Here is a 41,633-nt window from a genome sequence, read left to right on the forward strand (position 1 = left end):
CTTGTGTTGAGTTCTATTGATGAAATCCCAGCTGGTGTTGAGATCGAAAGCCTATTGTTCGCTTTCGATAACGAAACTTGGCAAATAGATGAATTTGAGCTGGAAGCAATCAGTCCTTCAATTTGGAAGGTTCGGGTAAATGCCGCTGTCGATGCGTTGGATGTAGATTTAATGGATGTTGCTGTTCAACTGAGTAATGAGCAATGGCTCGTTGAACGCGGTGTTAAAGTCGACAAAGTGTATTAAGCGTGTGTATTAAGTAGACATAAAAAAAGAGCCGTTAGGCTCTTTTTTTATGTGGGCAATTAATTATTGCTCTTCAAACTCACCACAGAAGCGGTAGCCTTCGCCATGGATCGTGGCGATAATTTCTGGCGTGCCTGCAACCGACTCGAAATGTTTACGAATGCGACGAATAGTCACGTCAACAGTACGGTCGTGAGGTTTAAGTTCGCGGCCTGTCATTTTCTTTAGTAGGTCAGCGCGAGTTTGGATTTTCCCTGGGTTTTCACAGAAGTGGAGCAGCGCACGGAACTCAGAACGTGGCAACTTGTAGCTCTCACCTTGTGGATTAACCAAAGAACGGCTATTGATGTCCAGAACCCAACCATTAAACACATACTTTTCGACGTTACGTGCTTCTTCGTCATCGCCTTTGCTAGACATTGAACGGTTTAAAAGGTTACGTGCACGGATAGTCAGTTCACGCGGATTGAAAGGTTTAGTGATGTAGTCATCTGCACCAATTTCTAGACCCAGAATTTTATCGACTTCGTTGTCACGGCCAGTGAGGAACATTAATGCAACGTTTGCTTGCTCGCGCAGTTCACGTGCTAATAGAAGGCCATTTTTCCCTGGCAAGTTGATATCCATGATAACAAGGTTTACTGAGTTTTCTGATAATAGCTGATGCATTTGATCACCATCGCTGGCTTCAAATACGGTGTAGCCTTCAGCTTCGAAAATGCTCTTTAACGTATTACGTGTAACTTGTTCATCTTCTACAATCAGGATTTTTGGGGTATGCATTACTGGCACCTAGTATTCTAAAGGAATTTGTCTAACGAGTTAAATTTTAGGCAAAAAATCAACACGCGGGCAATCTATTTTTAACAATATAGCAAACTTTTCGCTTGCTGTTTTGTTTCAGATCACGCCATTCCCATCCGTGGTACTGTTTAAGATAATTACGAAACCGTCATTATCTTTCATTTTTGACTAACTTGATGGCAGATTTTACCTATGTAACAGCAGTTTAACAATCAAGAGTTGTTAATTTTTTTCACTTTGTTGATTTAAATCAATAGAGACTTTGTAACAACTGCGCATGATTAATTAGGTTGGTGAATGCATTCAAATTTTAAAAAATTATTCAAGTAATTGATGATTTTCTTGGATATTCAACGAGTTTGTAGAATAGTGTATCAACATTAGTGCATAGTCATGTGCACTCACGTGCATGGAGCACGAATAATTGAATGGAGGATTTATGCAAGATATTTTACCGGATCTGTGTGATAAGTACGAAGGACACGTCTTACTCTGGGATATCCCATTACAAAACTTTGGTGGAAAATCAGCGTTTTTTGGTGAAATTGTTACGGTTCGATGCTTTCAAGACAATTCCAAAGTTCGTGAAGTCGTCGCAGAACCAGGCAAGGGTAAAGTGTTAGTGGTCGATGGTAACGGGTCCACTCAACGCGCTTTATTAGGCGATCAAGTTGCTCAAACAGCCATAGACAATGGTTGGGAAGGCATCATTATTAATGGTGCGGTTCGTGATGTGGGCGAGTTGTCTGAAATGCCATTGGGTATCAAAGCAATAGGAGCCTGTCCATTTAAAACCGAAAAACGTGACATTGGTGAGATCAATGTCAGTTTGATGATTAATCGATTTTCGGTGCACCCAGGAGATTACATCTACGCGGATTGGAATGGGGTTCTGGTGAGCAGTGAACCGTTAGAAGTTGTAGCCTAGTCCTACCGTAATACCCTGTTGCCACTCGTCATAATCGAGAGTGGCATGCAGGTTTAAACCATTACGCATTTCGAAGTTACCTGAAACTTCAGCATTAAAAGAAGGCTCTTCGATCACGGCGGTATCGCCTGTGTACAGTGTACTGTTGACCGAAATCTTATTGTTGAACTGGTAACTGACACCACTTAAAAATCCGCGATCACCCTCTGAATCGGTATTCTTTATACGAGTACCTACGTAGAGATCAAACGAGTCAAACAAGTTGTAGGCATAACCACTGTCTATCTGCCACACGTCAAAGCCATCGTTAGTTTGGCTTTTAGAGTTCATGAATACTTTGTGCTTGGATTCAGACTCTTCCATGCTCGGTAGAGTGGGGGATGCAAATACGGGGAAAGCAACAGCACAAGCGATAATCGACAGAATGTGTTTCAAGATGCGCTCCCTGCTGCTAGTGAATAGAGGATAAGTATGGCCTCAAGTGCACAATATTTCTACATCACAATCAAACCTTTTTACAATGGATCACAGTTTTACTGCATCTGCTGGCATTAGGCGCAACATTATTTGCAGCACTTAGAGTACCCATCAAGTTTTAGTTGGTTGTACCAGCCTCGTTCTAATAGTCTAAATGAAAGAAAATTCAATTATTGTTTGACTCAAGTATCCAAAATAGGTATTCATAGAGGAAAGCAAAATATAATTGAAACACAACGCAATGATTTTAAACAGCCGCCTAATTACCACCATGATTATTACCGACACAGAGGATGTTGGGGCAGGCTGCTAAGCGAAATTTATAAAAAGGCCTGTATCCAACAAGATACAGGCCTTTTTTTTGAAATTTGAACAGGGAGAAAGGAATGAGAGTATTAAAGTTTGGGGGCTCGTCGTTAGCCGATGTAGACCGATTCTTAAGGGCTGCGAACATAATTGCGAACAACGCGCAGCAAGAAGACATTGCGGTTGTATTGTCTGCTCCAGGGAAAACCACCAATAAATTAGTCGCTGTTGTAGAAACTGCATTAAATGGGCTCAATCCAACACCTCAAATAGACGAACTACGCCAAAGCTTCTCGCAGCTACTGGAACAAGTTCAAGCTGAACTCCCTACACTATCTTCTGCTGCTTATCTTGAGCAGGTGGAAGAGTCACTGAGTCACCTTACTCAATTTGTTGAAGGTATTCGCTTATTGGGTATGTGCCCAAACAACGTTTACGCTCGCATAATTAGTAAAGGTGAGCGAATTTCAATTCAGTTAATGAAAGCGGTGCTGGAAGCAAAAGGCCAACCTGCAAGCTTAATCGACCCAGTAAAATATCTGATAGCATCAGGTGATCATCTTGAAGCGTCTGTGGATGTTGAGAAGTCGACCATCAACTTTGCCACTCAACCACTAGAAAGTGGTGTTGTACACATCATGCCTGGATTTACAGCCGGTAATGAACAAGGTGAACTGGTTACTCTAGGCCGCAACGGCTCGGATTACTCAGCGGCAGTATTGGCCGCTTGTCTTCGTGCAGAGTGTTGTGAGATTTGGACCGATGTCGATGGGGTGTATAACTGCGACCCAAGACTGGTCGAAGATGCTCGTCTACTCAAATGTTTGAGCTATCAAGAAGCGATGGAGCTTTCTTACTTCGGCGCTTCTGTACTACACCCTAAAACCATTGCACCAATCGCTCAATTCCACATTCCTTGCTTAATCAAGAATAGCTTTAATCCTCAAGGTGCAGGTACTCTGATTGGACAAGACACCGGCGAAGATAACTTACCGATTAAAGGGATCACCACATTAAGTGATCTAACAATGGTTAATGTCTCTGGCCCAGGTATGAAAGGCATGGTGGGCATGGCGAGTCGCGTCTTCGGTGCAATGTCAGCAGCAGGCGTTTCGATTGTGTTGATCACACAATCTTCGTCAGAGTACTCCATTAGCTTCTGTATAGAAGAAGCCGACAAAGTAAAAGCAAAACGCGCCTTAGAAGACTCTTTTGAGCTCGAGCTAAAAGACTCGCTTTTAGAGCCGGTAGAATTTATTAGCAATGTGGCCATTGTGACATTGGTTGGCGACGGCATGCGCACCTCAAAGGGTGTGGCATCGCAATTCTTCGCTTCTTTAGCTGAAGTGAACGTAAACGTAGTCGCTATTGCTCAAGGTTCATCAGAGCGAGCTATCTCTGCGGTGATCCCTGAAGACAAAATTTCAGAGGCGATCAAAGCCTGTCATGAAAACTTGTTCAACTCTAAGCACTTTTTAGACGTGTTTGTTGTTGGCGTTGGTGGTGTTGGTGGTGAACTGGTTGATCAGATCGAGCGTCAGCAAGCGAAACTAAAAGACAAAGGCATAGTGATCAGAGTATGTGGTTTAGCAAACTCTAAAGGGTTATTAGCTGACCCAGCAGGACTGCCACTCGAGCAGTGGCGCGATCGCATGTCCAACGTGAGCGAAAAGTTCTCAGTCGCTCAATTGAGCTCAATCGTGCAACGTAATCACATTATTAACCCTGTACTGGTGGACTGTACTTCAAGCGAAGATATTGCGGCTCAGTATGCCGATTTCCTCTCTGCGGGTTTCCACGTGGTGACGCCGAATAAAAAGGCAAATACTGCTAGCATGGCGTACTACCATCAACTGCGTGATGTGGCCCGTTCTTCTCGACGCAAACTGCTTTATGAGACAACAGTAGGCGCAGGCTTACCGGTTATTGAGAACCTACAGAACTTAATCTCTGCGGGTGATGAACTTGAACGCTTTAATGGGATTCTCTCTGGCTCGCTCTCTTTTATCTTTGGCAAGCTAGACGAAGGGATGACCTTAAGTGAAGCAACCAATGTAGCGAAAAGTAACGGCTTCACTGAGCCCGACCCACGAGACGATCTTTCTGGAATGGATGTTGCTCGTAAACTGCTTATCTTGGCTCGTGAGGCAGGCATGTCTATTGAGCTAGAAGATGTCATTGTTGATCAGGCACTGCCACCAGGTTTTGATGACTCTGGTAGCATCGACGAGTTTATGGCTCGTTTGCCAGAAGCCGATGCCTATTTCTCAGAGCTCCTTAATCAGGCTCGAGAAGAAGGTAAGGTGTTGCGCTATGTCGGTGAAATTGCAGATGGAAAGTGTCGCGTGAAAATCGCTGCTGTCGACGGTAACGATCCAATGTATAAAGTAAAAGACGGTGAGAATGCGTTGGCGTTTTACAGCCGCTACTACCAACCTATTCCACTGGTCCTGCGCGGTTATGGTGCAGGCACTGAAGTTACCGCTGCAGGTGTATTTTCTGATGTAATGCGTACCCTTGGATGGAAGCTAGGAGTGTAATATGGCTGTAAAACAAAGCGTTGTCGTTTACGCACCAGCGTCTATCGGAAATGTGAGTGTCGGCTTTGATGTGTTAGGTGCTGCAGTGTCTCCTATCGATGGTACCTTGTTAGGTGACCGAGTTATGGTAGAAAGTTCTGAGCAGGAATTTGAGCTCGCGGCAGTGGGGCATTTTGTCGATAAGTTGCCAGAAGATCCTAAAGAAAACATTGTCTACGATTGCTGGCAAGTATTTGGCCGTGAATTAAGTCGTAAGCGTGTGCCGTTATTGCCTCTCAAGATGACACTTGAAAAGAACATGCCTATTGGCTCAGGATTAGGATCTAGTGCATGTTCCATTGTTGCCGCACTCGACGCGCTTAATCAGTATCATGATAAGCCGCTTGATGAAACGGAACTGCTCGCGTTAATGGGCGAGATGGAAGGCCAGATCTCTGGTGGAGTGCATTACGATAACGTTGCGCCTTGTTATCTTGGTGGACTGCAATTAATGATTGAAGAGCTGGGAATTATTTCGCAGTCTGTTCCGAGTTTTGACCAATGGTATTGGGTTATGGCGTACCCGGGTATTACGGTATCTACGGCTGCAGCAAGAGAGATTCTTCCTGCACAATATCGTCGCCAGGATATTATTGCTCACGGTCGTCACTTAGCTGGGTTTATTCACGCAAGCCATGCTGGAGAACCAAAGCTTGCGGCTAAAATGATTAAAGATGTCATTGCCGAACCATACAGAGAGAAATTACTGCCAAACTTCGCTGGAGCAAGACAGTTTGCTGCGACAGCCGGCGCTTTGGCAACCGGAATTTCAGGCAGTGGCCCCACGCTATTTAGCGTGTGCGATAATGAAGATATCGCTCAACGAGTGGCAAGCTGGCTTGCCGAAAATTATGTTCAAAATGACCAAGGATTCGTGCATATTTGTCGATTGGACAAGCAAGGGTCTGTCGTAACAGGAAAGGAATTATGAAGCTGTACAACATCAAAGAGAACGACGAGCAAGTCTCATTTGGACAAGCGGTTCGCCAAGGACTAGGCCGTAATCAAGGTCTGTTTTTTCCAAGCCAATTGCCATTTTTTGACGACATTGACAGCCTGCTGGCGGAAGATTTTACTTCTCGTAGCAGCAAAATATTGTCGGCACTGATTGGAGATGAGTTATCTGAGCAACAAGTTTCAGAGCTAGTGAATGCGGCTTTTCAATTTCCAGCACCAATCAAAGCAGTCAAAGACGGCGTGTATGCGCTAGAACTTTTCCACGGTCCAACGTTAGCATTTAAAGACTTTGGTGGGCGCTTTATGGCGCAATCACTGGCTGCGGTATCTGATGGTGGAAAAATCACAATACTGACGGCTACCTCTGGTGACACTGGCGCGGCAGTCGCGCATGCGTTTTATGGCATGGACGATATCAACGTGGTGATCTTGTATCCAAAAGGAAAGATCAGTCCATTGCAAGAAAGCCTATTTTGTACTTTGGGTAAAAACATTCATACCGTCGCCATTAATGGAGACTTTGATGATTGCCAAGCGCTGGTTAAAAACGCCTTTGATGACGAAAAACTGCGTCAGGATATTGGCCTAAACTCAGCGAACTCAATCAATATTAGCCGTTTGATGGCACAAATTTGCTACTACTTTGAAGCCGCTGCGCAAATGAGTAAAACAGAGCGAGAAAACTTGGTGATTTCTGTACCAAGTGGCAACTTTGGTAACCTGACCGCGGGTCTCCTTGCAAAGGCGTTAGGCCTACCGGTTAAGCGCTTTATCGCTGCCACTAACGCAAACGACACTGTGCCTCGTTATCTAGAAACAGGTCAGTGGGATCCTAAGCCAACAGTTGCGACAACCTCCAATGCAATGGATGTAAGCCAGCCAAACAACTGGCCACGCATCGAAGAGTTGTGCCGAGTTAAGGAGTGGGGATTAGAGACGTTAGGAAAGGGTGCGGTCACCGATACGCAAAGTGCAGAGTCGGTGAAGGAGCTTCACGAACTTGGCTATCTTTGTGAGCCTCATGGCGCCATCGCTTACCGAGTGTTGGACCAGCAGTTAGCAGAAGGTGAAACGGGACTGTTCTTATGTACCGCGCATCCTGCGAAATTTAAGGAAGTGGTGGACGATATTCTAGAAACAGACATCGATTTGCCAGGACCACTTGCAAAACACGCTGCAATGGAGCTGCTCTCTGAAGAGCGCGACAATGATTTTGACGCGTTAAAAGAAGTGCTTTACGCCGCGCAGAAATAACATCACCCTCGATGAATTATCTAGCCCTATGGCATTTATGCTCTAGGGCTTTTTTTATTTCAGTATTTGCTTCACCGCCATTTTAGCGACTTTAGGCGCGCCTTTTTTAACCGCCTTGCCCCCCAGTTTACCTGCGCGACTTAACTGAGTTTTTAGCGCAGTGCCTCGCTTGATGGCTTCCATTCGTTGGCGGTTATGTTGAACATGTATGGCGTGCTGTAGCTCCTGTTGTAAAAGCTGCTTTAGCTCTAGGACACCCATATTGACTCTATCGGGTGCAATGCATAATGGCGCGCTGACATCAGCGTTTAGTAGCTCATGATTGTGCTTAACGGCAGCTGCAATTACCTTAGCTTTAGCACTGGTAGGGTTGCTAAGATCGTATGGAGGGCTCCATTCTGCTTGCGGTGATAGCCTATCCACTTGATTCACTATGGCAATAATTCGTGGCTTCTTGCGCGAGATATTTTCTGGCAGAGAGTAGAAGTGATTGATCATCTCAAGTAATTGCGAATCTAAAGCTCTTGCAGGTTGATTCGCCTTTAGCACCCACAGCACGATGTCGGCGTGTGTCACCTGCTTTAGACTCTGTTTTGCCGTCTTTGCATCACCATCGAGTCCTTTTTGATCAACAATTTTGACGGTAACATCGTCCAATACCGCTTGATACACCGCATGCATATCGGTTGAGGGCAACGGGTCGACTTCTGCGACAAGCTCTTTTTGCATCGCATTGATCAATGAGGACTTACCGCTACTTGTTTGGCCAACCAGCACAACGCGGATCGGCTCTGGCTCCGCTGGCTGATATCGTTCATCTTCTTTGGCGATGGTGGAGTCTGTTATGTCATCATCGTCTAGACTAAAGCGACCACTGTAGAGATCGATAGCGACCGCTGCCACCTCATCTAAAAGTAGTTTCTTGGCTTTCAATTGCATTTCGTCGGCCAGTCCGCGTGTCATCGAGGACGTTGCTTGTTGCTTACCGAGATCAGAAAGGACTTTTGCGGGATTAAAATAGAGGTTCTTCGCATGGTTAGCCCAAATTGCGGCAGTCACCAAGTTCTTGCCTAGCTCGCCGTATTTATCATAGGCGTCATAACCTGCTCGAATGTATGAGATTTTCATGAGTTCAATGGCAGGGATATGTTCATTGACAGTTAACCGGTATCGGCGACTGATCTCTTCAAACAGTTTTAACCCTTCAGGGATAGAAAAGTCTAGGGTCGACTTTTCGAACTCGGTGGCAACTGCTTCCAATACATTGATACTCGCAGTATCCATTTCTGACCAAGCGAGTTCGCGATTAAGTTGCTTCTCAACCGTGCTTTGCGCGTGCTGCCATATACGTTGCTCGTTCTCAGACCAATCGGGATTAAACGCAATATCGTCTTCGTCAGCGGGGGACTCATTGTGTTCTTTTTTTGCAATCCAAAATAGTGGAAGGGCAACGACCAAGGTGCTAATGGTGGTGATCAGTGATAGTTGCAGTAAGTATCCATGCTGAAAAGCCAATACAATCCCGTACCCCATCGTTATAAGCACAGGAAACAACAAAGAGATGAGCATAATGCCGATGCGCCCACCAGAAATTGCGGCCAGAAATCGATAGAGATTAGTGATCTTTTTCATAGCCAGATGCCTTTTTGCCTTGTTTTAGTGCGTCCCGATAGAGCGCTTGTAACTCTTCAGGTTTGGGCTCTTCACCACTGCTCTTCTTGTAAAAATAGTAGCAGGCGGCTCGACCTATCGCGTATGTGGTGCCAAAACTAATTGCAGCAGCAGCGGCGGCTGCAACGGTTTGTCCCCATCCAGGTATTAACTTGGGGACTTGTCTTGCCCCCAGCTTAACGGCGTATTGAACGGCAAAACTGCCCCCCATACAGCCAATGAGCTCAGAAAAGGCACGTTTATTCCACTCTACACCATATTGGTTGGCTAAGCTGTGCAGCAGTTTTGCCTGTATAGCCGGTACGGTAACCAGCCCAACGGCGGGAAAGATATCGGTGGTCGCAGCGCTTCCGGCATACCACAGTACCTCATTTTCCAATGCTTTAAAGTTTTGCTGTTCAAGGGACGCGTGTTCAGAATGGTTGGCCATGAGGCCAATGACTGGAATTTGCGCAGCAAGCTGCTCAATCAATTGAGGATAATGATAACACTCGGTGCTGTTAGGGCTGACACTGTACTGCTGCTCTGGGTGTGCATCTAAAGGGGCAAAGTCCACCTCAATGCTGTGTATGTTAGTGCCCCAAAGCTGTGTGATTTGCTGAGTGTTAAACGCAACTTGGCGCTCTCTATCGGCTTTGGATGAGGATAAGACAGCCGTATGAACCAAGAGTAATTGAGTCGACCCTAGCCGCTTTTTCACCTGTTTCAATGCGGCAAGTAACGCACTTTGTTCAGGATCGTCCGCTTTTACAAGTACCACAATGCCGTGACTGGTGCTCAAAGCTTGTTCTATATCTTGACTGGCGTCATACCCGGACTCAGCCAAACCTCTTGTGTCCATAAATCGAAGTAATGGACTCTGCTTTGGAAACGTGTAACTGGAAGCTGTAAGCGTACAGGGTTCAAATCCATTGCCGATTTCGATATGACTTTCACCGGTTATGGCATGAACGAGTGAGGATTTTCCTGATCCTGTTTTACCTAAAAGCCAAAGAGTAGGAAGGTGCTGGCGCTGGACATCACGCGCTTGCGTTAGATCTGGGTTTTGATTCGGGCTTATCGCATTTTTTATTTTTTCGAACATGCCTACTACTTACACCTCTTAAGGTCGTACAGAAGGCAAAATCAGCCAAACTGATCTCGCAAACACTTACTGTATAAAATTCTGCGGTGCAGTGATAGTACTAGGAGAGCGGTATTCGATAGCGGAGGACTTAAAAAAAAACGCCCGGCAGTTGCCGAGCGTTTTGAAATGGGTAGTGACGATTACAGACTTTCTGTGAAAGTACGTGCAATAACGTCTTTTTGCTGCTCTGTCGTTAGAGAGTTAAAGCGTACTGCATAGCCTGATACACGAATAGTAAGCTGTGGGTACTTCTCTGGGTTGTTTACAGCGTCTTCTAGCGTTTCACGTTTTAGAACGTTAACGTTTAGGTGTTGACCACCTTCAATCTTAGGCGCTTTCTCGATAGCCACTTCACGGCTTTCGTACTCACCTAGATCGGCAGCTGGAACAACCTGATCAGCTTCAAAACCAGCGACAGCTGCAACACAGCGTGCTTCGTTTTTGTCTGAATCGATTAGCCAAATTGAGTTTAGTAGATCATCGTTGGCTGCTTTTGTAATTTGAATACCTTGAATCATGGTTCACTCCTTTCCTGTATAGGAAGTTTAACTAGCTGTTAAGAATTGTTTAATTCAAACCAACAGGTAGCGGTTAAAAAACAGTGCGTGTTGATTTGAGTCAATAAAATCTGTTAATCCGTATTTTTCTTAAGGTTAAAAGATTGCGCTAAATCAATCAATGATTATTTTTCAAAAAAGTGTAGGTTATTCAAAAAAATTTGATAAGTTACTGGTTTTTATGAATGGTTAAAAAAAGTGCAACATTTCTCTTACTTTACCCATTGCGTACAATATGCTTTGATGTCGCAAAATTATCAGAGTTATCTTCATAAAGATTAGGAAAAGAACATGACACAGTCTCAATCTGTCAAATACATAGGCGCGCACGTGTCCGCCGCTGGAGGCGTAGAGAATGCCCCAGTAAGAGCACAGGAGATTGGTGCTAATGCGTTTGCGTTGTTTACCAAAAACCAGCGTCAATGGAAGGCTAAACCTTTAGAGGTCGAGAGTATTTCGCTGTTTAAGCAAAGATGTAAAGAACTGGGGTTTAGCTCTGAGCAAATTCTTCCCCATGACTCTTACTTGATCAACCTTGGCGCTCCAGATCCAGAGAAGTTAGAAAAATCACGCGCTGCATTCATCGATGAGATGGAGCGATGTGAGCTACTTGGGTTGACGCTGCTAAATTTTCACCCTGGCAGCCATTTGAAACAGTGTAGTGAAGAAGAGTGTTTGGCAACCATTGCTGAGTCGATCAACTTAGCGCATAAAGCGGTTCCTAACGTGATTGCTGTGATTGAGAATACCGCAGGCCAAGGAACCAACCTAGGATGGCGATTTGAGCATTTAGCGTCGATCATTGAGCAAGTAGAGGATAAATCTAGAGTGGGTATCTGTATTGATACATGTCACACATTCGCGGCGGGCTATGATTTACGAACTCAAGATGCTTTTAACCAAACGTTTGAAGAGTTCGATAGGATTGTTGGTATGCACTACCTCAGGGCAATGCACATTAATGACTCTAAAGTCGAGTTAGGAAAGCGAGTGGATCGCCATCATTCTCTTGGTGAAGGGCATATAGGGTGGGACTGTTTCAAATATATTGCTCAAGATCGCAGATTTGATGGTATCCCACTGATTTTAGAGACAATTGAACCAGAAATCTGGCACAATGAAATCCAACAATTAAGAGCTTACCACGCAAATCTTTTGGCTTAATTTGAACAAAGTATAAAAGATGTTTTTTAGCGATGGGCTGGCACGGAAATTGGATGGTTTAGAAAGGCAAGAGGCGTAATCAAGAGTTGTATGCGCCTCAATTTCGGTACTTATTTGCAGAAGGGGAAGTCCTATGCCTGTTGTTCACGCTCATCCCGTACCCAATCGTAACTCACACTCTCGTGGTCATTTCCGAACACCCCAAAAGAAAAAGCCTTCGACGTCATAACAAGTGACTCTCTAGACCAAGATAGCGTTCGCCCAACAATGTTGCTAGCAGAGCATTTTTGTTCAACTCTCTGCGTCTGACTACTTAGTGGGCGAGGGTTTTTATCTTCTCCAAAAAAAACTACACTTGTGCCACTGAAAAACAGAGGGAAGGTGTATGACTACCACTTGGTCTAGCATTTTAGATACACAGCGCAAGCTTGCCTATTATTCTGAGGTAGAGAGTTTTGTCGCGGCTCAAAGAGCGCAAGGTAAGAACATTTTTCCACCTCAAGAAGAGGTGTTCTCTGCGTTTGATGCCGTGGCGTTTGAGCAAGTAAAAGTGGTGATACTAGGGCAAGATCCCTATCACGGTGCTGGTCAAGCGCACGGTCTGAGTTTTTCGGTTAAGCCAGGTGTTAAGATTCCTCCATCACTGCGAAATATCTACAAAGAACTGCATCAAGATATTTCGGGGTTCACTATTCCAGAACACGGCTATTTGCAAAAGTGGGCCGATCAGGGTGTGCTGTTGCTTAACACCGTATTGACGGTTGAAGAGGGCAAAGCGCATTCTCATGCCAAATGCGGTTGGGAGCAGTTCACAGATGCTGTTCTGCGTGAGATCAATCAGCATCGGCAGGGTGTCATTTTTCTGTTGTGGGGAGCTCACGCGCAAAAAAAAGCCGCAATACTCGATGCCGACAGGCACCATTTGCTCGTTGCACCGCATCCTTCGCCACTGTCAGCTAGACGCGGTTTTTTTGGCTGTCAGCATTTCTCTAAAACCAATAAGTTATTGATTAAAAACGGTCATATACCAATTAATTGGCAAGTTTAGTCATCGATACCGATAATCGGTATTGAATACTTAACCTGTGTCAAAGCACCATGTGGCGAAAAGATATACACTTATACTTCAGATGGGATTCTGGAGGATAGGATCATGATGATTGAAGCCATTCGTCGAGAGCACGGATATATGGTACGTTTGCTGGCGATATTAAAGAAAAAACTAACCGCGCTTAAAGCGGAAGAAACAATAAACTATTCGCTGGTGTATGAAATCGCCGACTATCTGTGTAACCACACAGAAAAAACTCACCACCCTAAAGAAGACCTAATCTATCGCTACTACCTAGACCACTATGGAATGGATAAAACCATAACCAATCTAGAAGACGACCATGTTCAGCTGTCTGAGAAGTCCCACGCGTTTCTCACTACAGTAGAGATGATTTTGCAAGATGCAATTGTACCCACAGATATTTTTTCCCAGCAGCTGGGAGATTTCATTCGAGACCAAAAAACGCACTTGGACATCGAAGAAAGAGAAATACTACCAAGGATCACCGATACCTTTACCGTTTCTGACTGGCAAGCATTAGAAGCGCAATGGGGGACTCAAGAAGACGATCCAGTATTTGGTGAAACCATCGCCGACAAATACAAACAACTGGCTGAGCGAGTCAAAGGGACAGAGCGCGAATACGTTTAGCGCCAACAAGGTTAAAAATGGTCAGGCTTGCCTGGCCATTTTTTTTGCATATTTTTGCCCAATACCCTTGAAAAGTAATTTCGCGACCTTATCTAAGGGGCATACGAAATGAACTTTTGCTTCGAACTTGAAAAGTTTGTGGCATCCCCCCATTACTGGGGTTAGCAAGAAAACTGAATTTGGAGATGAACTGATGGGTAAAATCATTGGTATTGACTTAGGTACTACTAACTCATGTGTTGCTGTTCTTGACGGCGACGCGCCACGCGTAATTGAAAATGCTGAAGGTGAGCGTACCACAGCATCTGTTATTGCTTACACCGATGGTGAGACGCTTGTTGGTCAACCAGCAAAACGTCAAGCAGTAACAAACCCAACTAACACGTTGTTCGCTATCAAGCGTCTGATCGGTCGTCGTTTTGAAGACGAAGAAGTTCAGCGCGATATCGAAATCATGCCGTTTAACATTGTTAAAGCGGACAATGGTGATGCGTGGGTTGAAGCGCAAGGCCAAAAAATGGCGGCTCCTCAAGTTTCTGCTGAAGTTCTTAAGAAAATGAAGAAAACCGCAGAAGACTTCCTTGGTGAAGAAGTGACTGGCGCTGTTGTAACAGTTCCTGCTTACTTTAACGATGCACAGCGTCAAGCAACCAAAGATGCTGGTCGCATCGCAGGTCTTGATGTTAAGCGTATCATCAACGAACCAACAGCTGCAGCTCTAGCATATGGCCTAGACAAGCAAGGTGGCGATCGCACTATCGCAGTTTATGACCTTGGTGGTGGTACATTCGATATCTCTATTATCGAAATCGACGAAGTAGAAGGCGAGAAAACCTTCGAAGTATTGTCTACTAACGGTGACACTCACCTTGGTGGTGAAGACTTCGATAACCGCATGATCAACTACTTGGTTAGCGAATTTAAAGCAGAGCAAGGCATCGACCTTAAGAACGATCCTCTTGCGATGCAACGTGTTAAAGAAGCGGCAGAGAAAGCGAAAATCGAACTTTCTTCAGCGCAGCAAACTGACGTAAACCTACCTTACGTTACCGCTGACGCAACCGGTCCTAAGCACATGAACATTAAAGTGACTCGTGCAAAACTTGAGTCTCTAGTAGAAGACCTAGTACAACGTTCTCTTGAGCCGCTTAAAGTCGCTCTTGCGGATGCTGACCTATCTGTTAGCGAAATCACTGACGTTATCCTAGTAGGTGGCCAGACTCGTATGCCTATGGTTCAAGCTAAGGTAACTGAATTCTTTGGCAAAGAGCCACGTAAAGACGTTAACCCTGACGAAGCTGTTGCAATGGGTGCAGCTGTTCAAGGTGGTGTTCTTGCAGGTGACGTTAAAGACGTTCTTCTACTTGACGTTACTCCACTGTCTTTCGGTATCGAAACGATGGGCGGCGTAATGACTAAGCTTATCGAGAAAAACACCACTATCCCTACTAAAGCGGATCAAGTGTTCTCGACTGCAGAAGACAACCAAAGCGCTGTAACTATCCACGTTCTTCAAGGTGAGCGTAAGCAAGCGACGTACAACAAGTCTCTTGGTCAGTTTAACCTAGAAGGTATCAACCCAGCTCCACGTGGCATGCCACAAATCGAAGTAACTTTCGATCTGGATGCGGATGGTATCTTGAACGTGTCAGCGAAAGATAAAGCGACAGGTAAAGAGCAGAAGATCACTATTCAAGCGTCTGGCGGTTTGTCTGACGAAGAGATCGAAGCAATGGTTCAAGAAGCGGAAGCGAACAAAGAAGCTGACAAAAAGTTCGAAGAACTTGTCACTACTCGCAACCAAGCTGACCAAATGATCCACGGCACTCGCAAGCAAATGGAAGAAGCGGGTGACGCTCTACCAGCTGAAGAGAAAGAAAAGATCGAATCAGCGATTGCAGCACTAGAATCTGTTAAGTCTGGTGATGACAAAGAAGCGATTGACTCAAAAGTTCAAGAACTGATGCAAGCAGCTCAAAAGCTAATGGAGATTGCTCAGCAGCAAGCTCAAGCAGCTCAAGGCGGCGCAGACGCTGGTGAACAACCTCAACAAGACGATGTTGTAGACGCTGAGTTCGAAGAAGTAAAAGACGAAGATAAGAAGTAAGAACGTCCCTCTTTAACTAGAGGGTAATTCTACATTCTTGAAGTGCGGGCGTTGGAGTAATCTCTCGCCCGCATATTTGTAATAAGTTGCTAGTGATAAAGAAAGACCAAAGACGTACTTAAGCAAGCCATGCATCCTAAGTTGTTCTTTACCTCTTGGACTAATAAGAGCTGATCTTTATCTCTATCAACATGGGCATTTCGCGGCTAAGCCGCATGCAGTAATTTTTTGGTGACACATAACATGTCTAAACGTGATTTTTACGAAGTATTGGGCGTAAGCCGTGACGCATCTGAGCGTGATATTAAGAAAGCATACAAGCGCCTAGCAATGAAGTTTCACCCTGACCGCAATCAGGGTGATGAAGGTGCTGCGGAACAGTTTAAAGAAGTAAAAGAAGCGTACGAAATATTAACCGACGCACAGAAAAAAGCAGCCTACGATCAATACGGTCATGCAGCCTTTGAACAAGGTGGTATGGGTGGCGGCGGCTATGGTGGCGGCGCTGGTGGCGATTTTGGCGACATCTTCGGTGATGTGTTTGGTGACATCTTTGGTGGCGGTCGCCGTGGTGGCGGTGGTCAACGCGCGCAACGTGGCTCTGACTTGCGTTACAACATGGAGTTGTCGCTAGAAGAAGCCGTGAAGGGCGTCTCTAAAGAGATTGAAGTTCCTACACTGGTTAATTGTGATACCTGTGAAGGCTCTGGTGCGAAAAAAGGGTCAACCCCAGAAACCTGTGGTACCTGTCATGGCCATGGCCAAGTGCAAATGCGCCAAGGTTTCTTTGCGGTTCAGCAAACCTGTCCTACCTGTAATGGTAAAGGTAAAACGATCAAAGACCCATGTAATAGCTGTCATGGTCAAGGTCGCGTACAAAAAACCAAGACACTCAATGTTAAGATCCCAGCAGGCGTGGATACCGGTGACCGTATTCGACTTTCTGGCGAGGGTGAAGCGGGAGAAATGGGAGCGCCAGCCGGTGACTTGTACGTGCAGGTCCATGTGCGTGAACACCATATCTTTGAGCGTGAAGGCAACAACTTGTACTGTGAAGTGCCAGTTAGCTTTGCTATGGCGGCATTGGGCGGAGAAGTTGAAGTACCAACCCTTGATGGTCGTGTAAACCTAAAAGTGCCAGAAGAAACCCAAACCGGACGTATGTTCCGTATGCGAGGTAAGGGTGTTAAAGGCGTTCGAGGCGGCGGTGTTGGTGATTTAATCGTTAAGCTGGTTGTTGAAACGCCTGTTAAGCTAAGCGCTCGTCAAAAAGAGTTGCTTAAAGAGTTTGAAGAGTCTTGCGGTGGCGATGCTGCGAATAAGCATAAGCCAAAATCAGAAGGCTTTTTCAACGGTGTTAAGAAGTTCTTTGACGACTTAACCAGTTAATATTTCTGCTTAAACGGACGAAACGGAGGCAAATGCCTCCGTTTTTTATTGCCCCCAACACAATGTAGGTGCTTTGTGTTGGGCTTGAGTCAAGGTCATCGTATTGCAGACGTCATCGTCACCAAAGTGCGAGGTGGCTTGTAAGGTATAAGTTGCAGCAGACGTTATCGCAAACTCTACGTTGGACGAGGAATTACAGACCGTACATTGCCCTTCTGAAACAATCTGAAAATCATAACCATTAATAAAACTTGGATTTGACCGGTCATAACGCGCTTCTAATTGAAGTTGCAGCGTCAGCAAATCAGTTTGAACATTTGCGCGATGGCTACGCATTAAATGCTGCTGGTAACTAGGGTATGCAATGCTCGCGATTATTCCAACCAGCAGTATGACAGTGGATACTTCGATAAGCGTCATCCCCAGTGATGCAACTTTTGTCGAGTTCTTTATAAACATGTTTTCTCCATCCCATTCTAATCGACTCACCGCCATACAACGTGCGATCACATTACACTTTTCGCAACGGTCAGGAAGCAGTTGCATGAGGTTACATGACATATTACGAGACGCTTCGAGGGGTTGGATTACTAGAGTTTCTCATTGGTATATCGCTACTTACGCTACTTGCAGCATTTGCTACACCAAGTTTTATTCGGCTTCATGAATATCATCAAATGAGAAACTACGCTAATCAAATTAAACACCTAATGGACCAAGCTAGAATCGAATCGATGAAGCGGCGACAGCCCGTTTACGTTCATCGAGCGATTTCTGCCAGCAGCGAAATGAACTGGCGGGTGAGTTTGCATCTGGATGACGCTGAGCGGGATTATTCGGTTCATGAGCATAATTCGTTAGCCACAGTCTCTGGCACTGACGCGTTGTTAACGTCTACTCATACCGTTGTTGGCTACTCACCAAGGCATGGCCGAATAAATCAAGCTGGGCATTTTAAGCTTCAGTTACCTACTCAATCGAGTTCGCTAAAAATCATCTACCACAATGGCAGCGGGCGAATTCGTGTCTGCAGTACAGGGGAGGACAAATATGGCTACAAAGTCTGTTAAACAAATGACGCCCGCTACTCAGCGTGGCGGGAGTCTTATTGAACTGCTACTTGCCACGTTAATTGCGAGTGGTTTACTTGTGTCGAGTAGTCGTCTGTTTATTAAAACGCAGCAGCAGTCGTACCAACTACTGCAAGATGTCCAACTGATCGATGATTTGTATCGAACACTGTATATGCTCAAGACAGAAGTCAGGCGGGCTGGCTTTAATGCAACATTGGGCCATTCGCTTACTTTAACGGGTACATCGAAGGTGATTGAATCTGGCAGTGATTGGATTGATGTTATCTCGGTTATTGACGGTGAGGGTAAATGGTACAAAACACGTTATCAGAAGGATGCTAGCGACCCAACGTTAGACGTCTGCACTCAGAGTGTCTTTACGCACCTGTTAAAGCCAGGTTTAGGACCATGCAGTGGGAACTTTTTCTCGTTGCTGGACATTAACGCTGTTCAGCTCAGTGAGTTTTCTATTTCGCAGGCGATGTTAGCGGGCGGTAATACAAGTCTACTATCGATAGATATGACGCTAAGCCATGCCAATTCCGCAAAGCAACTGAGCCAATCTACGTTGATCAAACAGCGAAATTGGCAGTGATGAAAGTGACAGGCAAACATCGGGGTTTGGCTGTATTACTGCTAGTGCTCACTATGTTAAGCGTTTCATTGATGGTCACTCTGACAATGCATCATCGCATATTTGGCCTGCTCAAAGAGAGTCATATGCAAATGACGATGACTGAAGAGTTTTGGATTGCTGAAGGGGGATTAGAATGCGTATATGGACAATTGCGCAACAGCGGATTTGTATCGCACAGCTGCGGGTTAACAGCGTGTGATATTCACCTTTTTGCTATACCCGATGGCTGGGTGATTCATTCTACGTCAGGCAGCGTCACGGTGCGTAAAGGTTTTAATACTCTTGAGAATCGTTGGATAAGAGGCAGTTGGAATGACCTCTAACCAGAAGGGAGCCACAATGATCGAGGTATTGGTTGGCTTGTCTGTGTTAACCGCTGGGTTACTGTCCCTATTTTCACTACAAGCTCATTTCATTACAAGCACAGAGCACGCTCTACAAAACTTGCGCGCACTGCATCAGATGGACTCTCAACTGGAATACTTTCGCACACGTTCAAGCTCGCCCAGTGCCGCAGTAGGTAGTTTAGATTTTGCGTTACTGACCACTGGTCATAGAACTGAGAGGGTCGATGGAATAGAGCTGTCTTGGGAGGTCAGTACGGTGGCCTTGGCGGCCGAACCGTTAAAGCAGGTTGAGGTAACAGCAACATGGCAAGATAGAAAGGGAACGACACATACTAAAAAACTCACCACACTGTACAGTCAGTATGGTGAGTTTGATTGAACGGGTTAAACTTTTTGAGTAGCCGTATTTGGCACGTCTTGTTTTTCGCCAGGCAACTCGTCTTCCCCTTTTCCTTTTGAGGTTTTAATGACGAGTGTTGTTACGCCAAGAGTAAATAGAATGCCCGCAATGGTGGAGAAGTTCATTGGTAGCCCAAACCCTAGCGTACTGTTGTTAAGGATAAAGGTGACACACACCGTCGTCATAAACATTGCTGGTACTGTAGTTATCCAGTGCAGTTTGTTATGGCGTAGTAGGTAAGCAGAAGCGGTCCAAAGCATCATTACAGCAGTACTTTGGTTAGCAAAGCCGAAGTAGCGCCAGATAATACCAAAGTCAACTTGAGTTAAAATGCCACCAATAACGAACAGAGGCAAAGCCATAAGTAGACGATTGCGAAGTGTTTTTTGTTCTAGGTTGAAGTATTCAGCCAATATGAGACGACTTGAACGGAATGCAGTATCGCCCGAAGTAATCGGAAGAATCACTACACCCAAGAATGCAAGTACGCCACCAAAAAGACCAAGTAAACCAAATGATGCAGAGTACACAACATTACCAGGGCCACCGCTCGCGACTGCTGCTGCAAGTTCATCCATTGTGCCGAAGAACGATAACGCCAGAGCACACCAGATAAGTGCGATGACACCTTCACCGATCATTGCTCCGTAGAATACAAAACGGCCATTCTTTTCGTTTTGCATGCAACGAGCCATTAGTGGAGATTGAGTTGCGTGGAAACCAGAAATTGCGCCACAGGCGATAGTGATAAATAGAGCAGGCCAGATAGGCATGTCATTTGGGTTGAGGTTAGTGAACATATCACTGACTTCATATCCACCTAGTACAGTGTGCTCAGAAGATAGGCCGACAGCGGTGATCAAACCGACTGACATGAAAATGAGTAGAGCGCCAAACAGTGGATAGAAACGACCAATGATTTTGTCGACGGGAACAATTGTGGCGATGATGTAGTAACCAAAGATAATTGCCACCATCACAGACATTGTCATTGTGAAATCGGTTTTGTCGTTGATTAGGTTGGTGATCATGCCAGCAGGGGCAGAAACAAACACCACGCCAACAAGAAGCAGCAGAACAATAGCAAACACATTCATAAAGTGTTTGGCACCATTGCCAAGATAACGACCGGTTATTGTTGGTACGGATGCACCACCATTGCGAATAGACAACATTCCAGAGAAGTAGTCATGGACGGCACCGGCAAAAATACAACCGATAACGATCCAAAGCATTGCAGCGGGACCATATAAAGCACCCATAATAGGGCCAAAGATAGGGCCTACACCGGCAATATTCAGTAGCTGTACCAAGTACACTTTCTTGGTCGACATTGGAACATAGTCCACACCGTCATTTTTGGTGTGCGCAGGAGTTGTTCGATGTTCGTTGATACCAAACACCTTCTCAATAAACGCACCATAGATAAAGTAGCCACCAATTAAAGCCGCCACACAAGTTAGAAACCAGAGCATAATTTTAGTCCTTTACGATTAATCTACAGTTATTCTAAATAGGCACCGTTTATAAAGAAGTGGTCAATGATTCACTGGTTGTATGCAAAGCTGAGTGGCAGATGATGCAATTAAGCGGTTTTATTGCAGTGGATAAGCGGTAATTGAGTAAAGCCGAGAAAGTGACGAGCTTCTCAATATGGTCTTACTATTAAATAAGGTAAGATGGTAAGACATCACAAGGACATAATTTATGAATAAACAACAGTGGCTAATACTTGGGCTCGCAGTGTCTCTTATAGGATGCGCGTCTACACAGCAGCAACTCGCAGACAAGGGCGATTGGCAGGCAATTGGCTACCAAGATGGCGCTAAGGGAGTCACAGCTCGTAGCTACAAAGCGTTAAGTCAACTTGGTGAAGCCGATGTGTCGCAGTACCAACAAGGATATGAGCGCGGAAACAAAGAGTACTGCAACGCCGATTTTGCCTATCAAATTGGCCTATCAGGTCAATATTACGAAGGTGTATGTGAGGGGCATCCTGATGCTCAAAAATTCCGTATGGAGTGGCAACGCGGGTGGGCTCAGTCGCAGTAATCGCCAACACAAAGCCCTGCCTAGGTAGGAACTAAATGATGCCGAGATGCTCTTTGACTGAACGTAAATAACGACGACTAATTGGCACGGTAAATCCTGATTGTGTCATGATCTCTGCCAACCCATTCTCTAGCAAAGAGATCTCTTTGATCCGTTTAACATTGATTAGGTATTGTCGATGACAGCGGATCAACGGTGTTTTGTCCTCCAGTACCTTGAGAGACAACTGAGTTGTTAGCTCAGAATCCGCTGTTCTGACTAATACTCCCGTTATCCCTGTATACGCGCATTCCACGTTTTGGGTCGCAATGATCATGATTCTATGATTACCCGTGCAGGGTATTTGTTCGAGTTGAGCTGGTGCAATCGCTTCTACGGGTTTGGGTTGGTGCTTTTTCAGTTTACATAAGGTCTTTAGCAGTCGTTCTGGATTGATGGGTTTGAGCAGATAATCAAAGGCATTATCTTCAAAGGCTTGAATGGCATATTGATCATACGCAGTGACAAACACAATTTTGGGCATGGTTTCGGGATCTAACATCGCGAGCATTTCGATCCCGCTCACTTGCGGCATTTCAATGTCGAGAAAAACCACATCAGGCTTCACCGACTGGATCACTTTTAAGCCTTGAATAGCATTACTGGCTTGTTCGACAACCTCTACTTGGTTGCTCTCGTGTAGAAGATCAATCAGCTCTTCTCGTGCTAAGGGTTCGTCATCAATGACTACGGCGGTAAACAGGGGCATTGTCAGTCCTTATGATTGAACGGGGAGCATAAAGCGAGCACGAGTTACTGCGCCTACCTCACAATCGATTTTTAGTGCAGATTGCGGTCCCAATAGGTTTTGCAAACGTTTATCGACGATATTGAGCCCTAGGCCTTGTGACTCAACACTGGTTTGAGGATCGAGATCTACAGGAAACAAACCCGCGTTATCTTCAACCATCAAGAAGTGTCGCCCGTTTATGGGTTGAGCATAGATTCGTACCGTCCCGCCTTCCAGCATTTTAGAAATGCCGTGTTTAATCGAGTTCTCGACTAGGGGCTGAATAGAAAAGCTTGGAATGACCGATTCTAACAGTGAATCTGGTAGATCAATTTCAATGGTTAAGCGATCCATGAATCGTGCCTGCTCAATCGTCAAATAGGCATTTACGTGCTCGATTTCTTGCCCCAGTGTCACGGTCTCTACATTACGCTTTAGATTCCCACGGAAGAAAGTAGATAGGTGCTGAATTAAGTCTCGCGCTTTGTCTGGGTCTTTGCGGATCACCGCACTGATGGTGTTGAGAGCGTTGAACAAAAAGTGCGGATTTACCTGGGCTTGGAGCAGTTTTATTTCGGATTGTGAAAGTAGCATCTGCTTTTGTTGATAATCCATATACAGTAACTGTGTCGATAGTAACTCTGCGATACCCTCGGCCATAGACATATGAATGGATGAAAATAGTTTTCTGCGGGGCTCATACAACTTGATGGTACCGATCACCTCTTCACCGCGGCGCAGCGGAATCACCAGTGCAGAGCCAAGCTTACATGTGTCCGATATTGAGCATTGATAGGGCTTTTCAGATCCGTCTAAATAGATGATTGAATTATTATTGATCGCATCTCGGGTATATTGCGAAGAGATGAGGGTAGAGGGCTTATGGTGATCTTCTCCGATACCAACAAACGCAAGAATTTGATTGGTATCGGTGATAGCTACTGATCCAACACGAGTCTCTTGATACACAATTCGCGCAATTTTACCTGCACTCTCAGGAGTCAATCCTTGTGAGAGTATACCCACCGTTTTTTCAGCGATGTTTAACGATTTCCGTGAGAAGGTGGCAGAAAACTTTTCGACGATGATTTTTCGATCCTGAAGAATACTCACAAATACCGCAGCACCGACAGAGTTAGCAATGATCATAGGTGCGGCTATGGCTTGAACTAAAGAAAGCGCCTGATCAAAGGGGCGCGCAATGGCCAATATAATCAGCATTTGAACCACTTCGGCAACCAGTGTGATGACGAACACGACCATTGGATTAAATAGCGCTTCGGCGCGCTCTCTGCGCACGTAATAGAGGTGAACAAATCCACCAATAAGTCCTTCTGCTGTGGTGGATACCGCGCAGGCTACATCAGTAAACCCGCCCAAGAAATAACGGTGGATACCACCGGTAAGCCCAACCAAAAATCCAACAATAGGTCCACCAAATATCCCGCCTAGCACAGCGCCAATAGCGCGAGTGTTGGCGATGGCATCGCCAATCTGTAAACCAAAGTAAGTACCTAAAATGCAAAAGGCAGAAAACAATAAATAGCAGGTCGCTTTATGCTTGATGTGGGTAGAGTTATTCAGCAGTGGAATGATGATGGGCGTTTTACTTAATGTATAAGCAACCATTAGGTAGACGCACATTTGCTGCAATAGGCTAAATATCAGTTCCATAACGCTATAGAGTGGAGAGTGTTTTGTTTATTGTAATTAATTGGTTTCGTAAATACTGTTACCCCGCGGGTCTTTTATGGAACCTGTCAAATGTAAATAATAATTTACACTCAATTTATTTTATAAAATGCCTTGAATTGCCTATTTAAACTGGTATTGTTTCTCGTAATGAAGTCTTGTTTACACAGGTGTAAACTTAAATTTACGGTGATTGAGATGCAAAAAAGTGAACTGAGTAACGTCCATATTAGCGATGAGCAAGTGCTCATTACCCCAAACGAACTAAAAGCAAAGCTACCGCTAAGTGAAAAGGCGCGAGCATTTGTATCTGAATCACGTGACACCATCGCAAACATCATTAAGAAAAAAGATCATCGCTTGTTGGTGGTGTGTGGCCCCTGTTCAATCCATGATGTTGATGCAGCAAAAGAGTACGCACTTAAACTAAAAGCACTCTCAGAGCAGGTGGGTGACCAACTGTACCTTGTAATGCGTGTCTACTTTGAAAAGCCACGTACAACCGTAGGCTGGAAAGGGTTGATTAACGATCCACGCCTTGACGGTAGTTTCGATATTGAGCACGGTCTGCATGTAGCTCGACAGCTGTTGGTTGATCTCGCTGAGTTAGAAATACCATTGGCTACAGAAGCGCTGGATCCAATCAGTCCACAATACCTCGCTGACACGTTTTCATGGTCTGCCATTGGCGCACGTACTACCGAGTCTCAAACTCACCGTGAAATGGCCAGTGGTCTGTCTATGCCAGTTGGGTTTAAAAATGGTACTGACGGCAGTTTGTCTACAGCAATTAATGCGATGCAAGCGGCATCATCGAGCCACAGATTCATGGGTATCAATCGCGAAGGGCAAGTGGCTCTATTGACCACGCAAGGCAACCCCGATGGTCATGTGATCCTTCGTGGTGGCAAACAAACGAACTACGATTCGGTGTCGGTAGCTGAGTGTGAAGAGTCATTATCCAGCGCTGGCTTAGACAGTGCATTAATGATTGATTGCAGCCACGCCAACTCACGTAAAGATTACCGCAGACAGCCTTTAGTAGCAGAAGATGCCATTCATCAGATTCGCGAAGGTAACCGCTCAATCATAGGTTTGATGATAGAGAGTCATATCAATGAAGGGAACCAGTCTTCAGAGCAACCTCTGTCAGAGATGCAATATGGTGTATCCATCACAGATGCGTGCATCAATTGGGATAACACAGAAGCATTGCTAACTAAAGCGCATCGTGATTTGATACCCTTTTTAGAACAAAGAATTAAGTAGTAGGAAACAACATGGCACACCAACTCGCGGATCTTCGAGATAAGATAGACGCAGTCGATAAGCAAATGATCGACCTTTTGGCACAGAGACTGTCTCTAGTAGAGGAAGTCGGTGAAGTGAAAAGCGAGCACGGCCTTCCAATATATGCACCAGATAGAGAAGCGGCCATGTTGGCTTCACGTCGAGCAGAAGCCGAGTCGCGAGGTGTGCCTGCGCAACTAATAGAAGACATTTTACGCCGTACCATGCGTGAGTCCTACGCAAGTGAAAAAGACTCTGGATTCAAGTGTCTTAAACCTAACCTTGGAAAGGTTGTTGTTGTCGGTGGTAAAGGTCAACTCGGTGGCTTGTTTGTTCGAATGTTTGAGTTGTCGGGCTACCAAGTCGACATTCTTGGTCGACAGCAGTGGGAAAACGCAGAAGAGATCGTCAAGGATGCGGGATTGGTGGTAGTCACTGTCCCTATTGATAAAACTCTGGATGTGATACGTACGTTGCCACCACTGCCAGACAATTGCATTCTTTGCGATTTAACCTCCATTAAAGATCAGCCGTTAAAAGCCATGTTGGATGTGCACCAAGGTCCGGTGGTTGGTCTGCACCCTATGTTTGGCCCCGATGTACCAAGCCTTGCAAAACAAGTGATTGTTCATTGTGAAGGCCGAAAAGCCGACGAGTACGCATGGTTGCTTGACCAATTTACGATTTGGGGTGCATCTTTGTGTGCGATGCCCGCGAAGAAACACGACGAAGGTATGACGTTGATTCAAGCGCTTCGTCACTTTACGTCGTTCGCTTACGGTTCACACTTAAGCCAAGAAAACCCAGAAATCGAAACGTTATTACAGTTAAGCTCGCCTATTTACCGTTTGGAGTTGGCGATGGTCGGGCGTCTATTTGGGCAAGATCCTAATCTATACGGCGATATCATTTTGTCGTCCCCTGAAAATTTATCCATGATTAAGCGTTTCCATCAGCGATTTGGGGAGGCGGTAAATCTTCTTGAAGGGGAGAGTGCAAAGCATAATTTTGTCGAGCACTTTGAACAAGTAAGTGATTGGTTTGGTGATTACTCCAAGCAATTTATGCAAGAGAGTCAAACCCTACTTAAACAAGCTAATGATGCGGTCCACCGAGGATAACGCGGCGTAAAAGACAACAAGGCCGAGCTTAATGCCCGGCCTTGTTGTTTAGAGTTCAGGGGTAATAAATTGTTCCAACTCTCGCTCTAAAAGTGCTTCATCTGCCAAGTTAAGCTCAATAAGTCTCCTGATGTGAGATAAGCTGTCCAGCTCAATGTGCTCGACTTTGCAATGCCACTGTTGATCGACTTGTTTGACTATACTGCCTTCAAGAGACACCACTACAGAGCTTTGCGGCAAATGGATAGAAATCATTACCTTCTCATTGGGCTCAAATACAACACTATCTTCAACAAACAGCAGTACGCCCTTTAAAGAGAGATCGAGTAACTTAGCGTCATAGCTTTTATCGAGTATGGTGACTTCAGCAGGTGCCTGAAACGGAATTCGGCTAAAACGACGGCGCTCCATAGTGGCCACTCCTTGTTCGAAAATAAGTCACTTTAGAATAACAAAAGGCCGTGTTGTAAACACGGCCTTGATCGTTAATTGTGATGGCTCGACAACCTTTACTTGGTCATGCGCTTGTACTTGATGCGATGTGGCTCAGCAGCCTCAGGACCCAAAGTCTTTTTCAGCCAATCCATGTACTCGGTGTAGTTTCCTTCATAGAAATTCACTTCACCTTCATCACGGTAGTCAATGATATGTGTGGCGATTCTGTCAAGGAACCAACGGTCGTGCGAGATGACCATTGCGCAGCCAGGGAACTCTAGCAGTGCTTCTTCAAGGGCACGCAGTGTCTCTACGTCAAGATCGTTGGTTGGCTCATCGAGTAGTAACACGTTACCACCAGTCTTAAGCAGCTTGGCCAAGTGAACGCGGTTTCGCTCACCACCAGAAAGCTCACCGATAATCTTCTGCTGATCGGAGCCTTTAAAGTTAAAGCGCGAACAGTACGCCCGAGCTGGAATTTCAAAGTTATTGATCTTGATGATATCAGCGCCTTCAGAGATCTCTTGGAAAACGGTTTTCTTGTTATCCATAGAGTCACGGAACTGATCAACAGAGGCCAGTTTAACTGTGTCACCTAGCTCAATCGTGCCTGAATCAGGTTGCTCTGTTCCACTTAACATTTTGAACAGGGTCGATTTACCCGCACCGTTTGCGCCGATGATACCGACGATAGCACCTTTAGGCATGCTAAACGAAAGGTCGTCAATAAGCACTCGTCCATCGAAAGACTTGGTAAGGTTGTTAACCTCGACCACTTTGTCACCCAAGCGCTCACCCGGCGGAATAAACAGCTCGTTGGTTTCATTGCGTTTTTGGTGATCTGAATTTTGCAGCTCTTCAAAGCGTGCCATACGAGCTTTAGATTTCGCCTGGCGTCCTTTAGGATTTTGGCGAACCCATTCAAGTTCTTTCTCGATGGTCTTTTGGCGTGCTTTTTCAGATGACGCTTCTTGTTGAAGTCGTGCGTCTTTCTGCTCTAACCAAGAGGTGTAGTTGCCTTCCCAAGGAATGCCTTCACCGCGATCTAGCTCAAGAATCCAACCCGCTGCGTTGTCGAGGAAATAACGGTCGTGGGTAATGGCAACAACGGTTCCTGTGTAGTCGACCAAGAAGCGTTCTAGCCAAGCGACAGATTCGGCGTCCAAGTGGTTGGTTGGCTCATCGAGTAGCAACATGTCGGGTTTCTCAAGCAACAGGCGACAGATAGCGACACGACGACGCTCACCACCGGACAAGTGCTCAATCTTTTGATCCCACTCTGGCAAACGAAGTGCGTCAGCGGCGCGCTCAAGGGCGTTTTCTAGGTTATGACCATCTTTTGCTTGAATAAGAGCTTCGAGTTCGCCTTGCTCTTTTGCCAATGCATCAAAATCGGCACCTTCTTCTGCGTACTCAGCATATACTTCGTCAAGACGTTTAAGCGCCACTGCGACATCTGATACCGCTTGCTCGACGATTTCACGTACGGTTTTGGACTCGTCAAGAACAGGCTCTTGAGGAAGATAACCTACATTCAATCCAGGTTGCGGTCGTGCTTCACCATCAATGTCGGTGTCGATACCTGCCATGATGCGCAGAAGTGTCGATTTACCAGCACCGTTTAAACCCAACACACCGATTTTGGCGCCTGGAAAAAAGCTTAGAGAAATATCTTTTAGGATCTGTCTTTTCGGTGGCACAACTTTGCTCACCCGTGACATGGTATAGACGTATTCAGCCATTGCCTTTAAATGCCTTTTTTGTAAATGGATATAAAGGGTAGAGTTTAACTCAACTCCTGTCATATTGTTAATCCATTTACTGTGATAGGTTGAATTATCTAAGCTCATGGCGGTCTAACTGGACAGTGGTACGGGAATTGCAATTTTGGTCTATTCTCGTCCCGCAGAATGACGACTTTTTGGCGCTACATTGCGTCGTTGGTAAGTGTGATAAATAGGATTTAGGTAACGCTGACAATGCCCTTCTTGTACAAAATTTTCCTTGGATTAGGCTTCATTTCTCTAACTACTAGTGCCTCGATTGCCGCAAATGAGCTGCCTATAAAGGAGCAACGAGAGATCTACGAACAATCGCAACGCCTGTTGGACAATAACCATATAGATCAGTATTTCCAACTTAGACCTCATATCGCTCATTACACCTTGACGCCGTATCTTGATTATCGGGTATTTCTTGCCGAATTAAGCGATCGCACTCCACAAGAAGTGGAGCAGTTTATGAAGGACTATCGAAAGTTTCCGTTTTCCAATCGAATTCGCGGTGCCTATTTAGATGCGTTGGTTGAGAAGGAAGATTGGGCGCGATTTGCAGAGTTCCAACAAGAGCTTCCTCGTATGGAGAGTTATCGATGCAGTTACTACTATGCGCAACTTCAAAACGAGCAGCAGCAGAGCGCATTTAAAGGAGCTGAATCACTTTGGCTCTCAGGCAATAGCGTCTCAGGGCGCTGTGATGAGTTGTTTGAAGAGTGGCACATGGCAGGACTGCGTAGTGACGATTTGATCCTGCAACGTATGCTTCTTGCCTACGAAAAGCGCAACACCAGCTTATTAACTTACCTTGCTAAGATGCCAAGCTCAGACAGTGCGAAAAAGTTAGCCGCTTGGATGGTGACTTTAGATAAGAACCCTGAGCAAATTATTTCGTTTGTTGAGCGTTATCCAGCCACAGAGTTTAATCAAAAAGTGGCCGCGTTGAGCGTAAGGAAAATCGCAAGAAGTGACGCTCAACTCGCCATCGATACACTTGAGCAGTTAGACTTTGACAACCAAACCAGTCAGCAACTTGCCGATTACATCGCTTATCAGTTGATCAATACCGATAATGAAGTATTGGCGCAGTGGCGTGATATTGCCTTGTCTCACAGTGACAATGTGAGTTGGTTAGAGCGCCGTGTGAGGCTTGCGATTCAACAAGCAGACTGGAAAGGCATCAGCTACTGGATCGCTCGTTTGCCTGAATCGAAACAAGACGACCGCCGCTGGCAATACTGGATGGCTAGAGCTGAAATCGAAACGGGGCATACGCAAAGAGGCGAACAGCGGTTAAAAACGCTGTTAGGGGCGCGGAGTTTTTACAGTGCGGCGGCTGCGTATCATTTGGATGTGCCTATTGAGTATTATAGCGCCGTTACGGAAGTGAATCTTGACGATGTTAAGAGGTACGAGTCGACTCTAACGCGAATTGAAGAACTGATAGAGCTGGACAAAATTGCCGCCGCAAAAAGTGAATGGCGCTGGCTTTTAACCCGAGCCTACAACGAAGATAAGCAAACCTTAGCCTACTACGCCTCTCAAAAGCGCTGGCATAACCTGACTGTAACCGCGACGATAGAAGGGCGAATGTGGGAGCACACCGCGCTACGCTTCCCTGTGGCTCATCAGTGGTGGTTTGACTTTTACGCCAAGCAGAATGAGATGGATCCCATAACTCTAATGGCGTTGGCTCGTCAAGAAAGTGCCATGGATATTCAAGCTCGCTCACCAGTCGGGGCAAGAGGGTTGATGCAGATTATGCCGACCACCGCGCAATACACCGCCAAGAAATACGACATCAACTACGCAGGGGCAGAAGAGCTGTATGACGTAGGTAAGAATATTGAAATAGGCAGTCACTACCTAAAGGGGCTTTTAAATCAATACGATGATAACCGCATATTTGCGTTCGCGGCTTATAATGCAGGACCTAATCGTGTTCGCAGTTGGCGTGAAAGAAGTAACGAAAATATTGATGTGTTTTCGTTTATAGAGGCAATTCCATTCAAGGAAACACGAGGCTACGTTCAAAATGTATTGATGTTTGAGACGTATTATCGCAACCTTATGAATGAATCAGGGCCTTTTCTAACGCCGTCTGAAGCAACATTAAGGTACTAGTAATGGAAAGCAATGAGTGGCACGCGCTGGTCGAACGACTCTCTCAAGCAGCTCACAAGGGTGAATTGAATGATTTGCTGCAGTTTCTTTTGACTGCAGACGAACGTGAAGCCCTATTGGTACGCGCCAAAATCTTCGATGGGCTGCTACTTAAATCGCAGTCCCAAAGACAATTGAGTCAAGATATTGGAGTGGGCATCGCTACTATTACTCGCGGGTCTAAAGAGCTTCAAAAGCACGATCAGGCCGAATTGGCTCGATTGCAGCAATTTCTCGACGGACTATTTGAACAGCCCTAGCCTGCTAGAATAGCTATGGTCCGTTTGAATCGCTAGAGTCCGTCGTGATTGTTTTTCAAGGGATAAGAACTTGCCTGCCCATTGGGAGTTATAGGTTACTCGGGAAATCCTGCGGGTTAAGAAAGGGGATCAGTGCCAAGATTAACGCTTGGTGATATACGCTGCTTCGGGTCAGCCTCATTTGAGTGAGTAACCCAATGGCTCCACCTTTTTGCTTAATGTTGTCGGTGTCGTATTGTGCGTCCATCGCATGCCCCAGTTCCATGCCTTGTTGCACTTTAGCCATAACCTCAGGCGGAAGTGATAAGCTAGAAGAGCGTGATTCACCTCGGACTGTGTCTGACTCAATGATCATCCACGCGAAGGTTTGATCGCCCTCAATGCCCGCCTCTACGCCAACAAAATAATCCGCACTATGGTCAGCTTTAGCGTTGCGAACTCGGTTTAGGGCACCTTGCTTGGTTTCATTATTACTCATCGGCTGATCGGGTACATCGCTTGCCACACTGACACCAACGAATTCAAACTCTTGCCCTTCAAAAGCGTCTTCAAAAGCGCATTGAACTGCAGATATCTTTGCTGGGTTCAGTGAGGTAACAATTACTTTTTTAGACATGCTTTACCCTTCTAACTTCACTTGAGTAGCTTTTATGTTTTCGCTTGGGTAGCACCCTAACACTTTAATTTGCCTAGTTAAGGCTGTGAGCTCTGTCAGGGCTGCTTGCATGTGTTCCGACTCCAGGTGGCACTCAAGATCGATGTAGAACATTTCTTCCCACGGATTACCCATGATTGGACGAGACTCTAGTTTGGTCATATTGATTTGGAATCGTTTGAACACCAACAGACACTCGACCAGTGACCCGGCCGTCTGGTCGGTAGACATGATCAGAGTCGTCTTGGCAGGAATTTGCAGCGACACTTCGACGGCTTTTCTGGCAACCAAGATGAATCGAGTATGGTTTTCGGTCTGGTTAGCGATATCACCTTTAATGGGCTGTAGGCCATATAACTTGCCACTTTGAGAGTTGCCGATTGCGGCGACGTCATCTCGACCAAGATCTTTGACGATACGCATAGCATCAGCGGTACTTGCGCAGGTTTCTAATGCCACCCCTTTCAGGTGGCTAATAAACTCACTGCATTGTGCATGCGGTTGAGGGTGTGAATAGAGGGTTTTCACCTGTTCTAGAGGCACGTCTGATGACGCCAGCAAACAGTGCTCGATAGGTAAGGTGACTTCGCCAACAAGATAGAGATTAGTGTGTTGAAGTAAATCGTACACCTCATTGATAGACCCAGAACTGGTATTTTCGATGGGTAAAACGCCGTAATCTGCGTGTCCAGATTCAACGGTATTGAGCACTTCTTTGAACCCAGCACAGTTTAGCTCAACCAATTCGGTATTTTTACGGCTAAAATACTCGCGACTGGCCAAATGAGAGTAGGAGCCACGGGAGCCTAAGAAGGCAACGCGAGCCAACGGCTTTCTTGCCAGTTTAGGGTTGGCCAAATTCTGCAAGTAAGATTGCTGTAGCAACACTGAGTCTTCAATAATGGTATGGAAGAGCTTAGTAATGTATTGAGCGTCTAAATCGAAGTCGTTTTGCCCCATTTTGATCAATTTGACCAGCAATTCTTGTTCTCGCGAAGCATCACGAACGGGTTTAGAGGTTTCTACTTTGCTCTTAGCAACCTCTAGACTGAGTGTGCGTCGCTCTGATAATAGCTTTAGTAACTGTTTATCCAGATCGTTGAGCTCGAGTCGAATTCTATCTAACGGCATTGATGGTTGGGGCATTTCTTGGCTTCCTTACAAAAAAGCCTCCCAGTTGAGGAGGCTTCACTTATTTTGAAACGTTCAAGTTTCAGTTCAGCCTCTAACTAGAGTGAATCATAAACTGAATAAAACGGTCAAAATAGGCTGATTTCATGATCTTAACTGCATGAATATGTTGTGTCATTACACAGTAAGCAAGGGGCAGATATTCGTCAAGCAAAAAAACGGGGAGCGATGCTCCCCGTGCTGAATCTGTTATGACGCTTCTTCTACTTCCTCATCGGGCTCCATAGCCGGCTGTTCTACGTGGCTTGCACGTCGTGCGTCTGGTTTGTGTCGCAGCTTGTTAAGTTGGCGCTCTAATTTTTGCTCAACTTCATTAATAGCGACATATAGGTCTTGATTGCTCGCTGAAGCGTTAAGCTGTCCTTTTGGTACCGTTATGCTCGCTTCAAATTTTTTCTGCTTATTAGGCTCTTCACTAAAGCTGGTATTGCAGGCAATGATATCGACTTGCCACTTTTCTAGTTTTTTAAACTTCGTCTCTATATGTGAACGAATTGCAGAGGTAATTTCTAGGTTTTTGCCGGTTACATTTATTTTCATATTGTCTTTTCCTCTGTGGCTTTCCCTTGTGGGATGAGTTCAGATTACGCATTTGAGGAATCAATTTAGTGATCTGGATCACTAAATTGAGGTGGGGTTAACGACTCTAATGAAAATGTGACCAAACCATGAAAAGTTATCGAAATTCGGTGAATTTTGCTTGAATTATTACGAGGGGAGGGTAGATTGGAAAGGGTAAGCAGCTAAAAATTCATTCGTTTTTAGGGCATTAATTCGACCTAAATAAAGTCATTGAATGAACTTTCACCACCGACCTTTTGTGAACCCCATCACTCTCTATGTTTACTCATCCGTTAGCGACTCAAGTACGACGCTTTGATAGTTAAAGGCGTTCGCGTTGCTCTGCTGATCGCGGATTAATCCTAACTGTTTGTAAATAATGTAGTAGCGATTTATGTTCCCGACATAAGTCACAGGCTCTTTGCCGATATTGCGACGAGTAATGATTTCTACATTTTGAAACCACTTGTTAGGATCATAGCCGTGTTTAGTCGCTAAGGTACGCATTCGTCTAATTGCGGCTGGGCCTGCGTTGTACGCGGCTAAACTAAAGTAAACCTTGTCGTTGGCTGAAATATCGTCGTCACTGAAGTAGCGATCGTGGATAAACCGCATATATTTGGTCCCTGCGTGCACATTATTATCAAGGTCTTTGATATCGGGAATGTTGATGTAAGGATCCGATGCAGTAGCCGGTAATACTTGCATGATGCCCACTGCACCACGGTGAGATACCTTCGAGTTATCTAACCCAGACTCTTGGAACGCTTGCGCAGACAGCATTAGCCAGTCGATGTCATATTGCTCACCGTACTTTTTGAACACGGTTGAAAGGTCATTGAGCTTTTCAAGTTGATCTGGATTCAGTGCTCGCGTTAACCAACTGGTGTTATCAATGTACTTTTCGTAGATGACATTGCCTAACCAAGTACCTTTCTTAGCGGTTTTTAAATAGGCATTGACGGTACTTTCCAGTTTTGGGCTTTCCTGTCGCATGGCCCATGCGATCTCTCCCTCGGTTCTAAGAGGAAGTTCCTCATGTGCTTTTAAGTTATCCATAACTTTAAGCCAAAGTTCAGCCTTATGAGAGTCCAATACTGTGAGGTCGATATAGTCTTGATTCACCATTTCCATTAACTCGTAATCTTGAATGGTCTCTTCAATAAATCGAACCTCCATGGGTTGCAATCCCATACTCGAAAGCTCGTTGTTGATGCGCTGAATGCTTTCGAAGTAGCTAGAACTGGCTCGTACCCAGACTTCTTGTCCACTGACATCGCTGATTTCGTCAATTGGCTCTTCGTCAGCGTTGGTGATAAAAAGCTCAGAAACATCTTTTAAGAAAGGAGTACTAAACTGCACTTGCTGTTGGCGTTGAGGCGTAATGGTTAAATTTGCTACAGCTAAGTCTCCATAACCAGCGTCTAACGCACCGAATAAATCGCTGCGTTCAATAGGGATAATTTGTATCTTTAGTAGTGGGTTAGACTTTTGCAAATAGGCTTCAAAGTGTGCCAGTTGCTCGGCAATGATGCCTTTGGGACGACCTTTCTCGATATAATAAAAACCGAGATCAGCGGAAACCAGCACACGAAGATTGCCTGATTCGACTATCTTGTCGAAGTCGCCAAGCGAATGTGATTTGGAAATAGGAGAAAGTTCTAAAGCGAATAACGGCCCTGAAAATAGCAGTAACGCCAGCTGCAATAACTGTTTTTTCATACAACATCCATGTTTAATTGCGCATAGTGCGCATGCCTTACATCTACATTAAGTGTAGGTCGGGGTGGGCTTAGTGTTGTAAAAAAAGTGAAAGCCCATCAATTCATTCCTTGAATCAATGGGCAAAATGTAGCATTTATAGCTGGTTGATCTCAATCAATTTTTCAGTTCTAGCTATGGCGTCTTCTAACCCCAACTCTTTATATGCCTTAAGCTGAATGTCCAGAGATTCCTTTGCTGCAACGGTATTAGGGTAGGTTTTTTGTATTTCTTGGCAACGATTGATAGCCGCGATCCACGCTTCTCGTCGCAGGTAAAAATCTGCGGTTGCTAGGTCATAGCGGGCCAGCCTGTTTTTTAGCGACACCATACGAAGTGCCGCATCTTCTGCATAGGCACTGTCAGGGTAGCGCTGCACTAAACGTTTAAAGTCAGCAAAGGCTTTTTTAACTGGTTCTGGATCTCTGTCGCTACGATCGATGTTAAACACATCGTGTAAAAAGTTTCGGTCTTGTGCCATGTGCGACAATCCGCGCATGTATAATACCCAATCACTTTTAGAGTGTGTAGGGTTTAGACGAGTAAAGCGCTCGATAGTCGCAAGACCTAAAGCAAGCTCGTCATTTTTATAGTACGCGTAGATCAAGTCTAACTGGACTTGCTCGGAGTAAGGGCCGAATGGGTAGCGTGAATCGAGAGCTTCTAACTGATCGACGGCTGTCACCCAGTTACCCTCACGTAAGGATTTCTGCGCTTCTACGTATAGTTCTGCTGGTGGAATATCCGGAACGACGTCTTCCGTGCTGCTGCAGCCAAAAATCAATGCGCAACTGAGTGCGGCAGCTAAATGTCTATATCTCATGGGATAGATACTGTCCCTATTTCTTATTTAAATTGCTATTGCCCGTTACAAGTAGGGGCTGAGCAGATACAATATACAAAGTCGCTATTTTTTCACAGTAGCAAGCATTAGTCCCACAGTTTTTTAAAAAGTTCGATATGGCCCAGACAATAGAGTTAAAAAAACAAGTACAACCAAGCCAACTTGGTCAGCGTTTAGACCAAGCCATTGCCGAGTTGTTTACCGAGTATTCTCGTTCGCGACACAAAGAGTGGTTGCTGGCTGGACATGTGCAGGTAGATGGTGAAGTAACCACTAAGCCTCGTCAAAAAGTGATGGGTGGCGAAGAGATCGTTATTCAAGCTGAGCTAGAAGACGAAGAGCGCTGGGAAGCACAAGATATTCCATTAGATATCGTCTACGAAGACGATGACTTACTGGTGATCAATAAGCCACGTGACCTAGTCGTGCACCCTGGCGCAGGTACACCGGATGGAACGGTATTAAATGCCTTATTATTCCATTACCCAGATATTGCAGAAGTACCGCGTGCAGGTATCGTCCATCGTCTCGACAAAGATACGACAGGGTTAATGGTCGTCGCGAAAAATGTACCGACCCAAACACGATTGGTGAGAGCGCTGCAAAAACGCAAGATCACTCGCGAATATGAAGCTATCGCAATTGGCAAAATGACCGCTGGTGGAATGATCGAAAAACCGATTGGCCGCCACCCGCAAAAACGTGTGTTAATGGCAGTTAACGAAATGGGCAAACCAGCGGTAACACATTATCGTGTGGCAGAGCACTTTAGAGAGCACACCCGTATTCGTCTTCGTCTAGAGACCGGTCGTACGCACCAAATTCGTGTTCATATGGCGTATCTACAGCATCCATTGCTTGGGGATATCGCTTACGGTGGGCGTGCGCGAATTCCTAAAGGGGCAAGCGAGGAACTTACCGCTAAAATTAGAGGGTTTGACCGTCAAGCATTGCATGCGGTAATGCTTCGATTTGACCATCCAAGTCATGGTGAGTCTATGGAGTTTCATGCACCGGTACCCGACGATATGATTGAAATCGCGGAAGCTCTGCGTGTAGACACTAAAGAGAACCCGGAAGAAGACTACTAGCCAAGTACCATTTCGAGTAAATGGCACTAATCTTCACTACTGAGCAAATACAGTGAGTCTATTGTGAGTTGGATTGTCCCAAACTGGAACGCACCTAAAAATGTTAAGGCCATTAGTACGACACGAGAAGGAGGCTTTTCGAGTTCGCCTTTTGATGGCTTAAACCTTGGTCGGCACGTTGGGGACGACTTTCAAACCGTCGAGCGTAATCGGCACTGGTTAATGAAGAAGGCACAATTGCCTTCTTCACCCGCTTGGCTAAATCAGACTCATTCTACACACGTGGTCGTTTTGCCGCTTGAGCCGAATAAGATCGTGAGTGCTGACGCTTCATTGGCGAATGCTCCTGGGCAAGTTTGCAGCGTAATGACTGCAGATTGTGTACCGGTACTCTTTTGCAACTCCGATGGTACACAAGTCGCTGCAGCGCACGCGGGTTGGCGTGGCTTACTTAACGGCATACTTGAAAACACCATTGAAAAAATTGATGGTCGTATTATTGCGTGGGTTGGTCCTGCGATTCGACAACCTCGTTTTGAGGTGGGCTCAGAGGTACGTCAACAGTTTATCGATTGCAATGGAGAGTTTGATCGCTGTTTTGTTCCATCGAGCAATGCAGGCAAATGGATGGCTGATTTAGAGCAGCTAGTGTCGATTCGGTTGGTTGACGCGGGCGTTTCTGAAATCACCATTAGCGGCTTATGTACATACGATGATGTGCGATTTTTCTCATACCGCCAACACACAACGACTGGCCGCCAGGCTTCTATGATCTGGATCGAATCATAACGGTTCTCGCTACTCTTATTGAACAACGAAGCACCGCATTTCTTTTTTGACCCCACATTTGTCATTGCTCAATTAATGCCTAATTAGCACTTGAAAATAGCGAATTTGATGACCACTTTCTATACATAATAGAAACAGCTTTCACCCAAGTTATGTGTGAGGAGTGGACATGCGATTAGATAGATTTACCAGCAAATTTCAGATGGCGATTTCTGAAGCGCAATCGCTCGCGCTAGGTCGAGACCATCAATATATAGAACCCGTTCATTTAATGTCATCGCTGCTCAATCAAGAGGGCAGTTCGATACGCCCGCTGTTTACATTGCTTAATGTTGATGTGGTTCAGTTTCGATCTTCCATTGCAGAGATGCTGGACAAATTACCTAAAGTCTCTGGTATAGGGGGCGATGTTCAACTGTCGTCGCAAATGGGAACCTTGTTTAACCTTTGCGATAAAATTGCGCAAAAGCGTAATGACAGTTACATATCTTCAGAAGTTTTTTTACTCGCGGCAGTACAAGACAAAGGCCCACTGGGTCAACTGCTCAAGAAGCTAGGCATTACCGAAGAAAAAGTAACTGCTGCGATTGAGAAAGTGACGGGCGGCCAGAAAGTCGATGATCCTAACGCCGAAGAGCGGCGTCAAGCACTCGAAAAATTTACTATTGATCTGACTGAGCGAGCCGAACAAGGCAAGCTTGATCCTGTTATTGGTCGCGATGATGAGATCCGCCGAACTATCCAAGTATTGCAGCGCAGAACGAAGAACAATCCAGTGATCATTGGTGAACCTGGTGTCGGTAAAACGGCTATTGTCGAAGGGCTTGCTCAGCGAATAATCAATAATGAAGTCCCTGAGGGACTGCGCGGAAAACGTGTATTGGCGCTGGATATGGGATCGCTCGTGGCGGGTGCAAAGTATCGAGGCGAGTTTGAAGAGCGTTTAAAATCACTGCTTAATGAGCTGGCAAAAGAAGAGGGCAATGTGATCCTCTTTATCGATGAAATGCACACTATCGTCGGCGCGGGTAAAGGCGATGGTGCTATGGACGCCGGCAATATGCTGAAGCCGGCGCTGGCACGTGGCGAGTTACATTGCGTCGGTGCGACTACTCTGGATGAATATCGGCAGTACATCGAAAAAGACCCAGCCTTGGAGCGTCGTTTCCAAAAAGTTCTTGTAAACGAGCCTACAGTAGAAGATACCGTAGCAATACTACGTGGTTTGAAAGAGCGGTACGAACTGCATCACCATGTTGATATTACCGATCCTGCAATCGTTGCTGCGGCAAGTTTGTCGCATCGTTATGTCTCAGATAGACAGCTTCCCGACAAAGCCATCGATCTTATCGATGAGGCCGCTTCGTCGATTCGTCTACAAATCGATTCCAAACCTGAGCAAATGGATAAATTAGAGCGCCGCATTATCCAGCTCAAAATTGAATTACAGGCTCTAGCAAAAGAGGGAGATGATGCCAGTCGTAAGCGTCGTGATCTTCTTAATGTGGAACTCGAAGACAAAGAGAAGCAATTTGCTGAGCTTGAAGAAGTATGGAAAGCCGAAAAAGCCGCTCTTTCAGGTACTCAGCATATTAAAGCGGACTTAGAGCAAGCTCGACAAGATATGGAAATAGCAAGGCGTGCAGGCGACCTAAACAGAATGTCCGAACTTCAATATGGCAAGATCCCTGATCTTGAAAAGCAGCTCGACCTAGCCGCCCAAGCTGAAATGCAAGAGATGACCTTGCTGCGCAATAAAGTGACTGACGTTGAAATAGCAGAGGTCTTGTCGAAGCAGACGGGCATCCCTGTGGCTAAAATGCTTGAAGCAGAAAAAGAGAAACTACTTCGTATGGAAGAAGTGCTCCACGATCGGGTCATTGGTCAAGGAGAAGCTGTTGAAGCGGTCTCCAATGCAATTCGACGAAGTCGAGCGGGATTGTCAGACCCTAATAGACCCATTGGTTCGTTTCTATTTTTAGGCCCGACCGGAGTCGGTAAAACCGAACTGTGCAAAACCTTAGCGACATTCCTGTTTGATAGCAGTGACGCAATGGTCCGTATCGATATGTCTGAGTTTATGGAGAAGCACTCTGTCGCAAGATTAGTCGGTGCACCTCCAGGTTATGTTGGCTATGAGGAGGGTGGATACCTTACTGAAGCGGTTCGCCGCCGTCCTTACTCAGTCATTCTTTTAGATGAAGTGGAGAAAGCACATCCTGACGTATTTAATATTTTGCTTCAGGTATTGGACGATGGTCGGTTAACCGACGGCCAAGGCCGTACTGTCGATTTTAAGAACACAGTATTAATCATGACGTCTAACTTGGGCTCTGATCGGATTCAAGAAGGGTTTGGTCATTCAAGCTATCAACAAATGAAAAGTAGTGTAATGGACGTGGTCAAAACTCACTTTAGACCAGAGTTTTTAAACCGTGTGGATGAAAGTGTGGTGTTCCACCCATTAGGAGCGGAACATATTCAGTCCATCGCTGCTATTCAATTACGACGAATGACAGACAGATTGAAAGAGAAAGACTTTATTGTAGAAGTAACAGATGAAGCATTGGAGTTTATTTCGAAAGCTGGATTTGACCCTGTTTATGGTGCACGCCCTCTAAATAGAGCGATTCAGACCTTAGTAGAGAACCCAATGGCGAAATCTTTACTCGCTGGTAAGCTGCTGCCAAACAAAACGATTACTCTAAGCGTACGTGATAACCGTATTGTAGCGAGCCAGTAAGTGCAGTATTTGTACGATTAAATAGCGATTTGACGGTTTTTTATTCGCTTGGAATAAAAAACCCGAAAATCGTTGTTTTAAGGGTTGCGCTACCCCGATTTCTACTTATAATGCGCCTCCGTTGTCAGGGATAACTGGCAAGGCCAAAGCGGTGATGGAAATCAACGTTTTAAAGTTAAAAGAAAGTGGTTGACACGGGCTTTTAACTGGTTAAAATGGCCGTCCGTTTTGAGGGTGACTTCGAAACAAGCTCTTTAACAATATAAACCTATCAATCTGTGTGGGCACTCGTTGATGATAATCGCTACTTGTTTTTACTTTTTTATAAAAAGTAAAGCAAAAAACGATTTCAATGAACTGAGTGACCAAACGAGTCGAAAGACTTGGCACAGTCAATTCATTATCGTTCTGTTGGAACGATAATAGCTTTAAAATTACTTCTTACTTTCGAGTAAGGACAGTTTTGAAGTCAGTATTCATTGAGTCACAAAAAACTTTAAATTGAAGAGTTTGATCATGGCTCAGATTGAACGCTGGCGGCAGGCCTAACACATGCAAGTCGAGCGGAAACGACAACATTGACCCTTCGGGTGATTTGTTGGGCGTCGAGCGGCGGACGGGTGAGTAATGCTTAGGAATTTGCCCAGTCGAGGGGGACAACAGTTGGAAACGACTGCTAATACCGCATACGCCCTACGGGGGAAAGCAGGGGAC

General features: G+C 45.4%; 38 protein-coding genes, 1 rRNA gene and 1 other annotated feature (1 of these 40 cut by a window edge). Of the genes, 23 read left to right on the plus strand and 16 right to left on the minus strand.

The features are described 5' to 3' along the window. On the plus strand, window positions 1-246 hold the 3' portion of the coding sequence (locus JQC93_RS14020; RefSeq protein WP_205159043.1) for a hypothetical protein. The gene continues 231 nt to the left of window position 1, outside the view; 246 of the gene's 477 nt are visible here — the last part of the coding sequence; its start codon lies off the left edge, out of view; the stop codon is at window positions 244-246. 63 nt (window positions 247-309) lie between these two features. Here JQC93_RS14020 and arcA read toward each other — a convergent pair whose 3' ends face one another. Then, window positions 310-1,029, minus strand: coding sequence for a two-component system response regulator ArcA (gene arcA / locus JQC93_RS14025; RefSeq protein ID WP_205159044.1), 720 nt, complete (start codon window positions 1,027-1,029; stop codon window positions 310-312). Between the two features lie 460 nt (window positions 1,030-1,489). On the opposite strand from arcA, the gene JQC93_RS14030 reads away from it, so the two are divergent. Beyond that, a complete protein-coding gene (locus JQC93_RS14030; RefSeq protein WP_205159045.1) occupies window positions 1,490-1,978 on the plus strand; it encodes a putative 4-hydroxy-4-methyl-2-oxoglutarate aldolase in 489 nt (162 codons plus the stop codon). On the opposite strand, the gene JQC93_RS14035 is transcribed toward JQC93_RS14030, so the two are convergent. Next, window positions 1,961-2,413, minus strand: coding sequence for a hypothetical protein (locus JQC93_RS14035; protein ID WP_205159046.1), 453 nt, complete (start codon window positions 2,411-2,413; stop codon window positions 1,961-1,963). The two genes, JQC93_RS14030 and JQC93_RS14035, sit on opposite strands and share 18 nt — an antisense overlap. Before the next feature lie 290 nt (window positions 2,414-2,703). Beyond that, window positions 2,704-2,818, plus strand: a sequence feature (Thr leader region). Between the two features lie 23 nt (window positions 2,819-2,841). Between JQC93_RS14035 and thrA the strand changes: the two genes are divergently transcribed. Genes thrA through thrC form a run of 3 tightly spaced genes read left to right on the plus strand, consistent with a single transcriptional unit; the run spans window position 2,842 to window position 7,551 of the window. Further along, window positions 2,842-5,301: a bifunctional aspartate kinase/homoserine dehydrogenase I gene (thrA, locus tag JQC93_RS14040; RefSeq protein WP_205159047.1), complete on the plus strand. Its 2,460-nt coding sequence runs from the start codon at window positions 2,842-2,844 to the stop codon at window positions 5,299-5,301. A 1-nt stretch (window position 5,302) separates the two neighbouring features. Beyond that, the gene (thrB, locus tag JQC93_RS14045) at window positions 5,303-6,271 is read left to right on the plus strand and encodes a homoserine kinase (RefSeq protein ID WP_205159048.1); all 969 of its coding nucleotides are present in this window, start codon (window positions 5,303-5,305) and stop codon (window positions 6,269-6,271) included. Then, window positions 6,268-7,551, plus strand: a complete 1,284-nt coding sequence (gene thrC, locus JQC93_RS14050) for a threonine synthase (RefSeq protein WP_205159049.1) — start codon at window positions 6,268-6,270, stop codon at window positions 7,549-7,551. The genes thrB and thrC overlap by 4 nt, the downstream gene beginning before the upstream one ends. A 54-nt stretch (window positions 7,552-7,605) precedes the next feature. Here the strand turns inward: thrC and JQC93_RS14055 are convergent, their stop codons facing one another. From JQC93_RS14055 to grcA, 3 genes are all read right to left on the minus strand, one after another. Next, window positions 7,606-9,183, minus strand: a complete 1,578-nt coding sequence (locus JQC93_RS14055) for a GTPase family protein (RefSeq protein WP_205159050.1) — start codon at window positions 9,181-9,183, stop codon at window positions 7,606-7,608. Continuing rightward, entirely contained in the window at window positions 9,167-10,306 is a 1,140-nt protein-coding gene (locus JQC93_RS14060) for a YcjF family protein (protein WP_205159051.1), read from the minus strand. Before JQC93_RS14060 ends, JQC93_RS14055 begins: the two co-directional genes overlap by 17 nt. A gap of 182 nt (window positions 10,307-10,488) precedes the next feature. Then, window positions 10,489-10,866, minus strand: a complete 378-nt coding sequence (gene grcA / locus JQC93_RS14065; protein WP_084889208.1) for an autonomous glycyl radical cofactor GrcA — start codon at window positions 10,864-10,866, stop codon at window positions 10,489-10,491. Window positions 10,867-11,196: 330 nt separating this feature from the next. Here grcA and nfo point away from each other — a divergent pair, with 330 nt between their 5' ends. The 5 genes from nfo (at window position 11,197) to dnaJ (ending at window position 17,270) form a co-directional block, all read left to right on the plus strand. Further along, window positions 11,197-12,069 carry a deoxyribonuclease IV gene (nfo, locus tag JQC93_RS14070; RefSeq protein ID WP_205159052.1) on the plus strand — a complete coding sequence of 291 codons (873 nt, stop codon included), beginning with the start codon at window positions 11,197-11,199 and terminating at the stop codon, window positions 12,067-12,069. A 385-nt stretch (window positions 12,070-12,454) separates the two neighbouring features. Beyond that, window positions 12,455-13,117, plus strand: a complete 663-nt coding sequence (ung, locus tag JQC93_RS14075; protein ID WP_205159053.1) for a uracil-DNA glycosylase — start codon at window positions 12,455-12,457, stop codon at window positions 13,115-13,117. A 105-nt stretch (window positions 13,118-13,222) separates the two neighbouring features. Beyond that, window positions 13,223-13,774 (plus strand): hemerythrin domain-containing protein, encoded by a 552-nt coding sequence (locus tag JQC93_RS14080; protein ID WP_205159054.1) that lies wholly within the window; start codon window positions 13,223-13,225, stop codon window positions 13,772-13,774. Window positions 13,775-13,967: 193 nt separating this feature from the next. Beyond that, a complete protein-coding gene (gene dnaK, locus JQC93_RS14085; protein ID WP_205159055.1) occupies window positions 13,968-15,881 on the plus strand; it encodes a molecular chaperone DnaK in 1,914 nt (637 codons plus the stop codon). 243 nt (window positions 15,882-16,124) lie between these two features. Further along, complete coding sequence (gene dnaJ, locus JQC93_RS14090) at window positions 16,125-17,270, plus strand: molecular chaperone DnaJ (protein WP_205159056.1); 1,146 nt, start codon at window positions 16,125-16,127, stop codon at window positions 17,268-17,270. A gap of 45 nt (window positions 17,271-17,315) precedes the next feature. Here the strand turns inward: dnaJ and JQC93_RS14095 are convergent, their stop codons facing one another. Then, entirely contained in the window at window positions 17,316-17,729 is a 414-nt protein-coding gene (locus JQC93_RS14095; protein ID WP_205159057.1) for a type IV pilin protein, read from the minus strand. Window positions 17,730-17,824: 95 nt separating this feature from the next. Between JQC93_RS14095 and JQC93_RS14100 the strand changes: the two genes are divergently transcribed. The 4 genes from JQC93_RS14100 (at window position 17,825) to JQC93_RS14115 (ending at window position 19,706) form a co-directional block, all read left to right on the plus strand. Next, complete coding sequence (locus tag JQC93_RS14100) at window positions 17,825-18,340, plus strand: GspH/FimT family pseudopilin (protein WP_205159058.1); 516 nt, start codon at window positions 17,825-17,827, stop codon at window positions 18,338-18,340. Continuing rightward, window positions 18,321-18,938 (plus strand): hypothetical protein, encoded by a 618-nt coding sequence (locus JQC93_RS14105; RefSeq protein WP_205159059.1) that lies wholly within the window; start codon window positions 18,321-18,323, stop codon window positions 18,936-18,938. Before JQC93_RS14100 ends, JQC93_RS14105 begins: the two co-directional genes overlap by 20 nt. An 86-nt stretch (window positions 18,939-19,024) precedes the next feature. Then, window positions 19,025-19,303: a hypothetical protein gene (locus JQC93_RS14110; RefSeq protein WP_205159060.1), complete on the plus strand. Its 279-nt coding sequence runs from the start codon at window positions 19,025-19,027 to the stop codon at window positions 19,301-19,303. Window positions 19,304-19,319: 16 nt separating this feature from the next. Continuing rightward, entirely contained in the window at window positions 19,320-19,706 is a 387-nt protein-coding gene (locus JQC93_RS14115) for a type IV pilus modification PilV family protein (RefSeq protein WP_205159061.1), read from the plus strand. A 5-nt stretch (window positions 19,707-19,711) separates the two neighbouring features. On the opposite strand, the gene JQC93_RS14120 is transcribed toward JQC93_RS14115, so the two are convergent. Beyond that, entirely contained in the window at window positions 19,712-21,202 is a 1,491-nt protein-coding gene (locus tag JQC93_RS14120; RefSeq protein WP_205159062.1) for a carbon starvation CstA family protein, read from the minus strand. A 232-nt stretch (window positions 21,203-21,434) separates the two neighbouring features. Between JQC93_RS14120 and JQC93_RS14125 the strand changes: the two genes are divergently transcribed. Continuing rightward, window positions 21,435-21,779: a DUF2799 domain-containing protein gene (locus tag JQC93_RS14125; protein WP_205159063.1), complete on the plus strand. Its 345-nt coding sequence runs from the start codon at window positions 21,435-21,437 to the stop codon at window positions 21,777-21,779. A gap of 31 nt (window positions 21,780-21,810) precedes the next feature. Here the strand turns inward: JQC93_RS14125 and btsR are convergent, their stop codons facing one another. Then, window positions 21,811-22,521 (minus strand): two-component system response regulator BtsR, encoded by a 711-nt coding sequence (btsR, locus tag JQC93_RS14130; protein ID WP_205159090.1) that lies wholly within the window; start codon window positions 22,519-22,521, stop codon window positions 21,811-21,813. A 15-nt stretch (window positions 22,522-22,536) separates the two neighbouring features. Further along, on the minus strand, window positions 22,537-24,222 hold the full coding sequence (locus JQC93_RS14135; protein WP_205159064.1) for a sensor histidine kinase: 1,686 nt from the start codon (window positions 24,220-24,222) through the stop codon (window positions 22,537-22,539). Between the two features lie 216 nt (window positions 24,223-24,438). Here JQC93_RS14135 and JQC93_RS14140 point away from each other — a divergent pair, with 216 nt between their 5' ends. Next, on the plus strand, window positions 24,439-25,509 hold the full coding sequence (locus JQC93_RS14140; RefSeq protein WP_205159065.1) for a 3-deoxy-7-phosphoheptulonate synthase: 1,071 nt from the start codon (window positions 24,439-24,441) through the stop codon (window positions 25,507-25,509). 11 nt (window positions 25,510-25,520) lie between these two features. After that, window positions 25,521-26,651 carry a bifunctional chorismate mutase/prephenate dehydrogenase gene (gene tyrA, locus JQC93_RS14145; protein ID WP_205159066.1) on the plus strand — a complete coding sequence of 377 codons (1,131 nt, stop codon included), beginning with the start codon at window positions 25,521-25,523 and terminating at the stop codon, window positions 26,649-26,651. Between the two features lie 48 nt (window positions 26,652-26,699). Here the strand turns inward: tyrA and JQC93_RS14150 are convergent, their stop codons facing one another. Continuing rightward, window positions 26,700-27,062: a PilZ domain-containing protein gene (locus JQC93_RS14150; protein WP_205159067.1), complete on the minus strand. Its 363-nt coding sequence runs from the start codon at window positions 27,060-27,062 to the stop codon at window positions 26,700-26,702. Between the two features lie 98 nt (window positions 27,063-27,160). After that, window positions 27,161-28,828, minus strand: a complete 1,668-nt coding sequence (gene ettA, locus JQC93_RS14155; RefSeq protein WP_205159091.1) for an energy-dependent translational throttle protein EttA — start codon at window positions 28,826-28,828, stop codon at window positions 27,161-27,163. Window positions 28,829-29,065: 237 nt separating this feature from the next. Between ettA and JQC93_RS14160 the strand changes: the two genes are divergently transcribed. Next, a complete protein-coding gene (locus JQC93_RS14160; RefSeq protein WP_205159068.1) occupies window positions 29,066-30,985 on the plus strand; it encodes a transglycosylase SLT domain-containing protein in 1,920 nt (639 codons plus the stop codon). A gap of 2 nt (window positions 30,986-30,987) precedes the next feature. Next, window positions 30,988-31,284 carry a trp operon repressor gene (gene trpR, locus JQC93_RS14165; protein ID WP_084889226.1) on the plus strand — a complete coding sequence of 99 codons (297 nt, stop codon included), beginning with the start codon at window positions 30,988-30,990 and terminating at the stop codon, window positions 31,282-31,284. Between the two features lie 88 nt (window positions 31,285-31,372). On the opposite strand, the gene yjjX is transcribed toward trpR, so the two are convergent. The 5 genes from yjjX to bamD all read right to left on the minus strand — a co-directional run bounded on the left by yjjX (window position 31,373) and on the right by bamD (window position 36,275). After that, window positions 31,373-31,900: an inosine/xanthosine triphosphatase gene (yjjX, locus tag JQC93_RS14170; RefSeq protein ID WP_205159069.1), complete on the minus strand. Its 528-nt coding sequence runs from the start codon at window positions 31,898-31,900 to the stop codon at window positions 31,373-31,375. A gap of 3 nt (window positions 31,901-31,903) precedes the next feature. Next, on the minus strand, window positions 31,904-33,085 hold the full coding sequence (gene pheA / locus JQC93_RS14175) for a prephenate dehydratase (protein WP_205159070.1): 1,182 nt from the start codon (window positions 33,083-33,085) through the stop codon (window positions 31,904-31,906). A 234-nt stretch (window positions 33,086-33,319) separates the two neighbouring features. After that, window positions 33,320-33,670 (minus strand): ribosome hibernation-promoting factor, HPF/YfiA family, encoded by a 351-nt coding sequence (gene hpf, locus JQC93_RS14180; RefSeq protein WP_205159071.1) that lies wholly within the window; start codon window positions 33,668-33,670, stop codon window positions 33,320-33,322. A gap of 303 nt (window positions 33,671-33,973) precedes the next feature. Beyond that, the gene (locus tag JQC93_RS14185) at window positions 33,974-35,413 is read right to left on the minus strand and encodes an MltF family protein (protein WP_205159072.1); all 1,440 of its coding nucleotides are present in this window, start codon (window positions 35,411-35,413) and stop codon (window positions 33,974-33,976) included. A gap of 136 nt (window positions 35,414-35,549) precedes the next feature. After that, window positions 35,550-36,275, minus strand: a complete 726-nt coding sequence (bamD, locus tag JQC93_RS14190; protein ID WP_205159073.1) for an outer membrane protein assembly factor BamD — start codon at window positions 36,273-36,275, stop codon at window positions 35,550-35,552. 137 nt (window positions 36,276-36,412) lie between these two features. On the opposite strand from bamD, the gene rluD reads away from it, so the two are divergent. From rluD to JQC93_RS14210, 4 genes are all read left to right on the plus strand, one after another. Then, on the plus strand, window positions 36,413-37,387 hold the full coding sequence (gene rluD / locus JQC93_RS14195) for a 23S rRNA pseudouridine(1911/1915/1917) synthase RluD (protein ID WP_205159074.1): 975 nt from the start codon (window positions 36,413-36,415) through the stop codon (window positions 37,385-37,387). A gap of 63 nt (window positions 37,388-37,450) precedes the next feature. After that, the gene (gene pgeF, locus JQC93_RS14200; RefSeq protein WP_205159075.1) at window positions 37,451-38,176 is read left to right on the plus strand and encodes a peptidoglycan editing factor PgeF; all 726 of its coding nucleotides are present in this window, start codon (window positions 37,451-37,453) and stop codon (window positions 38,174-38,176) included. A gap of 169 nt (window positions 38,177-38,345) precedes the next feature. Further along, window positions 38,346-40,919 (plus strand): ATP-dependent chaperone ClpB, encoded by a 2,574-nt coding sequence (gene clpB, locus JQC93_RS14205; RefSeq protein WP_205159076.1) that lies wholly within the window; start codon window positions 38,346-38,348, stop codon window positions 40,917-40,919. Window positions 40,920-41,417: 498 nt separating this feature from the next. Further along, window positions 41,418-41,633 (plus strand): 16S ribosomal RNA (locus JQC93_RS14210); the annotation flags it as partial.

The sequence above is a fragment of the Vibrio ulleungensis genome (assembly GCF_016900875.1).
Lineage (GTDB): Bacteria > Pseudomonadota > Gammaproteobacteria > Enterobacterales > Vibrionaceae > Vibrio > Vibrio ulleungensis.

Bases quoted from the DNA above. Each gene is read 5' to 3' on its own strand.
- arcA (WP_205159044.1), bottom strand. From the start codon at position 1,029: ATGCATACCCCAAAAATCCTGATTGTAGAAGATGAACAAGTTACACGT.
- JQC93_RS14030 (WP_205159045.1), top strand. From the start codon at position 1,490: ATGCAAGATATTTTACCGGATCTGTGTGATAAGTACGAAGGACACGTC.
- thrA (WP_205159047.1), top strand. From the start codon at position 2,842: ATGAGAGTATTAAAGTTTGGGGGCTCGTCGTTAGCCGATGTAGACCGA.
- thrB (WP_205159048.1), top strand. From the start codon at position 5,303: ATGGCTGTAAAACAAAGCGTTGTCGTTTACGCACCAGCGTCTATCGGA.
- thrC (WP_205159049.1), top strand. From the start codon at position 6,268: ATGAAGCTGTACAACATCAAAGAGAACGACGAGCAAGTCTCATTTGGA.
- JQC93_RS14055 (WP_205159050.1), bottom strand. From the start codon at position 9,183: ATGAAAAAGATCACTAATCTCTATCGATTTCTGGCCGCAATTTCTGGT.
- JQC93_RS14060 (WP_205159051.1), bottom strand. From the start codon at position 10,306: ATGTTCGAAAAAATAAAAAATGCGATAAGCCCGAATCAAAACCCAGAT.
- grcA (WP_084889208.1), bottom strand. From the start codon at position 10,866: ATGATTCAAGGTATTCAAATTACAAAAGCAGCCAACGATGATCTACTA.
- nfo (WP_205159052.1), top strand. From the start codon at position 11,197: ATGACACAGTCTCAATCTGTCAAATACATAGGCGCGCACGTGTCCGCC.
- ung (WP_205159053.1), top strand. From the start codon at position 12,455: ATGACTACCACTTGGTCTAGCATTTTAGATACACAGCGCAAGCTTGCC.
- JQC93_RS14080 (WP_205159054.1), top strand. From the start codon at position 13,223: ATGATGATTGAAGCCATTCGTCGAGAGCACGGATATATGGTACGTTTG.
- dnaK (WP_205159055.1), top strand. From the start codon at position 13,968: ATGGGTAAAATCATTGGTATTGACTTAGGTACTACTAACTCATGTGTT.
- dnaJ (WP_205159056.1), top strand. From the start codon at position 16,125: ATGTCTAAACGTGATTTTTACGAAGTATTGGGCGTAAGCCGTGACGCA.
- JQC93_RS14095 (WP_205159057.1), bottom strand. From the start codon at position 17,729: ATGTTTATAAAGAACTCGACAAAAGTTGCATCACTGGGGATGACGCTT.
- JQC93_RS14100 (WP_205159058.1), top strand. From the start codon at position 17,825: ATGACATATTACGAGACGCTTCGAGGGGTTGGATTACTAGAGTTTCTC.
- JQC93_RS14105 (WP_205159059.1), top strand. From the start codon at position 18,321: ATGGCTACAAAGTCTGTTAAACAAATGACGCCCGCTACTCAGCGTGGC.
- JQC93_RS14110 (WP_205159060.1), top strand. From the start codon at position 19,025: ATGCATCATCGCATATTTGGCCTGCTCAAAGAGAGTCATATGCAAATG.
- JQC93_RS14115 (WP_205159061.1), top strand. From the start codon at position 19,320: ATGATCGAGGTATTGGTTGGCTTGTCTGTGTTAACCGCTGGGTTACTG.
- JQC93_RS14120 (WP_205159062.1), bottom strand. From the start codon at position 21,202: ATGCTCTGGTTTCTAACTTGTGTGGCGGCTTTAATTGGTGGCTACTTT.
- JQC93_RS14125 (WP_205159063.1), top strand. From the start codon at position 21,435: ATGAATAAACAACAGTGGCTAATACTTGGGCTCGCAGTGTCTCTTATA.
- JQC93_RS14135 (WP_205159064.1), bottom strand. From the start codon at position 24,222: ATGGAACTGATATTTAGCCTATTGCAGCAAATGTGCGTCTACCTAATG.
- JQC93_RS14140 (WP_205159065.1), top strand. From the start codon at position 24,439: ATGCAAAAAAGTGAACTGAGTAACGTCCATATTAGCGATGAGCAAGTG.
- tyrA (WP_205159066.1), top strand. From the start codon at position 25,521: ATGGCACACCAACTCGCGGATCTTCGAGATAAGATAGACGCAGTCGAT.
- JQC93_RS14150 (WP_205159067.1), bottom strand. From the start codon at position 27,062: ATGGAGCGCCGTCGTTTTAGCCGAATTCCGTTTCAGGCACCTGCTGAA.
- ettA (WP_205159091.1), bottom strand. From the start codon at position 28,828: ATGGCTGAATACGTCTATACCATGTCACGGGTGAGCAAAGTTGTGCCA.
- JQC93_RS14160 (WP_205159068.1), top strand. From the start codon at position 29,066: ATGCCCTTCTTGTACAAAATTTTCCTTGGATTAGGCTTCATTTCTCTA.
- trpR (WP_084889226.1), top strand. From the start codon at position 30,988: ATGGAAAGCAATGAGTGGCACGCGCTGGTCGAACGACTCTCTCAAGCA.
- yjjX (WP_205159069.1), bottom strand. From the start codon at position 31,900: ATGTCTAAAAAAGTAATTGTTACCTCACTGAACCCAGCAAAGATATCT.
- pheA (WP_205159070.1), bottom strand. From the start codon at position 33,085: ATGCCCCAACCATCAATGCCGTTAGATAGAATTCGACTCGAGCTCAAC.
- hpf (WP_205159071.1), bottom strand. From the start codon at position 33,670: ATGAAAATAAATGTAACCGGCAAAAACCTAGAAATTACCTCTGCAATT.
- JQC93_RS14185 (WP_205159072.1), bottom strand. From the start codon at position 35,413: ATGAAAAAACAGTTATTGCAGCTGGCGTTACTGCTATTTTCAGGGCCG.
- bamD (WP_205159073.1), bottom strand. From the start codon at position 36,275: ATGAGATATAGACATTTAGCTGCCGCACTCAGTTGCGCATTGATTTTT.
- rluD (WP_205159074.1), top strand. From the start codon at position 36,413: ATGGCCCAGACAATAGAGTTAAAAAAACAAGTACAACCAAGCCAACTT.
- clpB (WP_205159076.1), top strand. From the start codon at position 38,346: ATGCGATTAGATAGATTTACCAGCAAATTTCAGATGGCGATTTCTGAA.